This is a genomic window from Scytonema hankhaensis NUACC26, from assembly GCF_045865695.1.
Classification (GTDB): domain Bacteria; phylum Cyanobacteriota; class Cyanobacteriia; order Cyanobacteriales; family Nostocaceae; genus Scytonema.
Genome location: NZ_BAACAP010000178.1, coordinates 1 through 53,029, shown reverse-complemented (window position 1 = coordinate 53,029; position 53,029 = coordinate 1). Strand labels below are relative to the sequence as shown.

Sequence of the window (53,029 nt, the reverse complement as noted above, 5' to 3'; positions counted from 1 at the left end):
ATAAAGTCGTAACCCCAAACGTTCTCTAAAATTTGTTCGCGGGTTAAGACTTCACGAGGATGTTCCATCAAATACTTAAGAAGTTCAAATTCTTTCATCGTCAAGTCTATTGCTTTACCATTAAGCACGACACGACGAGTCGCTATATCTAACACTAAATCCCCAAACCGTAATTGTTCGGTTGTATCGACATCTGGTTTTAAGTACAGGCGAACTAAGTTCAAAAAATCTTCCGATCTGTAAGGCTTGAGAAAATAGTCATCAGCACCTGCTTCCAGACACGCTACGCGATCGTCAACTGTATCCCGCGCCATTAATACTAATACGGGCGATCGCGCTCCTGTGCTTCTAAAATTTTTACACAATGACAACCCTGACTCTCCTGCTAACATTCGGTCGATCACAATCAAAGCGGGCTGACGTTCTCGACTGTGTTGTATACCACTTACCCCATCATGAGCCACAAGCGGCTCATAACCTGCTTCTTTTAAATCAAAAGCTAGCTGATTGGCGAGGCTTTCGTCGCTTTCAATGACTAAAACACAAGGATTATGAGCAACTGTCATATAAATTCTACACTTTAGATTCTTAGATTCAAGTAGAAATGCGATTGTGTCTTCAAAATAAAAAATCCTGATTTAATACGCTGTCTACTCAGTTGTAACACGTACAAGTATCAGCTGATAAATCAAGATAATCAGTAAATCTAACAACTAATTTTAAATTTCATCCATAGGCAGTGACCAGTCCCCAATCACCAATCCCCATTATGGTAATTCTACAGATGCTGGTTTTGCTATGTGTGGTAAACCCCAACCTAATTTTTCTCGTAATATTCTGAAAAATTCTGGAGGTTGCAAGCGGATAAATTTTGCGGTGTATTGCGATCGCTCCAAATACACTCTATCCTCTGGAAGGACATAGCATCCACCATTACCATCTACCACCATAACCAAACGAGGAGTATTGACTGGGTAGATATTAACGGGTTCGCTATCTGGAAAAACCAACGCCCTAGAAGCTAGAGAATGGGGACAAATGGGTACGAGTTGCAATACTGGTACACCAGGAGTGACGACTGGACCACCAGCACTTAAAGAATATGCTGTAGAACCAGTTGGCGTAGAGATAATTGCGCCATCCGCCGCAATATCAACTGGTGCGTGATTACCTATAGCTATTTCAAAATGACACATAGAGGTCAATGGTTCTCTATGTAGCACCATTTCATTTAAACAAAGAGCTTCCCAGATAGTAGCATCAGAGCGAAACACTTTGACAGTGAGCATGACTCTTTCTTCTACTTCATATTGACCCGTCAAAAGTTGCTCTACCGCTTGGGGTAGCTGGTTGAGGTAAGCTTCTGTCAAGAATCCCATGTGACCCGTGTTCACTGCTAGGAGTGGAATACCACTAGGAGCCACGAGACGGGACGCTGCTAAAACTGTACCATCACCGCCTAACACCACTGCAAATCTCATTTCTGAGTCAAAACCAGGAGGTGTTAGACCTTCAATTGGGGTGTGACATACGGGGCTTTCCGGAGTTGAATAGCCCAATATCCCACCGGCACCACTTGTGATGCAAACATCCCAGCCTGCAGTGGTGAACTTTTCCTTGAGTTCGATAGCGATTCGACCCGCTATCGGTTTAACGTCATTGTATATAATGCCTGCTTTGGGCACGCTCAAACATCCAATTCTTGGCGACTCGCTTTCTTTAGATTATCGTTACACATTTTGGACTATTTTTGTCCTTATGCAATTTTGTTTTTAGTCGTGGGTCAATGGTGTAACCAGGATTGACCCTCGTACTACTGACTGTTAACTTTTTTAAACGGTGTTTTCTTGGATTTTTGTTTTTTAGTGTTGGTTTGTTCGTAATCTAATTCTTTAAGCTTCTTCATTATACGGCTGAAGTACTCTTGTAAGTAAGTTTCTACAGTCGTTGTTTCGTTGGGATCTAATCCAAAGGTCGTATAAACATCATCCATAGGAGCATTTAGAGGCTTACCGCTTGCCAAAACCTCAGTAAAAGCTAGTCTATCTGCCACATTCCATCCCCATTGGAAGAACCTTAGTACGCGGCGCATAGTTCGGAGTAAGTTAACTGGCATTCTCGTTATCCTAGCTTCTTTGCCAGATAAACGTTCGCAAAGACTGATAATTTCCTCTGCACTCCAAGCACGAGTTCCAACGACAGGAAAAGCTTTTTTCTCCGTTTCTGGCACTTGTAAAGCTCGAATAGCAAATTTAGCAATATCCTGAGTGTCCATGTAGGCGATAGGTGAAGATTCACCCGTTACCCAAACAGGCTGTCTTTCTAGAACAGGAATTCCATATTGACCGATTAAGCCCTGCATGAACCCAGCCAAACGCAATATAGTGTAGTTCAAACCCGACTCTACCAAAAACAGTTCCGTACAGCGCTTGATTTCCATCAACGGCACATCTGGGTATTTATCAGCATCCAAGATGGAGAAAAAGATAAACCGCTCTACACCAGCAGCACGAGCAGCTTGAATCAGGGCAACTTTACCGTCCCAATCCACCTGTTTGATACTGAGGGAATCTGTAGGACGAGCTGTTGATGCATCAATTACTGCGGTTACACCCTCAAGTGCGGGTTTTAGAGTTTCGGGATAAGATAAGGAACCAGGTGCTAATTCCGCTCCCCACTCTTTCAAAAAAGCAGCTTTCTTGGCACTTCGCACAAGGCAACGCACTTTGTAACCCTCGTCAAGCGCACGACGAGCAACTTGCCTTCCCAAGGTGCCAGTGGCACCAACTATTAATAATGTCATGAGAGTTTGTAACAAAAATTATTATATAATATTATCAGAATAACCTAAATCAACAAAAATTTACAAAAAAAGGTACTAAGGATAGAAAGTCAGTACTTTGAACAACGAAGCTGCGTTTCATCCTTAATACTTTATAATTTCGAGGCGGTTACTCTTCTTCTGCTCCTTGAACTTTTAACAAAAATGTACCCAAAGCCCAGCCTACAAAGATTAAACCAAAAGACAGTAGAGCTGCATTTAACATTTCGCCGCTCATAACCTCAAATCTCCTTTGTAAAGTGTTTCATTAGGTTAAGTCTACCAGATGCTTGAAAGCACTCCTACTGTATTAGACTTATGTTAAGAATTATAAAGGGGGATTGGGGATTGGGCAATGGTCAGTGACCAGTGACCAGTGACCAGTGACCAGTGACCAGTGACCAGTGACAAATGACCAATGACCATATCATGCATAAACTACGTTTGGCACTAACATTAGGAGATCCTGCTGGAATTGGACCGGAAGTTATTTTAAAAGCTTTAGCAGATCCAGCAGTTAACAAAAACTGTGATGTTACGGTAGTAGGCGATCGAGATTTATTATTAAAAACTTATACAACTATCTCTGAAACCTCACATTCAAAACCATTGGTAAATCCAGAAAAACTTTCCATTCTTGATGTACCAGCAGCTTTGCCTTTTCAAGATAATATCGTTATCAGTCAGGGTAATGCCGTAAGTGGGGCAGCAAGTTTTGCTTATATGGAAGCAGCAATTAGTCATACACTTGCAGGTCAGTTTGATGCGATCGTGACAGGACCAATAGCAAAATCAGCATGGAAAGCAGCAGGATATAACTACCCAGGTCAAACTGAGCTTTTAGCAGAAAAGTCTGGTGCAAAGCGTGTGGGTATGTTGTTTGTAGCAAAATCGCCTCATACAAACTGGTTACTTCGTACATTACTGGCAACAACACATATCCCTTTGAGTCAAGTTCCGCAAGCCCTAACACCACAACTGATGACAGAAAAACTAGATTTGTTGGTAGAGTGTTTGGAAAAAGACTTTGGGTTAAAAAAAGCGAGAATTGCGATCGCAGGTTTAAACCCTCATAGTGGAGAACAGGGACAACTAGGACGAGAAGAACAAGAATGGTTAGTCTCTTGGATAGAGCAAGAACGTAAAAACCGCCCAAACTTGCAAATAGACGGTTTAATTCCACCAGATACAATGTGGGTCAAACCCGGACAAGCTTGGTACGGAAATGGCACAATCCAAAATCCTGCTGATGCTTACCTTGCCTTATACCACGACCAAGGTTTAATTCCAGTAAAACTTATGGCATTCGATCGCGCTGTCAATACATCCATAGGTTTACCTTTCATTCGGACATCCCCAGATCACGGTACAGCATTTGATATTGCAGGTAAAGGTATAGCTGATGCGACAAGTATGAAAGCAGCAATAGAACTTGCAGCGTTCTTAGCAAGCCAACGACTGCAAAAATAGGGAGTAGGGGGTAGGGGGTAGATTTAATTAATGCCCAATCCCCCATTAATGATACGATTATCCATGGAATCTTCTAGCCATTAAATTTACCCCCCTTAGTCCCCCCTTGGAAAGGGGGGAAATTGAGTTTCTTTCCGGTTCCCTCCCCTTTCTAAGGGGAGGGTTAGGGTGGGGTAAACCTAACTATAAAACGAAACTCCTATTTTATTAAAGCTTCAAACCTCGAATCGAATAATCCAACAACTCAATTGGGTGCGCGATCGCAATATCCTTACCTTGAGATTGCAATGCCTTGCGAATTTGCAAAGTACAACCGGGATTTGCAGAAGCAATCAACTCTGCACCAGTGTTTAGCAAATTCTGTGCTTTTTGTCTACCTAATTCCTCAGCCACCTCTGGCTGCAACATATTGTAAACACCTGCACTCCCACAACAGATAGCAGCATCAAGCGTCTCGCGTAACTTCACTCCAGGAATTTGCCGCAACAACTGACGCGGTTGGACGCTAATTTTTTGACCGTGTAACAAATGACAAGCATCTTGATAAACCAGAGTTAAAGGTTTGTCTGTGAGGGGAGACAACTTTGCACTCAGACCAACACTTGCCAAAAACTCCTGAACATCTCTCACCTTAGCCGCAAACTCCTTAGCTTTCTCCCGATACTCCAGGTCATCCTCCAAAATATGACCGTACTCCTTCAAAGTATGACCGCATCCGGCAGCATTAATAATAATGAAATCCACGCCAGTATCAGCAAAACTATCAATCATTTGTCTAGCTAAGGCTTTCGCCTGTTCTGTTTGTCCTTGATGTTCGGGAAGCGCCGCACAACATCCCTGACTTTTGGGAATAACCACTTCACAACCATTAGCTGTTAAAACCCTCACAGTTGCTTCATTCACCGGAGAGAAAAACAGTCTTTGCACGCAACCCAAAATCATCCCTATCCGGTAGCGTTTTTCACCTCGTGCAGGAATCACACTCGGCAAATGACTTTGAAACGATTTTAGAGTAATTTCCGGCAAAATTGACTCCATTGCTGCCAAACGAGGAGATAGCCATTTCAAAAAACCAATACTTCGTACCAGTTTTTGCAACCCCACCTTTTGATAAACAAACAATGGAATCAGCAAAATCCTCATAATATTAGGATAAGGAAACAAAGAAAAAATCAGCTTCCGAAAAAGTCGCTCGGGTAAACTACGAGGATAATTCCGTTCGACTTGGTGACGAGTAGCAGAAATCAACTTGTCATACTGCACCCCTGAAGGACAAGTCGTCACGCAAGCAAGACATCCCAAACAACTATCAAAATGCTGAGTTGTTGCTGCATTCAAAGGAATTTCACCCTGATTAATCCCATCCATCAAATAGATACGCCCTCGTGGAGAATCCATTTCCTTCCCAAGAACTCTATAACTAGGACAAGTCGAAAGACAAAACCCACAGTGAACACAAGTATCAATCAATTTCGGTTCTGGAGGATGGTTTCCATCAAACCCAACATTTTTATCCAAAAAACTTTCTGAAACTTCCATATTAAATTCCTACGCTCTTTCCCTCTCTTTCTTCGCGCCTAAATCCCACCCACAAAACGACCGGGACTAAAAATATACTCAGAATCAAACTGTTCTTTTATCTGACGCATCAACTGCAAAGCATTCCCACCATAACCCCACACATCCAAACTTTCTTTTACCTTCGCTGACGCTACCAAAACAGTTAAAAACCCGCTATTCTTTTGACACAAATTCCGTATCTCCAAAACCTTATCAATCTTTTCCCCATCAAACCGCAACACCCCCAAACCACTTGCAACATGAATCCAACCTAGTTCTGAGCGAGTTAATACCTCAACAGCAGAAGTCGGTAATACTCCTATTTTGCAAGTCATTGCGGTCGAATGAGAAAAATTATGAATTTGTTCTTGCAATCTCGACCATAAATCGGTCTCATCCGCCCCCGAAAAAAGCATCCCCTGCAAACCGAGTTGCTTACCTACTTCCAAAAGTTGATTGGACTGTTCTTTTACGCTCTCAGCAATACTTTGGAACCGAACCATCAAGCCCAATCCTTGACCAAGCCCCAACTCAGATACCAATTGAAGCGACAGTAAATCGGACTGAGTTGGCGTGAGTGCAGAACCACGCAAAATATCAGCAGCTTGAGATACTGCATCCGCATTTCCAACCAGCACGACTGTACCGGATACATCTAAAAAAGGATATAAACGAAATGTGACTCGAGCGATCGCACCTAGAGTCCCAAACGAGCCAGCAAACAACTTCATCAAGTCGTACCCGGCAACATTTTTGACTACTCGTCCTCCAGCCTTGGCTATCTTACCATCAGACCGAACAAAAGTTATACCCAATATTTGGTCGCGCACGCTGCCATAGCGCTGTCGTAAGGAACCTGTATCAGCAGTAGCAACAATACCGCCAATAGTTGCTGATGTTGGTGAAGTCGGGTCAATCGCTAGAAATTGTTTGGAGTTTGCCAAAATTTTTTGCAGGTGAGAAAATTTCATGCCTGCTTCCACTGTAACAGTCAAATCGCCAACAGCGTGTTCGAGCAGTTGGTTCATTCGTTCTGTACTGACGACGACATCTATACCCTTAGCTAATCCACCCCAGTTGAGTTTACTCCCACTCCCGCAAAGTAAAACGCGCTGCTTCTTACTATGTGCTTCTGCAATAACTGCTGCTAGTTCTTCAGTAGTGCCGGGAGAAATGATACAACCAGGAGGGCTTGAAGATGCGATCGCCTCTAATATAACTTTTTGCCTCTCGACTGGTATACTTTCCCAAGGTTTGTTCATTGTTAGTAGTTAGTGGTTAATTGTTAGTTGTTAAAAAGTACCACTAACCAGTGACCAGTGACCAGTGACCAGTGACCAGTGACCAGTGACCAGTGACCAGTGACCAGTGACCACTAACTACTAACTACTAACCACCTACCAATTGTCTATCATTTGTGGGTGCGTAGTATCCAGCACTATTAGATTGCATCATTTCCTTACCAGTAATCAACCTAGCTCCACGTTTGCGGGTGAAATAGTTCCATCCCCACTGAATCATTACCAGAAGCTTGTTGTCAAACTCAATTAAGAAATAAATGTGAACAACGAGCCAGAATAACCATGCTACAAAACCTGTAAATTTGGCAAAACCTAAGTCTACAACAGCAGCATTTTGTCCGATCACTGCTAAGCTACCCATGTCAGTGTAAGAAAACTGTGGCAGTGTCTTACCTTTCAGGCGTTGTTGAATTAATGTAGCAACATATTGTCCTTCCTGCATCGCTACAGGAGCAACACCAGGTAGGGGTTTGCCATTCTGATGGGCAAAATGTGCTAAGTCGCCAACGACAAAAATGTTGGAAAACTCTTTGATACTTAAATCTGGTTCTACAATAACTCTTCCAGCGCGATCGCACTCAACCCCAGTACGTTCTGCTAGTAACTTACCCAGAGGAGAAGCTTTGACACCAGCAGCCCACAACACTGTCTTAGCGGAAATTTGTTGGAACTCGTCTCCTTGCTTGAGGGTAATAATATCGCCTTCTATGTTTGTTACCAGTGTTTTTGTATGTACGGCAACGCCTAACTTTGTCAAAGACGCTTCTGCTTCTTTTGATAATTCTGACGCAAAAGGAGGGAGAACCCGATCCAGACCTTCTAAAAGTAAAACTTGTGCTTCCGAAGTATCGATGTTGCGGAAATCTTCCTTCATTGTATGGTAAGCCAGTTCCGCGATCGCACCTGCTAATTCTACACCTGTGGGACCACCACCAACGATGACAAAAGTTAACCATGCGCGGCGTTTTTCAGGGTCAGTTTCTTTTTCAGCTGCTTCAAACGCCATAAAAATCCGATGGCGCATCTCGATAGCATCTTCCACTGTTTTTAAACCAGGTGCAAATTCTTCCCATTGATCTTTACCAAAGTAAGAATGTTTAGCACCTGTAGCCAGGAGCAGAGAATCGTAGTGTATTGTTTCTTCGCCCAGAGTCACGAACTGTGCTTGAGGATCGATATCAGTCACTTCTCCTAGTAGTACTTTTGTATTCTTGCTCTTACTAAGAATAGAACGTAGTGGAGAGGATATATCAGCTGGGGAAACACTACCCGTAGCAACTTGGTATAACAGTGGTTGGAATAGGTGAAAATTGCGTTTATCAATTAAAGTAACTTTTACATTAGCTCGTCCCAGTGCTTTTGCGGCATATAGACCCCCAAATCCTCCGCCTACAATAACTACATGATGGGGTGGCTGACTATCAACAGTGTTCATCATAAGATTTACTTCCTAGGGTAACCCTTTGTAATCCTTCTTAACAAATTTTCAACAATCTTGTCAGAGTAGTTCTGCTTACCACAAACATATTAAGAAATGTAAAAGTTTTTGGAGATACAGTCAATTGGTAAACATAACTATATTTGTCAAAAAAATAACGCCACTAGGAACTTATCCTGTGGTTTCACGAGCCAAACCCCAAATTAATCTCCATACTAACTAATACACTTCCTCAATTGACTTTTCCAGATTCCAGAATATCTATATTTTGATACAAGATATAGCCTTGGAATTACTGTAGGCGATAGCTCTTTAAATAGGAAAATTACAACAGATAAAGTATTAAGATTTATTACAAAAAGCAACTGGAAGCTTCAAATTTTTGGAGAAGGCGGGGATCTGAACAAGCGACGAACTTGTGACTTAAAAGATCTCCCAAAATTTCTTGTGGTGCGGGCGGGGACGCCCACCACTAGCAAAAAAGATCTCCCAAAATTTCTTGTGGTGCGGGCGGGGACGCCCGCCACTAGCAAAACCAAAATTTCTTGTGGTGCGGGCGTCCCCGCCCGCCACTAGCATAAGACGGGCGAGGACGCCCATCCCACAAGATGAAGAATTTGATGCCCATCCCACAAGATGGATAATTTATTTCTTGGAAGATCCTAAGCAGACAAAGAAGCTTTGACTTGACCAAAACGACGATCGCGTCCTTGGTAACTGAGTAAAGCCTGATGAAAAGCAGCGCGATCGAAATCCGGCCAAAAAATATCAGTAAAATACAATTCTGTATAAGCCATTTGCCAGAGAAGAAAATTGCTCAATCGCATCTCACCGCTTGTGCGAATCAATAAATCTGGTTCGAGAGTCCCTGCTGTATAGAGGGTTTGTTCGATTAAACTCTCTTGAACATCTTCTAAGCTCAGTTCTCCCTGATGTACGAGTTTTGCTATCTGACGACAAGCTCTAGCGATCTCATTGCGGCTGCCATAATTAACACCGACAGTAAAATGAAGCGCTTGATTGTGCAAAGTCTCTGCCATTGAACGCTTAATCTCAGCTTGTAAGGACATAGGTAGAATTGACAAATCCCCAATAAATGAGATTCGCACCCCTTCTTGATGCATTTGGGCTAATTCTTGACGCAACAATTTTTCAAACAGAAGCATGAGAAAATTGACTTCTTCAAGAGGTCGCTGCCAATTTTCAGTAGAAAAAGCATAGGCTGTTAGTGCTTTTATTCCCCAATCTTTACAACAGCGCAACAATTCTTTCAAGGTTTTTGCACCCTGTCGGTGTCCAGCGATGCGAGGTAATCCTCGTTGGTTTGCCCATCGACCATTGCCATCCATAATGACAGCGACGTGTTGGGGTAAGCGATAGGGATCTAAATCTAAAGGTAATTTTGTCATGGTTAGTTGTTAGTGGTTAGTTGTTAGTAGTCAAGGAACTTTCAAATAAAAAATATCCAACTTTCTCTTGTGGTGCCCAGAGCAGCGCCCCTATCTCCTAGCGGAGACGCTACGCGAACGGGGTTCGCCAGTCGCCTACGGAGGGAAACCCTCCTGCAGCGCTGGCTCACCGTGCGGGGGTTTTCCCCGTTGAGGAGCCACTGCATTGCGGGGGTTCCCCCCGTTGAAGCAAGTGGCGTGCGACTGCGGAGCTTATAGCCCGCTACTGATATGGGACGGGCGAGGACGCCCGTTCCACAAGACACAAGATGGGTAATTTATTTCTTGGATATCCCTAAGTAAACAAGCCTTGTAAGTACTTTGGTGTCAAGCGATCGTTCCAAATCCATAGACGACGCATTGCGTAGCTAAAAGTAAACAAGAGAGTAAGTTTATTAGTCGAAGACCAAGAACTCCAGTTCAGTGTACCCATCATGCGTTGTAAAGTACGCATTAGGCTATTCCGGTTGTAATCTTTGTGGCGTGTTTTCAGAAGCGTCTGCCCTACCTTTATCAAAGAAGTCTCTGGAAAAGCCCAGACACCAAATCCCCAAAATTTGCTCATGTGATTAATCTCATCCTGAAGCAATTCCTCTAAAACATCTTGAAGTGCGCCTGTTGTATGCGCCATCAACCATAAATAGAGACAAGTTGCTCCGTATTCAGTTGCAACTCGGTGCAATCCATGACGATATAAGTCTTCTTGCGGGTTATCAGTGGGAAGATATCCTCTAACGGTACGGAACGTTGCAGCAATCTTCTCGCCTGTTAATTGGGAATAAACTTTCATCAAAGCAGGAGTGTGCTGACGCTCTTCTTTTTCCCACAATCCCAGTTCGATGAGATTTTCAGTTTCATCAACTGTCCCTCCTACAAATCGTGCTAGCTGAGGATGCAGGTTTTCAAGATATTGGCGACTGGTTTGAGTATATGCCCGAATGGGAGCTTCAGTGTCCATCGCTCCTTTCAAGATGGACAAAAAAACTTCTTTTTCTAAGCCTATAATTTGATTTGAGGAAATAGCTTCCCAGTTAATATATTTCCAGGGACGGGGTTGCGGATTTTCAAACTGAATTGGTAAATCTTGTAAGCGATCGCACAGTTTCTCAATAGAGAGATAATTATCTGCAAGAGAACGAATTCGATGTTGAATGTGAAAGTAGTTTGGATGAGAATAAACGAATCCTGCCAAGTCCTGAGACATTGGGCTGAGAGCGTTAATCATGTGTTTTCACTTTAATTTATTACCTCTTTGCCCAATAGCTTAAGCAATTGTAAGATTCTTTGTCAGTCGGTTGAAGTCGGGAAAAAAGTCGGATACAAGGTCACTCTATAAGACGGAAAAGTCAAAGTTCATCGTATCGACGGGGAGTATAAACCCAGCAGCCACCATCGCACTTCTGTATCCTGCGAGTTCTACTTGACCCGATAAGAATAACTGTTCGCATATCAGCGAGTTCTGATGTTAAATGTTCCAGAGTAGAAACTCGGACAGATTCTCCATCTCTACCGAGGTTACGAGCAAATACTACTGGGGTATGAGGATGCCTGTAACGCAGCAGTATCTCTCTAGCAGCTGCCAGTTGCCAGGTGCGTTGCTTTGAGACTGGGTTGTAAAAGGCAATGACGAAATCAGCCGAAGCAGCAGCATTGATTCGCTGCTCAACAATCGACCACGGTTTCAATATGTCTGAGAGGGAGATGGCGCAGAAGTCATGACCAAGCGGCGCACCAATTCTAGCGGCTGCGGCTTGCATAGCAGAAATACCTGGAGCAACTTGAATATCAATACCTTGCCATTCTGGCTTTGTCTGTTGTTCAAATACTTCAAACACGGCTGCTGCCATTGCGTAAATACCGGGATCGCCAGAGGATACGACGGCTACAAAACGTCCTTCTGCTGCTAAATCCAGCGCTATTTCTGCTCGTGCTATCTCTTCACGGTTGTCGGATTCATGCCGTCGTTTGTTCTTAGCGAAGGAACTGACTAGGTTGAGGTAAGTAGAATAACCAACTAAATCAGTGGCATTACGTAAAATTTCTTTAACTTCTGGTGACATCCAATCGCTACTCCCCGGTCCCGTACCTACGATCGCTAATCTACCTCGTGCTTTACCTGTAGTATAAATATCGATAGGTAAGGGCGCGATTGCAATAGCGCTACTGAAACCAGATGATTGTCTGTGCATCACCAAATGCCCAGAGGATGCTGCCATTGCTGCCCCTACTGCCATATCTGTAGTTTTGTTTTGTGACATAACTACAGTTAATTCATCAGTTGTAAAAAAGCGAATAGGTACATTGAGAGCATCAACGATCGCTTGTAAACTGGGTTCGGCGGTATCTAGAGTATTAGCGAAGACTCCAGCAACAGATGCCAGGGCTAAATTAGCATCACTCAGCATTTGCTGTATGAGGAAGAGTAGCTCGGAGTCACTACTACCCCTTAATTTCATACTGACTCCGATTGCCACCGTTGCAGGGTGATAAACCAAGTGCGTTGCTGTAGAAATGACTTGCTTTTCCGTAATTTCTATGACTCTTTGAGCATCAAAAGCAAAGGGTAACGAACTATTTTTCAACCAGGGTGCATTACCCTCTACCCGCACAGAATTTCCTGCCAACAAGTCGGACATGAAGGCTTTAGCATATTCAGGAGTAGCTAGACGGTAACCGAGTGGCGGATCTTCCAAGGTGATGCCAAAACGAAGATCGCCTGTGGTTGTGATAGCAGGTTTTACACCCAATACACTGGCAATTTGTCGCGCTAAATTATTCACACCATTTAATCCGCCTAAGAGTGGCACAACTGCACTACCATCCTCAGCAACCGCAAGAACTGGAGGTTCCTCTCGTTTGTTGGCTAGTAATGGAGCAAGAGTTCTGATGAGAATACCCGTAGCACAAATACCGATAATTGGAGTTCCACTAACAAATAACTCTCGCACTGTTGCTCCAAACTCCGTAAAACTAATATCTACATTAGAAGTGCGACCTGCTAGTCCGTATAACTGTGTTCCAGGTAGAATACTAATAATTTTGTGTGCTACGGAGATACTATTTTCACCCAGTATCACAACAGCAGGTGTAATTTTTGTCATAATGCAAGATGTAAGAAGGAGCCGTTAAAGTTGACTTTTATTCGGTACCACAATCATAGAGAAATTTGGCAAATATTGTATATTTTCTTCTACAGCATAAATGTTGGTGGTAGCATTCAACTAGGTCTTCTAGTTGACAATATCCTGTTGTATAACCCATTCCTCAAATAGGCGAGAACTTAATGTATAGCACTCGTCATCTAAATACCGAATTACACCAGTACCAGCAATAACTTCTAAAGCATCTGCTACTTGGACTCGATTGAAACCTGTAAATTGTGTCAAACTCTTAGGAGTTCCTTTTCGGTTCTGAATCAGGGCACAATAGACTTTACGTTCAGCTTCGCCAAAGCAACTAGACAGATGTTCTGCGTTCCACCATGCTGAGAAGTCTTTGTCATGATACTGTAGCAATTTGTCGATGAGATTAGCGCGGGATTCAAGTTGGTGGTTAGAGTCAAAAATAATGTTTAGTGATTGTTGTGTTAGGTAGGGATGACATCCCGACCATTCTATGATGCTGGTGATTTTTTCCTCACTCAAAGATATATTTTCTTGTTCAGCGCGATCGCCAATTAATTCTTTTGTTTCGCGCTCGCGATTGATTATAATGTTATTTATGGATAATTCTTATTTCTAAACGGATAGATAGACAATTATGTAGTACCAGATTTTTGTTCAAAGTCAAAAAGATAGCTTTGTGGCATCAGTGGTTGGTATACCAAATGTAATGGTTGAGGCTAATACAGAAGAGGAAGCAATTTCAAAGGTTAAATTTGCGCTACAAGCGCAATTAGCGACAGGTAAGTTTGTGACTATTGAAGTTAATTCAAAACAAATCCCTCATCAAGAAACAACTCAGATGAAGTATGCAGGAATATTTGCTAACGACCCTACCTTTGACGATTTTATGGAGAAACTAGCTACTATCCGCAAAGAATCAAACACAACTATAGATGAGTGATGACAATTTATATTTTGGATACAGACCACTTGAGTCTTTATGCACGAAATCACCCCATCCTAATCCCAAAACTATTAGTAGCTAAAATACAACTAACAACAACTGCGATTAATGTTGAAGAACAATTAAAAGGCCGTTTGGCTCAAGTTGCCGAACTAAAAGAGGGGATTTTACAATCAAATGCTTATTAGCGACTAGTTGAAACAGTTATGCTACTGTCTGAATTTAATATTCTTCAGTATGATGAAAAATCCCAAGAGATTTACCAAAATCTCAGAAATCAACGCATTCGCATCGGGACTCAAGATTTACGCATCGCGTCGATAGTCCTTGCTAATAAAGGAATTCTCTTAACGAGAAATCTGCGAGATTTTGAGAAAGTTCCAGGACTTACTATTCAAGATTGGTCAACTTAGCGAACATGGCACTGCCAGAAACACGGTTTCACAGGAGTTACCAGGTTTCTAATTTTCGCTCAGCCCTTGCAGTATTGATGTTTGTTTTGCGTTCTCAGCGATCTAGCATTCAACGAAAGCGTATTTTTGTAAACTCCAGTCTTGGAGAATTTTAATCCGTTTGCCCTAGGGTTTTATCATTTTAGATTTTGGGAAAATCATGCTTGGGTTTTAAGTTGACTTTGGTGTTTGGCTTTCTGTACTTGAAGTTTTCCCAAGCAACTTCCATCCTTGGCTTAGGTGGTTTTGCAGAAATTCGGGCAATGAGATCGCGATTTTGTTCTTCGTAGTATTGTCGCAATTCTTCGGCTTCTTGAAGAACAAGTTGATACTCAGCCTGCACCTCAGCACGATGTGCTTCAATGTAAGACAAAGCGGCATTCACTTGCTCATCCGTGAGACTGAGCATGGCACGGATAAACTTTGGTGGATACTGGGCACTCACGTAGTCCATCACGGATATAGGTAGTGATTAAAGTTGACTTTTACTTGGCACCAAAATCATTGAAAAATAAGGCACGCGATCGGGTTTCACTTCATCTAAAGGAATGATTCTCTGCTCTGCCATTGTTCCTCTTTCAATATATCGTGCTCGTGATGCTATCCCTATTTGATGTAAAACATTCCGAACTTTTTCAAAATGCCGTCCTAGTTTGATGATTGCCGCAGCATCCGCATTTAACAACTGTGTTTCTAGAGATTCAGCAGGCAAGGTGGCTGGCAGTACGCTAAAAACATCATTACGGTATGAAAGGGGGACTTTCAATGCCGAAGCACATCCCATCGGACAGGAAACCCCAGGCACTATTTCCGTTTCATATTGCTCGGATAAGCGTGTAAATACGTACATAAAGGAACCGTAAAATAACGGGTCTCCCTCACATAAGACAGCGACATCCCGTCCATCGGCAAGATGGTCGGCGATAGGAGTCACAACTTCGTCGTAAATGGGTTGTGCCGCTAAGGGATCGAGAGCGCGAGGTAAATGATACAACACCTCAATCTGGTTACCAGGAAGATATTCAGCGACAATACCTCTAGCAACACTGGCTTTATCTTCTGCAGATTGATAAGCGATGACAGGGCAAGAGCGCAACAACCGCAGCGCCTTGAGAGTCAACAGTTCTGGGTCACCGGGACCTACACCAATGCCGTAAAGACGACCTTTTTCCATTATTCTACCTCCGTTGCTAAAGCATTAACTGCGGCGGCGGCGATCGCACTCCCACCCCGCCGACCGTGTAACGTTATAAATGGAACGCCACGACTATCTTCTGCTAGTGCAGCTTTCGACTCTGCCGCCCCTACAAATCCTACAGGAAAACCTAAAATTAGTGCTGGCTTTGGTGCGCCATCATCTAGCATTTCCAAGAGGTGGAACAATGCAGTAGGCGCATTTCCAATAGCAACCACTGCACCTTCTAAATGCGATCGCCACAATTCTAAGGCAGCAGCAGAGCGAGTTGTTGCTAGTTTTTGAGCCAGTTCTGGCACTTCAGGATAATTAAGAGTGCAAATCACAGCATTTTCTGTAGGTAGTCGTTTGCGAGTTATCCCTTCTGCCACCATCCGACAATCACATAGAATTGTCGCTCCCGCCGCTAGGGCTGTGCGCCCAGATATAACTGCTGTCGGTGAAGCAGCGAGGTCATTCACAATATCAGTCATGCCGCAAGCATGAATGAGGCGTACCGCAACAGGAGCGACATCTGGAGCAAGCACGGACAGATTTGCCTCTGAGCGGATCGTCGCAAAGGATTTGCGATATATTTCATTACCATCTCGAATGTAGTTCATTTGTTAGGGGTTAGGGGTTAGGGGTTAGGGGTTAGTTGTTAGTGGTCACTGGTCACTGGTCACTGGTCACTGGTTAGCGCTTGTAAGTCTGCAATGGTATATCGGTTAACAAATGCCCTAAATGACTCATCGGGAGCAGTACGTTTTGCAATATAAACTTGCAGCATCCGTTCTATGAGTGGAGGTAATTCCGTAAAGGATATCCAGTTGTAAAGTTCTCTTCCAAATTTACTGTCGTCACCATCACCCAGAAATACCCGATATCCTTCAATATTTCTTTTGTTTTCTTCAATACTGCCTAAAAGAGCTATATCACTCTTTGTGTGCTGAGCACAAGATTTTTGACACCCTGTGAAATGAATATTAACTGCTTGCTCCAAGGCGATCCGTTCATTGAGATATTTAGCTAATGACAGGGCGTGACCTTTGGTGTCAGTTGCGGAGGAAGCACATCCCGTATTTCCAACACAGGCGACTAGGGCGCTGTAAATATTAGTTGCATCCCAGTGCAATCTGATGCTTTCAATTTGACTTTTGACTTCATGAATATACTGCTGTGGGATATCTGATATTAGCAGGTTTTGCCAAGGTGTCAACCTGAGTGTATCGCTGCCATATTTTTGAGCTATGTCGGCTAAAGAGCGCATTTGCCAAGTTTCCAACTTACCAAGGGGTACTGCGATCCCCACATAGGAAAGTCCTTGCTGTCGTTGGGGATGAACATCAATGTGTTGGTAAAGAAGTGGGTTGATTCTGTCAGGAGAGAGGTTTTGTAATGGAGAAATTCGCCTCAGTGGAAAGCTTAGGCGGCATTCCACTTCTTGGACAAACTTTTCAACACTTACGCGATCTAAAACTTCAAAGAGACGAGGTTTGCGAGATTTACGATTTGAAACTATCTTCTCAATTTTTATTCCCACATATTGTAAACACACTTCCATTAATGCGATCGCAACTTCCAGACATTCTTCTGGTTCGAGTAAAACACCCACATCTAAGAATCGCTCAAAGTGAGATTCACCCATATTCAGTTTGAGACGAAAGTAAATTTTTGTATCGATACTAACAGCGTTAAAGATGATGTCGTTGGAGCGATCGCAAATCGACACAGCACCACCACCATCAACAGCAATGCTAAATTTTGGTGAAAGTGGTGCTAACTCTCGATGAGTTCCTATGTAATTGTCTAATTCACTGATGAGGGAACGAGTATCAATCAACTCGTATGGGTCAATACCAGCTGTGGGGCTACCCATAATGTTACGGAGATGGTCTACCTCTGGGATAGCTGAAGCCAAACCAATTTCTTTTAGTTTGAGGAAAATCTCAGATGGGATTTCTGTAAGAACTGTACGAAGTTGGAGGTTAGCACGATTAGTAATGTGAACGCCGCTAGTTCCAAACTCGTCAGCCAACTCAGCTATGACACAAAACTGCTTTGTTGTAAGTATTCCTCCAGGAATGCGTATGCGATATAATACACCGTCCCCTACAGAAGTACCATAAAACAGACCAGGACATTTAGCAAAATTACACGGCAATGGCAGCATAAACCTCTCTTTCCCCGTGCAACGCGGGGAGCAGATAATAACTGTGTCTGTTTGACACCCTTTGAGTAGGCATTCTGACTTACCGGATTTGTTAGTTGTTGGTCGTTAGTAGGGGCGCAAGGCATTGCGCCCGTACATAATTAGTCATTATTGCTACTAACCACTTCCAAAAACGGATTACAGCTGCGGCACAGTGTCGGAGTCTCACCGAACTTTCCCCATTCCAGGCTTTGGTATTCTAACATATAGTGACCAGTGACCAGTGACCACCTGACCAGTGACCAGTGACAAATGACAAAAAAATGGTTATCTATAGTGGGTGTTGGTGAGGATGGGTTGTCGGGATTGAGTGCGATCGCCCGTTCTTTAGTTGACCTTGCAGAAGTTATAGTTGGAGGTAGTCGCCATTTAGCGATGCTACCGCCAGACGATCCACGCGAAAAAATTACCTGGTCAAAGCCCATAACCGCATCCGTCAATGAAATTCTTCAGCGTCGCGGTCAGTCGGTTTGCATCTTGGCAAGCGGCGATCCCATGTGTTTTGGTATCGGTGTCACCCTTAGACGCGAGATTCCTATAACTGAAATGACTATCATCCCCGCACCTTCAGCCTTCAGCCTCGCCTGTGCCAGACTGGGATGGTCGCTAACCGAAGTCGAAACATTGAGCTTATGCAGTCGTCCGCCTGCTCTGATTCAAACAGCTATCTACCCAGGAGGGCGGTTACTCATTTTAAGCGAAGGAAAGGAAACCCCAGCAATTGTAGCCGATCTATTGACAAAGCGCGGGTTTGGTAATAGTAGAATAACAGTCCTTGAACGCATGGGTGGTTCCCAAGAACGAACGCTCTCAGGAACAGCAGCATCATGGACAAAAATAGAATTGGCTGATTTGAACACCATTGCTGTAGAGTGCATTGCCGATGCTGGGGCTGTACCTTTACCTCAGTTAGCGGGGTTGCCAGATGATGCCTATCACCATGACGGACAGCTGACCAAACGTGAGGTGCGGGCAATAACGCTCTCTGCTTTGGCTCCTATACCAGGACAGTTGTTATGGGATGTGGGAGCTGGATGTGGTTCCATTGCCATCGAGTGGATGCGTAGTCATCCTCGATGCAGAGCTATTGCCATTGAGCAAAACTCTACCCGATTGCAATACATTGCTGACAATGCCATTGCTCTTGGTACGCCTAATTTACAAATTGTTGCAGGTTTTGCTCCCACAGTACTTAGAGACTTGCCTCAACCAGATGCCATTTTTATTGGTGGTGGCGCAACAGCAGAAGGCTTGTTTGATGTTTGTTGGGAAGTTTTGCGTCCCGGTGGGCGTCTTGTTGCCAATGCAGTCACAGTAGAAAGCGAACAGAAATTGCTCCAATGGCAACATCAAATGGGTGGGGAATTAATTCGCATTGCTGTACAAAGAACAGCACCTCTTGGTGGATTTTTAGGTTGGAAGCCGATGGTGCCAGTGACGCAGTGGATGACAGTGAAGAGCTAGAATTAAGTGTATATTTTTTATAGCAATTCCTACTTTCGTGAGGTACGGGAAGAAGAATTAACCGCAGATGAACGCTGATGGACGCTGATGAATTTGTACCTCAGTAGATTAAGAAACGGTATATCTTATTTAATAACCATTCTATAGCATTATCCGCATCACTAACTTGTTCGCCTATTGGAGTTGCTGGTCGTTTCACCATTACGACCTTCACCCCAAGCTCTCTTGCTGCAATAATCTTGGCTTTGGTGGCATCACCACCGCTATTTTTACTGACAATGGTATCGATTTGATGCTCGATCAAAAGTTTTCGCTCGTCTTCTAAAGCAAAAGGACCTCGCGAGCACAGTATAACTCCTTGTGGTATCAATATATCAGGGGCTGGAGGATCGATCAGCCGCATTAAAAACCAAATATCTTTTAGACTCGCGAAGGGAGCAAGTTGCTGTCTACCGACTGTAAGAAAGACTCGCGATGCCAATTTAGGTAATACTGAAGCAGCAACTTCCACACTATCAACTTCAATCCATTGGTCATCAGAACAACGCTCCCATGCAGGACGTACTAGCATGAGATAGGGGATTTTGCAAGTTGCGGCGGCGGCGGCGGCATGAAAAGATATCTGTGCGGCAAAGGGATGAGTTGCATCAATTACTACATCTATTTGAGCATTACGCAAGTAGTCAGTTAGCCCTGCTTCACCACCAAAACCGCCTACACGTACTGTCCCTACAGGAGTTTGTGGTTGGCGAGTGCGACCTGCTAGAGATGTGATGACTTCTACCTCTGGAATAGCTGAAGCTTTAGTCGCCAATTCTGATGCATCACCCGTACCGCCAAGAATGAGAAGTCGTTTCATAATTCGTCATTTGTCATTTGTCATTTGTCATTTGTCATTTAGTAATGTAATTCTGTTTGTTTAGCCTTATTTAATCTGCCAAGATACAAATTTATCCGCGCCCTTGGGTGCGTGCATCTGCGGTTAATTTTTTCTTACTATATCTCACGACAGAGGGAATTCCTATAATAGCTCCTTCGCTTGCGAGTCTTGAGCGATCGCTTCACCCGTGCGATCGAACAAAATAGTACCAACTTTGAGGTCAACATTGGCATATTTTTGCACGTAAGCAGTAGCTTTCTGACTAATTTTTTCAGCCAATGTTCCAAAAACTAATTCCGACAAGCCCAGTTCTTTCAATTTTTTATACGCTGCATCAGCAGTTTTGGCATCTAACACTGCACGTACTGCCTGGAGATCCCCACCCACTGCAACCACAGCCGCGCTGATAATTTCTAGTTTGGCATCTGCTAGGTGACTGGAAGTATTAAAAATACCACCAGCTAGCTTGATGAGTTTGCCCTGATACCCCAGCAGTAAGACCGAACTTGCCTGGTATATTCCAGCTTCTACCAATAAAGCACCAATCCAATTACCAGTTTGTACAATTGCTGACTCTGGTATGCCCAAACGTTGTGCCACTTGCATACCATTGCTACCAATACAAAACACCAAATTAGAGCAAACTTTAACCTTCTGTTGCAATTCAAGACGAAATTCTTCCAGATGGTCAGCCGCAGATAGGGGTTGAGAGATACCACTTGTTCCCAACAAAGCTAGTCCCTCTAAAATACCAAAGGCTTCATTTGAAGTTCGTTGTGCCAGTTGACGACCTTCAGGAAGAATTATTGACACCGTTGCTGTTTGCTCCGGTGGGATGAGTGGTAGTAGATTGGCATCAAATAAACGACGGGCATAGCTGTAAATTGCTGCAACTCCTGTGGCTGTTTTTCCCAAACCCTCTCCCGCTTCTAAAATTAAAGCTTGGGATTGCCTTTCGGACAACTTCACCAAAGCCCAAATGGGTGTGTTTCGAGTCAAATCCAAATTATCACCCGGATCGCTCAAGGTAATTGCTAAAGCAGTTTGAGGCAAGAGATTGGCTACTTGTGAGACAGGAATCTGTGCTGTTCCGGGGAGAAGATCGATTTCAACGGATAGTTGGGAGTCTATCTTTTGTTGCAGATGCATCAAAGCAGCCTTAGCAGCTGCTACAGCAAAAACGGGCAGAGTGTATCCATAACGAGCCATATGGCTATCAAAGTAGTTTTTAGAAACTTCTTTAACTTTACTAGCTCCTGTATGGATGCTGCCAACATAGAAGAAGATACAATCGGGAAAAGCTCAATGTGTGAATTGAATAGTCATGCAACCAACTCGCTTCTCCATCTTGCCAGCAAATCCACCCCTACCGCCAAAACTGACACTGCCAACGATGTACGATCTACCTAGTGAAGATGCGGAGGAACCTGGTTTGCCTGATGAATTTCACGATTTGCAACCACAACTGCTCAGTCGGACAATTCGATTGAGCAATTATTCTCGAGAGCGGATATTTACGGGGTCGGATTTAAATCTGTACTATGATGTGCGTCATACTCAGTGGTACAAACGCCCGGATTGGTTTTTAGTGCTAGATGTAGCGCGATTGTATGAGGAAAAAGACTTGCGTTCGAGCTACGTAGTATGGCAAGAAGGCGTGAATCCGTTTTTGGTAGTGGAACTGCTCTCACCTGGTACGCAAAAAGAAGACTTGGGTGATTATGCAGAATTAGAACCAATGCTTGGGGAAACAAGTACAGAAGATATCAGCACAAAGAGTTTGGCATCAGAGTCGAGCAATGGGCAAAGTGTCAAAGAAGTGCCACCAAGAAAATGGGATGTCTACGAACGCATCTTGCGAGTGCCATACTATGCAGTGTTTAGTCGCTACAGCGATCGCTTGCGTGGGTTCAAACTCGAGGGAGGACACTACCAAGAACAAACTCTAGACCCTGAGAATCCTCAGTTTTGGATTGCTGAGTTGAACTTAGGATTGGGAATATGGCTTGGAGAGTTTGAAGGAATGACTCGTCGGTGGTTGCGCTGGTATGATTCACAAGGCAACTGGATGTTAACTGATACAGAACAAGAACGGCAAAAACGTCTGAAGTTGACCGAAAAACTGAAATCTCTGACTCCAGAGCAGTTAGAAGCTTTAGGAATTAACCTTGAAGAGTTAGAATAATATAGTAAGATGACTTATTGATTATTGAAATATATGTAGGGTAGGCATTGTAACGGGCTAAAATTGAGATGCCAGTTATGTTTTTCAGGTTAAGAGTCAGGAAAAATTGAATGGCTAAAGACCGCTTTCATGATGCAGTTAGAGCCGCTTTGGAGAAACAAGAGTGGACAATTACTGCTGACCCTTATGAGGTAAGTGTTGGAGATGTAGATTTTGAAATCGACCTAGCAGCAGAGATGCTAGCTGCTGAACGAGCAGGCGAAAAAATTGCAGTTGAAATTAAGAGCTTTATTGGAGGGTCAAATGTCTCGGAATTTCACACTGCTCTTGGGCAATTTCTAAACTACAAATTTGCTCTTGAAGAATTCGACCCCCAACGAAAACTTTATCTTGCGATACCTGAATCAATTTATAAATCTTTCTTTCAACGTCGTTTTACACGGTCAGTGATTGAACGCACTCAAATTAATTTACTGATTTATAATGAAATACAGGAGGAAATTGTTCAATGGCTGTAGAACAATATCGTCAAATTATTCAACGATTGATATTAGAACGGTCGCAACGACGATTAGCGCAAGAAGAAATCGAGACACAAGCTGTTTTAGATACAGAACGCGACCACTACCTTTTACTACATACAGGCTGGCGCGGTAACAATCGCACGCATGGATGCAGCATACACCTTGATATTAAAGACGGTAAAATTTGGATACAACATGATGGTACTGAAGTAGGTATTGCTACACTGCTGCTCGAACAAGGTGTACCCAAAGAAGATATAGTTTTGGCTTTTCACTCGCCCTATATGCGCCAATTTACTGAGTTCGCTACTCAATGAGCTTGTTGAAATATTTACAGAAACTTATCAGAAATTGTCAAGAATAGAGGTGTAGATTAGACAAGGATTGGCCCCTAAACTCGAATATATATTCCCTCATCGTAAGGCAATGGACGCCGAAGCAGTACTGGCTTGGTTAGAAACTGTAATTCCGGCTCAAACCGGCGAACGGTTGAGCGAGCTACAAAAAGTTATTCTTCAACAAGTTTGGCTGGGTCGAAAATACCTGGAAATCGCTAATTCTTACGGTTGTACGGAAGGACACGCCAAAGATGTTGGCTCTCATTTGTGGAAACTTCTTTCCAAGGCATTAAAGCAAAAGATTACTAAGAGTAATTGTCGAGCTACTTTGGAGCGATATTGGAAGAAAACTAGCGCGATCTCGAATTTACTCGATACCTTGCGGTTTGCTGAGAACTTCTCTATAGGGAAAGAGCAGTCGAGTCCAGAATTCACCACAAAACAAGAAAATGTTAATTTTCTTGGTCGGACAGAAGCAATTTCTCACATCAATACCTTAGTGAATGAAGGTGTAAAAGTTATTGTTATTCAAGGTGAGGGAGGAGTCGGTAAAACGACTCTAGCTCAGGAATACCTTCAAACTCAAGGTTTTGATTTGGTATTAGAACTGTTAATGGCAAAGGAAACTCAAAATATCACGGCTGCAGAACACGTTATTGAAGAGTGGTTGAAACAGGATTTTGATGAAGAACCGGGAATTGAATTTGGGGTGACGTTGGGACGATTGAAGCGAAAACTTCATACATCTAGGGTTGGAGTTTTAATTGATAATTTGGAACCCGCACTTGACGGACAAGGACGGTTTATTGCTAGTCATCGAAATTATGTAGAATTATTACGTGTTTTAGCTGATGCGAGAGTGCAATCTGTAACATTGATTACGAGTCGCGATCGCCTTTGCGAACCAGAGGTGAATGTAGAGCACTATCGTCTCCCTGGACTAGATCGAACGACCTGGCAGCAATTTTTTACCAAAAGAGGATTATTTATTAATTTAGCTACTTTACAAAATATGCACCGTGCTTATGGAGGGAATGCGAAAGCAATGGGTATTCTTTGCGGTTCAATTCAGCAAGATTTTGACGGTGATACCATTGCTTACTGGCAAGAACATCAAGCCGAACCACTAGGTGTAATCGATTTAAAAAATTTAGTTGTCAGTCAAATTAATCGTTTGCAAGCTTTAGACCCTCAAGCATATCGCTTGCTGTGTCGTTTGGGATGTTACCGCTATCAAGATGTTCCCAAAATTTCTAAAGAAGGGGTTTTTAGTTTATTATGGGATGTTTTACCTTCCCACAAACAACAAATTTTAACTGCTTTAAAAAATCGGTCTTTAGTAGAGTTTAGTAAAGATGAATATTGGCTTCATCCAGCGATTCATTCTGAGGTTATTTCCCGTTTGCGGATGAGTTGTGAATGGGAGATTGCTAACCGTAAAGCTGCAGAATTTTGGACAGAAAGCGTACAAAAAATCACTACGTTTAAAGATGCTTTGCAAGCTCTAGAAGCTTACTATCACTATGTAGAAATTAATGAATTTGAATTAGCTGGTCAGGTCATTCTTAAAAGTAGGAATAACCAATGGCAACAATTTTTGCCATTAGGTAGCACATTATATCGAATGGGATGGGTACAACCTTTAATTGCTGCTATTACACCCGTTCTTCAAAATGTATCTTCAGATAAAAATCTCAGCGAGCTATATAATATTTTGGGCGATATATACTGGATTACTGGTAAGCTTCATGAAGCAATAGAATGTCAAGAAAAATCTATTGAGATCGCAACTCAAAGTAGAAAAGCTCTAGCACAAATACAAGAAAATAAACACAGATTCTATTATTTTAAAATGCTAGAAGTAGATGCCTTACTTAGCATAGGTCTTTATAAAATTGACTTATGGGAGTTAGATACCTCTGCCCAATTATTTCAACAAGTTATTGATTTAGCTCGGGATACCGACCATCATCGATGGGCAGAAAAAGCAACTGTTTGTCTGGCTCTGGTTAATTCTTATTTGGGAATTTTTGATGAGGCATATGTGCTAGCAGAGAAAGCCGCTCTCGCGATCGCAACACAGCAACTTGTAAAACCTAGTGGTAGATTTGCTTATTTTATGCAAGTTCTAGGTCAAACATATGTGAATTTAAAAGAGTTTGCTAAAGCAGAAGAAATTTTCCGCATGGCTCTGACTTTTGCTGAAGAAAGTCACTACACGCAAGTCAAAGCCAAAACACTTTGTGGTATTGCAGAAATTTATCGACAACAGGTCAAATTTGAATTAGCTATTGTCAATCATTTAGAAGCACTCGAACTTTTACAGAAAATAGGAGCTAAATGCGATTTAGCGATCGCTTACTTTCAATTAGGGTTAACTTATTCTAAAATCGACAACAGACAAGAAAGCAGAATTTGTTTCGAGCGTGCCATTCGGCTATTTACCGAGATGCAAGCTCCAAAACAAATTAAAAAAGTTTTCAAGTACTTGAAAAAGTGAAATGTAAGTAAGTCGTCATTACCAACGTGCTAGACACGTTTATCAAATATGCGGCTTTAAGGAAGAAGGAGTTTTACGAGAAGCTGTCAAGCAAGGAGACGGATCTTTGTCTTTAATCATTATGTCAATGCTTGAAAGTGAATATTTTGCCGAACGTACTTAAGCCATTGAAGAAACATTAAGCACGAGGTTACAGAGAATACGTATCAACTGTTTAAAAAATTATTCTAGCAACTCTATTTTTGCCATAAAGAGTTACAGTATTTAATGTTATATGTCTAGTACCTAAATCTAGATAATATTATGTTTTATAAACCAATGTTTAAATCTCACTACCACGTTAGAGTGGTAGAACCCGATCTTGTGTACCTTCTAAGCGAGAAAGGACAATGCGCTCTTGGTGGTCGTTTATACGTCCTTTTAGCTCCGTTTTTAAATGGTCGTTATACTGTCTACGAGATAGTTCAAGAGTTAAACCAAGAAGTTTCTCTGTTTGAAGTTCAGAATGCTTTAGTCCGATTAAATAGCGAAGGATATCTTGTCGATGCTTCAGCAATCCCTCCACAAGTGGCTGCATTCTGGAATGCATTGGGTGTGGAATCTGAAAATGCTCTTCGCAAACTCCAAGATAGTAGAGTTTCGGTAGTCAGCTTTGGAAAAGTGGGAGTAGAAGCATTTATTTCGGCTTTGGAATCGCTGTCAATTCAAGTAGGAGAGAGCGGAGAGTTTACAGTTGTTCTAACTGATAACTACTTGCAACTGGGTTTAGACGAATTTAATCGAGAAGCAGAAGAAACAAGAAAACCTTGGCTGCTTGCTAAGCCTGTTGGTACGGAGATTTGGTTGGGACCTCTGTTTGTTCCAGGGAAAACTGGTTGTTGGGAATGTCTTGCTCAAGATTTGCGAAATCAGCGTGAAACTGAGATTATAACTGGGCAAAGAATGTCGTCATCATTACTCTCTTCTTTTGCAGTTATTCCAGTTAGCTATGAGCTGGGGTTGAATTTGATAGCGCTGGAAACAGCGAAATGGATTATTGGGGGAGAGCATCAACAGTTAACAGGTAAGCTAGTTGCTTTCAATTTGGCATCTCTATCTATGCAACATCATGTTTTAGATAAACTTTCAGAATGTCCGGTTTGTGGAGGGAGTTCAATACTAGGGATTGGAGATTAGAGAGGGCGCAGCTAATTTTGGGAATACTAAGAACGGAATTGAGTTAGTAAGAATATACCGTGCGCGAGCCATTGCACAAAATACGGGACATTATTTTTCTGTCTGGTAACACCAAGATCTTTATAAGGATTGGAGGAAGTTGAGGAGGTTTTTAAACGAAGGACAGCGATTAGAGCAAAGCTCTAAATTAAGCATTTCCGCCAATTCAACATTCATGTTGGTGCTATAACGAGGCTTTCTATTTTCACCAGCCGATAATTTTATCAGTTGCTCTTTCGGTTTGATAATTAAGTGAGGATTTAGCTTTGCTTCGCCTTTGCCTCTTCCAACGTGTTTTACAACCTCTGGGTCAGACCAGAACCAAGCTTCTAATTCCTCAATTGGAATACAAATGTGTTTGTTAATGCTTTTAACCTCGGAGGCTGCTTCCTCCAACATCTCCCGTAGTTTCGCTTCATCATTGAGGGAGTTATTCTGCGGGTTACGATCTAGATCGTGAACAATGATAAAAGCATTGCAGCCTTCATTGGACATGACTTTAAGTTTTGCCGATAGTTTTCTCTTTAACGTGCTACATCCTTTAGATGCCCAAAGTTTTGTCTTAGTATCCGTACCAAGTACGCGATGTACAATTTTCCGAACCGTATTGCAGTCCGTATCATCTTCAGCAATTACGGCGATCGAACGGTTACTCATCCAGAATACCACTGTAAAGCCAGTCGCCTAAGTCCCCTTCTTCACAAAGATACCCAACAACGTTCTGAATCTCTTCTTCTTGTAGCTTCCGAACAGTTGTCCGTCCACGTTCTCGATAAACTAAGTTAATTCTTTCTGGCTTAGTCCATGCCACTACTTGTGGTGAATGAGTCGAGAGAATTAGATTTCCTTCAAAAGTGTATGCTTCAATTTCATTCAGTAACTTTGCTAGCATTCCAGGATGAATTTGTGTCTCAGGCTCTTCAATTATTGTCGTTGCACTAGAATATGAAGCAATTATTTCTATGAGAATCGATAGAACCCGAAGTGTTCCATCAGAAAGCAATCCAATATTGACTCCATCTAGCAAAACTGAAGAAACATATTCTTCGCTTTCGCCTTCACTTTTTTCTCTAAGGTCGTCGCTTAAAATAAACTTTTGTACGGTTATTTTGCTTCCCAATCCAATTCGCTGACAAACACTTTCAAGTTCATGAAGTTCTCCCGTATTTATACGACGAAGTATTTTACGAGCTAAGCTATCCGCTAACCCAAACGAACTAACAGGAATACCTTTGCTTGACACTTTTAAAAGAGACGGGCGACGTCTAAAGGTTTGACGAACAGGAGCTTTTCCAAGAAGGCGAACTCCTCTTAAAACAGCGTAAACCCATTGCATCTCATCAGGTAACTTTAGTCGTGAGTTTTTTGGGAGATGTAATTGTCGAAGTGAATTAGTATTTCCAAGAATAGTAATAATTGGATCGCCACCATTGCTAAAGGTTGTCACTCCTGTGTCAGTAGTCCATAGAAGTTCTTTGTCTCCATCAATATATTGGCAGTGTTCATTCCAGGAGAATTGGCTCTCCTCTGAGCTATCACTCGTAGAGTCATCTATATCTGGGTCGTCGGTAGAATTGGGTAGAGATATAATCTCATACCTATATTTAAGCCGACGCTCAGTCGGTGTTAAAATTTCGATATCTAATATGTTGGGAATGCTATCACTGTCAAATAGCCGAACTTTACTGGTCTTACCAGTAGCCCACGATGAGATAGCTTCAAATCCTTCAAGGATAGCTGATTTGCCAGCCCCGTTTCGACCAACTAATACCCCGACTTGGTCAAGCAGTAACACGGAAACCTGACCGCCTAGAGCAGTCCAACCGTCGAGAGTAAAAGATAAGAGACGAGGCTGACTTGTTTTGGGCAAAATATAGCTTTTCCCTTCCATACTGACCATCTAAGTAAATTTTACCTAATTGCATCTATGTTTTGGGGTCATTGTGACCAAAAAAGGAAAAATGTACGCTATACATGGTGGCAAAGTCACATTTTGCCAACATAAAATACATATAAGTGTATTTTTGTCAAATCCAACTTTGGCAAATTTTGATGCGTTTGCCCTATGTAGTAGCCCAAGGTTATGAAGTCAAAATTGATTTGAGAGTTTTGATAAAAGGTGCGATAAGCTGGGTACAGCTTGCGCTTCGCGATCGCATAGCGGTGGCTTCCGAGTGTAAATCGTGGATCGAATTTCAAACTTATTCATGATTGGCAGCAAGAAATTAAGAACCGAAAGTATTTTTTTCAAACAGGAGTGTATTTTTATATTCTTTTAAAATAGAATTTGGGACTTACGCATAGCCCTCGTTTAAGCTATCTATTAACCGCATCTTTCTTAACAATCGTAAAAATCTTATATAGAAGGGGTTTTAGCAGAAATCTGGACTACAGAGGTTGATAAAAACAGAATATGTAGGATGTGGAAAGTGTTGATTAGGAAAAAGAAAGCGATCGGATACAGAATTAACCAAACGGTTGGAAGATATTCATTGCGGAACGGCGATTGGCGAACCCTTAGTACGGTCTTGCATAGCGTCAGTATTTTTACATAAGAGCAATTAAAATTGTATGTTTATAAAAAATTTCTAGTGGTTAACAAAAGTCATAAATTCAGAGCCATTATACTTACAGTTCTAAGTGTGTTAGGAATTGTAAACTTATCATTGTTAACAAATACAAAAATACTAGCTCAGGCTCAGTCTGACTTAACAATAATTTCTCCGTGTGCAGGAATAAATATTAAGCTGCATATTTAACAAACAAAAAATGGTTCACTGTCTGCTTTCAAAAAGCTAGTAGAATGTAACTCTAAAGCAGTACCCTACCTCATCAAAGACCTCAACAATTCGGATGTAAATGTTCGTTCGCTCGCGATTTCTGTACTTAGTGAGATCGGTGTAAACGCAGCACCAGCATCACGTTACTTAACTGCATCACTCAACCATCCTAGTAAGGATCTTCGTTTTCTTACTGTTTATACATTAGGAAAAATTAGTACAAGAGCTAAAGAAGTTGTTCCAGCATTAATTGCTGCCCTTAAAGATGGTAAAAATTAGTACAAGAGCTAAAGAAGTTGTTCCGGCATTAATTGCTGCCCTTAAAGATGGTAAAAATTAGTACAAGAGCTAAAGAAGTTGTTCCGGCATTAATTATTGCTCTCAAAGATGAAGACAGTGATGTCCGCTCTGGATCTGCTGAAGCTTTTGTAAAAAATTCAACAAATCTATCGAAAGCTAGAAAAACACAGAAACTTTAAAAAAGTTAACTGCGTCTAAAAGACTCTCAAGCATCAAATGCTACTTTTCCCTGCACTCTGATTTTGGTGAGGTATGACGGTTCATGCGAATTTTACTGATTTATCCTATTTTTCCCAAAACATTTTGGTCATATGAAAAAATATTAGAATTAGTTAACCGTAAGGTTTTACTACCACCGTTGGGCTTGGTGACAGTAGCGGCAATCTTACCCCAAGAATGGGAATTTAAGCTAGTTGACCGTAATATCCGCCCAGTCACAGAGGAAGAATGGGCATGGGCAGATGTTTGTATTTTCAGCGCTATGATCGTTCAAAAACAAGATTTACTCGAACAAATTCGAGAAGCAAAGCGGCGCGGTAAGTTAGTTGCAGTGGGTGGTCCTTACCCAACTTCAGTTCCTCATGAAGTTCAGGGAGTTGGTGCTGATTTTCTCATTCTTGATGAAGGAGAAATTACCCTACCAATGTTTGTTGAAGCAATTAGACGGGGTGACACTTCTGGCACTTTTCGTGCTACAGAAAAACCAGACGTGACAACAACCCCTATACCCCGGTTTGATTTGCTAGAGTTCGATGCATATGATATGATGTCCGTCCAGTTTTCACGGGGCTGTCCTTTCCAATGTGAATTTTGCGACATTATTGTCCTCTACGGACGCAAGCCACGCACCAAAACTCCAGCACAGCTTTTGGCAGAGTTGGATTACCTCTATAAGTTAGGTTGGCGGCGCGGTATTTTTATGGTGGATGACAACTTTATCGGCAATAAACGCAATGTGAAGTTGTTGCTGAAGGAGTTAAAGGTTTGGATGGCACAGCACAACTATCCATTTCGGTTTGATACCGAAGCTTCTATCGATCTAGCACAAGATCCAGAATTAATGGAGTTGATGGTTGAGTGCGGTTTTGCTGCAGTGTTTTTGGGGATTGAAACACCTGATGAGGACAGTTTGCAACTCACGAAAAAGTTTCAAAACACCCGCAATTCTTTAACTGATGCAGTTCATACCATCATTAAAACAGGTTTGCGTCCAATGGCTGGTTTTATCATTGGGTTTGATGGAGAAGAAGTTGGTGCGGGGAAGCGTATTGTTCGCTTTGCCGAACAAGCAGCAATTCCCTCTACAACTTTTGCAATGCTACAAGCACTACCAAATACAGCCCTTTGGCATCGTCTGAGTAAGGAAGGACGATTGCGGGATAACAAAGATGGCAATATTAATCAGACGACTTTAATGAACTTTATTCCCACTCGTCCTTTAGAAGATATTGCTAGGGAATATATAGATGCTTTCTGTACTTTATACGATCCCGTGCAGTACTTAGATCGCACTTATCGTTGTTTTCTTATGATGGGTACGCCAACATGGACTGCCCCATTTAAAATGCCAGAGTGGGTTGTTGTAAAAGCACTCTTGCTTGTCATCTGGAGACAGGGTATCAAACGCGAAACTAGATGGAAATTCTGGCATCACTTGTTTAGTATCATCAAGCGCAATCCTAGAGTAGCGGAACATTACCTTGCTACTTGCGCTCATAACGAGCATTTCTTAGAATACCGTCAAATTGTCCGCAAGCAAATAGAATCTCAGCTAGCTGAATATCTAGCACAAGGTACTGAGAAACCTTATAAAGTTGTGAATGAGTTAGTGGTTAGTGGTTAGTAGGATGGGCATTGTCTCACTTTTCTATGTTGGTGAGTCATGCCCATCTAAGAAATTACTCTTGTGGTCTGGAGATCTTGCCAGTTTACCGCTTACTCCTCTTCTTCAAACTCCTCGTCTGCATCTTCCTCATCTTCGTCACTTGGCTTACCGACGGAATTAGCAGAAACAACAGCACCCATTTCTAATTTTTCGCGTACTAACTGTTTAATCTTGTCGGTAAATTCAGATTTCTCTTCCATGTATTTAATAGCGTTATCTCTACCTTGAGAAATATTTTCGCCACTATAACTGTACCAAGCACCTTTACGGGTGAGAACTCCTGTTTCTTCAGCCAAGTCTACCAAACAACCTATGGTAGAAATACCTCTACCAAAGATAATGTCAAATTCTGCCACTCTAAAAGGTGGTGCAACCTTATTTTTAGCAACTTTAACTTTGACACGGTTACCAAATTCTTCAGTTCCTTTTTTCAAGGTCTGAATCCGGCGAATATCCAGGCGTACCGAAGCATAGTATTTCAGAGCATTACCACCAGTTGTTGTTTCTGGGTTTCCATAGGTAACACCAATTTTTTGCCGCAACTGGTTGAGGAAAATAACCGTACAACCAGACTTTCCAATATTACCAGTAATTTTACGTAGAGCTTGGCTCATCAATCTTGCTTGAAGACCAACGTGAGCATCACCCATTTCACCTTCAATTTCAGCGCGAGGAACCAATGCTGCTACTGAGTCTATGACCACAATGTCAACTGCAGCAGAACGAACCAATTGATCCACAATCTCCAATGCCGATTCCCCTGTATCGGGTTGGGATACCAACAAATTTTCAATATCAACACCCAATGCAGCAGCGTAGGTAGGGTCAAGAGCGTGTTCCGCATCAACGTAGGCAGCGATACCACCATTTTTTTGCACTTCAGCAACTGCGTGTAGTGCTAACGTCGTTTTACCAGAACTTTCAGGACCGTAAATCTCAATGACCCTTCCCTTGGGGATACCGCCCCCCAATGCCAGATCCAGGGTAAGCGCCCCACTAGAAATTGTTTCTACCCGCATACGGGTAGCATCACCCAGGCGCATGATAGTTCCTTTGCCAAAGGTACGCTCAATTTGATTGAGTACCATGTTCAGCGCTTTTTGCTTTCCAGCAGCATCATTTGTCGTGTTAACAGCCATTCGGAGCCTCTATATTTATGGATCTAGGGAGTGTAGATTTGAAGTTGAAATAGAACAGATATACTATTTTAAACACAAATTGCTGATTTAGTACTTCTTTGTAAAGAAGCGTAAACTACCAACACCAACCTGAGAACAGGTACAGTGGCAGCCTCCTTGTGGGAATAGGTGACAAGATTCTAGCGCACTCGTTGCCTTCTTTGGTACAGATAAATAAATTGTATAATAATAACATCAGTGACCAGTGACCAGTGACCAATCCCCAATCCCCAATCCCCAATATGACTTTCAACCTCCCTGACTCTCTCATTCCTGAAACAGCACTGACAGTGGCAGGATTAACAGATTATATTCGCTTCCTATTAGAGCAAGATGAGGAATTGCGGCGGGTTTGGGTGACTGGAGAAGTTTCTAGCACTAACAAGCACCGTAGTGGATTATTTTTTACGCTACAAGACCAAGAGGCTACGGCAGCTATTAAGTGTGTAGTCTGGAATGGTCAATTGCCAAAATTGGCTCAAGTCCCTATGTCTGGAGAGCAGTTAATTGTTTTGGGAACTCTTAAAGTTTACCGGGAACGGGGCGAGTACCAACTGACTGTTTGGCAAGCTTTTCGAGCTGGTGCTGGTTTGCTGGCACAGCGTTCCCAACAAATACGGCAACGGTTGGAGGCAGAAGGATTATTCGATCCACAAAGAAAGCGCAAGCTTCCTACACATCCCCAAACTATCGGCGTTGTCACATCCCCGACTGCGGCTGCTTGGGGTGATATTCAAAAAACTCTCAAACAAAGGTATCCTGGATTACAAGTTTTATTTTCTCCTGCAATAGTACAGGGCGACCAAGCACCTCAATCTATTATCAAAGCCATTGCACGAGTTGAAAAAGATGGACGTGCAGAAGCGTTGATTTTATCGCGAGGTGGGGGGGCTGTGGAAGAATTGGCATGCTTTAATGACGAACGGGTAGTACGAGCAGTGGTAAATTGTTCGATACCAGTGATTACGGGAATCGGTCATCAAAGAGATGAATCATTAGTGGATTTGGTTGCAGATGCTGCGGTACACACTCCTACGGCGGCGGCAGAATTAGTTGTGCCATCGCTAGCTGAATTGTACGATGAACATCAACAACGAGCGATCGCTTTACTTGAAAGCGTGCGTTACACTTTTGAAAAGGCAGAAAATAAATTGCAACAAATGCAAAACCGCTTGCGGCGCTTGCGTTTGGATCGACAAGTTCAACAGGATTTTCAAACTTTAAATTGGAAGCGTCAGCGGTTGATAAAGGCGACAACAGTAAGGCTACAGCAGTCGGTACAGCACGTAGAAATGTTACGGCAAAAGTTGGTAACTCTCGACCCAAAAGCTGTTCTACAGCGCGGTTATGCAGTGGTGCGACAAGAAAATGGTGCGATCGCTCGTTCTGCAATTGAGTTAAATGTGGGACAGGAGTTGTCTATTCAGTTAGGTCAGGGCGAGGTTAAAGTAAAAGTTGTGGATGTCAATGATTTTTGAACCGCAAAGGTTTTTAAGTAGGTTAAATTGGAATGGTTAAAGTTACTGATAAAGAAGGTTGGAACTACGAAGCGAAAGTTGCTGAAGTAGAAAGAATTATTGCCCGTATTGAGTCGGGCGATTTGGAGTTGCAAGAGGTGTTTGACCAATTTGCTTCTGCTGTTGAGTATTTGCGTCAGTGTGAGGGTTTTTTACAAGAAAGACAGCAGCAAGTCGAGCTATTGATTGAGACTTTGCAGGATTAATAGTGTACAAACAAGTTTGGAATAATTTACCCCACCCTAACCCTCCCCTTTCCAAGGGGAGGGAACAGGAAATCTAATTTCCCCCCTTTCAAGAAACAGGAAATCTAATTTCCCCCTTTCAAGAAACAGGAAATCTAATTTCCCCCTTTCAAGAAACAGGAAATCTAATTTCCCCCCTTTCCAAGGGGGGACTAAGGGGGGTAAGTATATCAGCTTTTACTAGCTTTTTCTCCCTATCTCTAACCCCTTGGCAATATTACAGTAAACGTAGTTCCTACACCGAGTTGGCTTTCTACGGCGATCTGACCTTTGTGTAATTCAACTGCATTTTTAACAATTGCTAACCCCAGTCCCGTTCCAGGAAGATGACCCGTGTTGCTACATCTAAAAAAAGATGTAAACAGTTTGTCTACTTCTTCTTCTGGTATGCCAATTCCTTCATCTTGAATTTTAAAAATAGCACTTGTCCCATCGCATATCAATTCAAATTTTATCCGACCTCCTTGTGGAGAGTATTTTATAGCATTTGAAAGTAAGTTTGTAAAAATATGTCGCAAGAGTTTTTCATCCATAACTGGAAGTTCTTCTCTCGCACAACCATATACACATTGTTCTACAAAATCAATTTTATATTTCTCTCCAGCATTCAGTTGTAACTGTTCTACTAAATCAAGACAAAAACTAATTAAATCTATGGGTGCTGGCTCGAAATTTAGTTTTCCTGCCTCTGTTTTTCCAAAGACTAAAACATCTTCTAATATTTGATTGAGGTGTTTAACACTAGATTTAATTTTATCAAAATGACGTTGTTTCTTTTCTTCAGGGAGTTGGTCGCCGTAATTTTGGAGAAAGTCACAAGATAGTAAAATAGTGGTTAATGGAGTGCGAAACTCATGGGATGCGATCGCAATAAACTGTGATTTGAGTTGACTAATCTCTCTTTCTTTCGCTAAAGCTAAGCGAGTTTCTTCTGCCTGCTTGCGTTCGGTGATGTCTTGGGCAATCCCGACACGCCTATAGACTTGCCCGTGATGGTTTTTAACTGGAAAGCTACTATCACAAATCCAACAAATTGTCCCATCTGGTTGTATAATTCGGTATTCATTTTGATAAGCACTATAAATATTTTCCTTCATTATGGAGAGCGCACGTTCTCTATCTTCTGGATGAATGGCATCTAACCAAGAATTGGGATTGCTATACAAACTTTCACAGTTCCGTTGCCATACTTGTTCGTAGGCGGGGCTAATATAAAGAATTTCATGAGTGCGAAAGTCTCTAATCCAGAAAACTTCTTGAATATTTTCTGCTAATTGGCGAAATTTCTCTTCACTTTGACGCAACATTTCTTGCGCCATAAGTTTAGATGTCAGTTCTAGCTGTAACTGAGCGTTGCTAGCTTTTAAGTTTTTTTCTTGCTGGATTAAAGCACTAACAAGTTGACTGAGAGATTGCGATCGATTGTCTTTATTAGTCTCAATGTTGACTTGTCTATTACCTCTGCGGATGTAGTTAATAGCTTTTGCGATCGCTAACATTGGATGAGTAATTGTTACTGCTACTAACCAAGCTAAAACCGTAAAAACACTACCCAATATCATGTTCCAATAATACTCACCACTATACAACGCTTCTACCTCCACAAACCGAGCCAGAATTTAAGCGAGTCATGCATCTTCCTAGTTTATCTACTCTTTTTTTTAGTACAAGTGCTTAACGCTAATTTTAAAAAAGTATGCAACTGATAGTTAGTTGAACGTCAGTGCTGGTAAGTCTTTGTCAAGCAAAAATCCAAAGTCCAAAATTCACGCATCCAAAATGGCATAACTTATCTAGATCGAAAAAGATAAGATTGGTGCCAAAAAGGCATAAACTTTTTTGTGGTAAAACTTACAAAAGAGGTTGCTGTGACTAAATTTCTCTTCGTAACCGATTTAGACAACACCTTTGTGGGTGATGACAACGCTTTAGCTGAGTTAAAGGATGTTTTACAACAACACCGTCAGGAATACGGTACAAAGATTGTCTATGCCACAGGGCGATCCCCCATTTTGTACAAGGAACTCAAAGAAGAAAAGAATCTTTTGGAACCGGATGGTTTAGTGTTAGCTGTGGGAACAGAGATCTATCTTAATGGTGATGACACTCCCGATGCGGAGTGGTCAAAATACTTGTCTTCCGGATGGAATCGCGACCTCATAGTATCTGTGACTGACAATTTTCCGGCTTTAGTTCCCCAACCAGACTCAGAACAACGCCCTTTTAAAGTCAGTTTTTTACTTCAAGATGAAGAAGCAAGCAAAATTATACCACAACTTGAGTCGGAGTTTGAAAAATGTGGTTTAATAGTCAAATTAATTTACAGCAGTGGTATAGACTTGGACATTGTTCCTCCTCACAGCGATAAAGGTCAGGCAGTACAATTTCTCCGCCAAAAGTGGGATTTTGTACCGGAGCGATCCATTGTTTGTGGTGATTCGGGAAATGATATTGCTTTATTCGCTGCTGGAACAGAACGGGGAATTATTGTTGGCAATGCTCGTCCAGAGCTACTTCAATGGCACAATGAAAATCCCGTTGACTATCACTACCTAGCACAAAGCTTTTGTGCGGGTGGCATTCTTGAAGGATTGAAATTCTTTGGATTCTTATGATTAGTTACCTCAAAGGAATTGTTGCTGCTATCCAAAACACTGGCGCTCATCGTCATATCCTGACTCTTGAAGTCAATGGTATGGGGTACGATCTGCAAGTCCCATCCCGACTGGCAAAGCAATTGCCAGAAATTGGTGGTGAGGCGCAAATTTTTACCCACTACCAAATTCGGGAAGAAGTGCCTATGCTCTATGGCTTTGGTTCCCCAGGAGAACGAGATGTGTTTCGGCATTTACTGGGTGTGAGTGGTGTGGGGGCGGCTTTAGCGATCGCACTTCTCGACACCCTGGAATTACCCGACCTCGTGCAAGCAATTATCACAGCGAACGTTCAAATTTTGATCCAAGCTCCTGGAGTTGGTAAGAAAACTGCCGAACGGCTATGTTTGGAACTCAAAAACAAGTTGATAGAATGGCGCAAGTCCGCAGGCTTTTTTGTCGCCACAGGCGGTCCTGCGCCTGGTATTTTGGACGAAGTGCAAATGACTCTGTTGGCTTTGGGATATACTGCCAGTGAGGTTAGTCATGCCTTACACGTGGTGAGCGAAAATATTGGTCTGCCAAAAGATGCTTTTGTGGAAGATTGGATTAAACAAGCGATCGCCCACTTGAGTAGCGAGTACAGTCAGTAAGTTCTAAACAAATCGTGTACTTTATATTATGCGCTGAAGATATAGCGATTATCAGTTGGATGCAATACTTCAAAGAATAAAGGAACCGCAGCCTGTAGCTGATGGACGCTGATAAATTTGCACTTGATTCAAACGAGAAGCGCTATATTCTTCATAAAGACTATCTGTATAACCCATTAGAATTAGGAAAACAGTTCTCATAACCTAGTACAAACATGGAGAGAATTATTGTTAGTCCTCAAGTGCATTTTGGCAAACCTTGTGTTGCTGGCACACGTATCACCGTACAAAGCGTTCTTGAGCTTTTGAATGAGGGGCTTTCGTTCAACGACATTATTCAGGATTACTATCCTGGTTTGCAGATTGAGGATATTCGTGCTTGCTTGCAATACGCGATCGCGTTAGTGGCGGCTGAGTACTAAGTTTTCCGAAAAAAACTGCTTTTTTATCTGGAATATGTATTACATTATTGAGTAGAACAATAGTACAAAAACCATTTTGTACTTTTTGCTTAATTGTACGTTTTTAGGCAATTTTGTTATGTCTACTTTACTTGAGCAAGCCGTTACAAAACTAAAAAAGTTACCACTTAGCCAGCAAGAAGCTATGGCTAAAAAGATTTTGGAAGATTTAGAAGAACTAGAGGATGAAAATCAATGGGATGAAGCTTTTTCTCGTTCTTCAGATGCATTAGCAAAGTTAGCAGGTATAGCAATGGCAAGGTATTATGCTGGACAAACTGAGGAATTAAACCCAGACACATTGTGAGAGATCGCATTACACCAGAATTTCGGCAAGCTTTTGGCTATTTACCGGAACATATTCAAGAGCGTACCCGTGAAGCATACCGTCAATTCAAAAAAGACGCAACTCATCCTAGTTTGCATTTCAAAAAAGTGAATTCAGCATTGTGTATCTATTCTGCTAGAATTAGTAAAAACTATCGAGCAGTAGGGTAGTTGCGTGGAGATATTGTGATTTGGTTTTGGGTAGGTTCTCATACTGATTATGATGAATTGCTGTCTCAGTTACAGTAAGTCATCGTTTATCTCTAATTCTATCTATAGAGAAATTTACTTTAGGATTTGCTGATGTCACGCTTTTGTGATTTTGTACGCCATAAATTAAAGTACCCAAAATTGCAGCAGACTTAATAGTAGCAGTAACCGCACCTCATAGAGCGCCAATACAGTAGTCAAAGAACGGGAAAATCCGGTTGTTCTTGTTCTCTGTTGGACACCTTGGTATCTCGTATCACGAGACTCGAATAAATCGGTTTTTTGCGATCGCTGTACTATAGCGGTTCTCACTTGACTGAAGTATATATTTATCTGCGTTCGTCTGCTACAGGCTGCGGTTCCATAACTTTTTTATGTATTGCACCTAATTGAAAACCGCTATAAGGGTTTCGCATGTTTTCGATCCCCCCATCTCCCCCCAACCCCAGAGGGGACCCCTAGCCCCCCTTTTTAAGGGGGGCTTTTAAGAGTTTTTCCCTCTTAAAAAGGGGGCTTTGCGTAAGTCCTATGAGATTTATACCTCTTCACAAAGTGCTTTTACCAAAGCGTCTAAACCAGATTGAGTGCTGAAGTAAGTTACATGGTCGCAAGTTGCATCTGGAGATATAATTCTCGGCTTGGGAGAGCGGTTTTCACTCACACTCTTAATGCTTTCAAGTGTCACTGCTATATCATTTGGTTGCCGAAAGAAGACTAAATTGACTACGCGCTCTTGAGCCGAACTAAATAATTTATCCATGAGTCGCTTGATAGTACTCGATTGTTTTCCAGAATCGGTTTGTAATGCTTCAGGACGAACAGAGCGATCGCCTGCAATAATGGTATACCGCACGTTAGGATCTGGATTGGTAGCAATGCTTTGGATAAAATTGCTACGTGGGTTCATCTGATCCAAAGCTTTAACGTTAGAATCCAAAAATCTTAACATTCCAGCAATAACAGCTGCAGGCCAAGCCACTGAGGAAAGTTGGTTTAATCCAATTCCTAGAGCGGCAAAAGCCCAATCTTGAACTGTAGGCCAAGGAGAACCGCCGTTAGGCGTACCCAACATCACTAAGTGTTGAACAATTTTATTTCCACCTTCTTTTTCAATAAAGGTACGAGTTATTAAGCCTCCCATAGAATGAGCAACAATATCTAATTGTTTGCCGTGGTTGGCTGTTAACCCAACTTCTTCTAATCTTTGCTTAAGAAGTGTGGCATTTTCTTCAATAGTCGTGTTGATATTTTCGTAGTCAAAGGCGAGAATTAAGTCATATTTATCTCGCAAAGTTTTCTGTAGACCGTTTTCTGTTACCTTTGCCTTTTGAGAGCTTTTGACTGCTGTTTCTGTATCGCCAATGATGCCATGAATATAAAGTAAAATCTTCTTTGATTCGGCAACTTTTGCGGCGAGAATTTCCCGGTCGCCTTGATAAGAAACACGTCCATCCGGTAAAATTTCTCCACTTCTTAACAAGGGATAAGAAAATGTTTTTCCAAAAGTTTGAGCTACTATTTTTTGGAAGAGAATCTTGATAGAACCTTGTAAACTCCGGCTATTAACTGTTGGTTCGGGTAAGCGTTCTAAGGTAATTGCTGTCTTGCCATTTTCTGCCTTAGCTGTCCCTAAAGGTAAGAAAAATTCTCCATCATAAGCAAGTGGCAAAACATATTCGTTGGGTGATAATGGCTTATCAACGACTATCTTGATAGGATTGTCTGATGTCACACTTTTGTGATTCTGTACGCCAGTGATTTCCAAAACGCTTAATCTCGTACCGCTACGAGTGGTGTTAAATTCAAAGGGTTGAAACAGATTTGGAGCTTCTATAAGAACGGGTGGGAGTAAATTACTGTTCGCATCCCGGCTGTTTGGCGGTAAGGAGTTGATTTCAACTTTCCCTTGAAAACTGGAATTACTGTGGAGTACAACACCAGGTTGTAGAGTTGTGGGTTCCGATCTTTTAATCTCCACTCCACTTGGTGGCTTAACTAAGATCAGTTTAACTTCTTTAGTCATCCAGTTATCAATATTGTCAGCGCCTTGACGCAGTGCTTGACGAGAAGAAACTTTGTCCATTAAACGGTTAAGCGCACCGGATAATCCTTTAGAATCTAGAGAACGAGTCACAGGTGGGGTATCAAGCCCTTTTTGTGCGAGCAAACTTGCATTGAAATCTCTAGCACTGACAATTAGCTTGAAAATCTCGTTGTATTCGGTCACTCCACTATTTAAATATGCTGGGGGAATGACTAAATCTAATGTAACACTTGTTTTGCTTGATAAGTTGGAGTCAGCATCTGATTTTTTCGATAAAAGGATACTTCCTTTCTCAGGAAAAAATTCAGGAATACTTATTGAATAATCACCTGCTAATTCTACAATTTGGAAGTATACATCTCGATCGCTGTGATTGGTGACTTTGAGTTTTATCTCTGGCGGTGTCCACTTATTATTCTTGAAACTGTATTCTCCACGCAAATCGGAAGTCGCCTGTTTTGAGGAATATTCTTGACCATCAGAGATAACAATAACTTCCAAATCCACGTCACTTGGTTTGATTTGGCTAGTCGGTGGAGTTTTCAAATCGAGAACATTCATCCAACGTGCAACGTGTTCTAAACGTTTGATGATTTGCGTTGCACGTTGCTGAGTGTATCCTTGGGGATCTGGTACGAGTGGAATTGGTGCGACGATTGAGCGGCGATCGCTCGCTTGTTTAATCCAGTATTGACCCTGATGTGCTTCTAGTTCGTAATTGGCATTTTCAGATGATTCTGCTTCTTGAATAAATAAAGATGGTTCGCCCTCATTAACTGTTGTTAGAGATCTTCGAGCTAGTTCTATACCTTGAGCGTCCCCTGTAAAACTCACTGTCAACTGAGGAACGGGTACGCTGACCGCAACCGCCCAATAAGGTTCATCTAAAGAAAGTTGCGAATTATCAGTGATAAATTCAATTTTGCTAACCTCTGTTAATACATCAGTAACGGAAACCTGACAAATAGCACGGGAAATATCGCTCAACTCTTCTATTGGGGTTCCTTGGGGGAAAATTGCGAATATAGTTTCTCCTTCTGTCTTTGGACGAATACCGTGTAAAGCACCGCCGTTAATTACCCAATCATCATAATCTTGAGTGTTGTAGGTGAAGGTAAAGTAATTTAAACGCTCGCCTGCTGCACCTCCTAAGAAGGTTTGTTCTAAATCTTCTGCAAGGGCTTCTATTTGAGGTGATTGATCGGTAACTTTACTGAGGATCAAAGCGTTAATATCTTGGAGTAAATCTGCATAGGATAAGCTACTATGAGTGCGTTGCAAAGCTTGGGTAAAAAAGTAAGAAAAAGCACCTCGTCGTTTACCATCTTCACCTCTATGCTCTTTTGCTGTTTGATGGGAACGACAAGCTGCGATCGCAACGTGTCTTGGTGGCTCATAGTTCTCGCTCAAACGTCGTTTCAACCATTCTTCGGTAAAAATAAACTCTTTTAAATCTCGGACTCGTCCGTCTGCAGAGGTTTGACGTTCTACCACTTTTGGGTCTCGCGTTGCTGTACCGGAGTGACAGCAATCTAGAACGATCAGGAGATGTTTTGGATTGTTCTTTGCCACCTGCTCTATCAGGTAGCTTAATTCCTTATCTGCTAAGTCTCGACCTTGTGTTGTTCGGCTATCATAACAAACCAAGGTTTCAATTTGACGGTCTGAATCTTTAAGGCGAAACGCATCTGGTGCTCCTTCAAAGGAACCATGCCCTGCATAGTAAAATAAAACGACATCTTCACTGCCTGCTTGACACAAATGTTTTTGAAAGCCGTCTATTATTGCTTGACGTGTTGCCAATTCATTAGTGAGTTTCCAAGGAACCTCTGAATTTTCAACGAATTCCCACTTCCCCTCAGTAGAAATTCGTTTCCGTAAATATTCTTCTATTGCTTCAATATCGTTAACACAACCGTTTAAATTACTGACTCTTGATTCTGGATGGTACTTATCAATACCAGCAAGTAGAGCGTAAATCTTTTGAGCCATAGATACTGACCTCCTAAAAGCTTCTAGATTGACGAAATCAATCTTCTTTATATAGTAGGTGTCAGTAACATTAACTTATGCACGACAAAAAGCTAAAGAATTAGGGTACAAGAAGATGGATGTTTTGCAAAAAATCCATAGCGGAAAAATGACCGTTCGCGATTAAGATTTATCGATAAACGCTACGAATTAAGGAAACATCGCGAGTAACAGCTAGATTGCTAGATAAACCAAAATTTAGATTGCGCTGAAGTAGTGCTGTTATCCGCGCATCTTGTCGCCCATCAAGAAATAATTGGCAAAGTGTCATATTCTGTTCTAATCCTGCAATTAACAAAAGCTTTCCACTTTCTGTTATGCGGTTTCCCTGTAGACTCACTTTGAGTAGAGTTTGATTTTTTCTCAAAAGCTTACCAATGACTTCAGCCCCAGTATCCCCTAAAGAATTACCTACAGCATTTAACACTCGTGTAGATGCACTGTAACCAAAGTCAACATTTATCAATGAAGGATGTTTTTGAATCGCTTCTATCAAGGAGATTCCCCCACTTGGCGTAATACCGTTACTTGCTACGCCTAGTTCAACCAGTGTCTGATTTTGGTGCAAAGCCTCAGCTAATGCGTTCGCACCACTATCCCCTAAATGATTTACATTAAGTAGGAGTGCCTTAATATTTGGGTTACTCTCGAGCAAAGTCGCAAGTAATTTTGCTCCTTCTGCATCAATTTCATTACCGCCCAAATACAAACGTTCAACTGTACGGTTTTTATGACTGAGAACATCCAGGATAGCAGCCAATCCCTCGTAACTCAGTTGAGTACTGACTAAATCCAAGGTGCGGATGCTTTGATTGTGACACAGCATCTCGGCAAGATAACTCGCCCCATTAAAACCAATTGGATTTCGTTTTAGCCAAAGTCCTGTGATAGAGGTATTGTAGGTAAGAGCCGAAGCAAGTTCTGCAATACCAGTCTCATCAATTCGATTGCAGCCTAAATACACAATTTCTATGTGGGTGTTTTGTTCGATCAGCTTTGCTACACTCGCCGCGCCAATATTGCCAATACCATTAGTGCCTAAGAGCAAACTAATGACTGTACTATTATCAATAAGTGCATCCGTTACCATTTGGCATCCTGTAACGCCAAGACCTTGTTTGCACAAATCTAACCGCCCATCTGGGATTGCTGTACCACATGGAAAAGTTTTTGTATCGACAACGGGAGTTAAGAGCTTATAAATGGATTACGGTTTTGCACTGTCGTGAGCAGCCATGTTCCTTCTCCGACGCTTGAAGCTGGCTAACTTCATTAAGTCCTGACTCTTAAGCGGACTAAAATCCTTGCGGTGAGACCAGTGCTGAAGGAGGGTCTCCCTCCGTAGGCAACTGGCGAACCCGAAGGGATAACGTAGAATTAACAATTCTACATTGAGTCTGGTGAAGTCAAAAACCGAATTACTTCGATTTCTTACGAATTACTCCGTATCACGAACTTCTCAACATATAGATTACCGGATTTTGGATAGATACCCCGATTTAATGTACGGGCGAGGACGCCCGTACCACAAGAGCTTAGTACAAGAATTAAGCACAAGAATTGAGAAGAGCTTAACCCTCTTTTATCACTTTCACCAAAGAAAATTTGAAACCTTGTTTTCACGTTAGTCCGCGTAGGCGGACTTTGCTTGTATAGCAGTGAATTCTATTCGCCTCAGTTATTTTCTCTCGCAAGCGTGACAGAAGAGTTTAATGTGGTTCATCTAAGTGAAAACTCCTGTATAGGTCTCAATCCAAAATTACCAAGTTGCGACCACTCGAAAACCGCAAATCCTCAGTCCACCATCTGGTTCATTCCAACTACGGCTAGCGCTACGACATAGTTCGGGGCTAAAACTCCAAGAACCACCTCGCAAGACTCGGCGATTCTCATCTCCACCAACTTCCCAAACAGTTCCATCTGTTGGTGCGCCTTCATAATTTTTGTGCCAAGCGTCAGCACACCATTCCCAAACCAGCCCGTGCATATCGTACAATCCAAAGGCGTTTGCTACTTGGAAATTGCCTACTACTGTTGTTTCTTTGCGCGATTTGGTTGTGGGTTTGGAAGCGTCAGAATTGCTAGCGCTACAATTTGCCACCTCAGCTGTAAGCGTTTCACCAAAGTGATAGGGGGTAGTTGTTCCAGCACGACAAGCATATTCCCACTCAGCTTCACTGGGTAAACGATACAACCGTCCTGTTTTTTCAGTCAGTCTGGCACAAAATTCAATAGCCTCATGCCAAGAAACATTTTCTACAGGTCGATTTGCTCCTTTGAATTTGAAGGGGTTGGGATTTAAAGATTGTTTGACTTTTGGCAAACCAGTTACAGCTTTCCAATGTGCTTGAGTGACGGGAAACTTTCCCATAAAAAAAGGTTTGATATTAACTTCGTGTTGCGGGCGTTCGTCACCATCTCCCTCATTCTCTGGCGAACCCATCATAAAATTACCACTAGGAATTGCTACCATATGCATGATAATTTCTTGACCTAAATCTTCGGCGTAAAACTTTGAGCTTCGGCGATCGCTCTTAATCTTATTTCCTTCCCGATCAACTGCGACTACATCAAATTGAAAAGTTTGTAGTTCGGAAAATTCTGAAAAATCTTTTAAATCGGAGGTAATCATTGTTAATTGCTGCTCTTGAGGCGATAATTGTATGAGTTGTGGCGTTTCCAAAATTGATTGTATTGTTGGTGCTGTTTGAGCATAGATCTCTTGCAAAACTTCTGTAGCAGATTGATATCGATCTCTTGCTAAATGGCTTAATAATTTATCTAGAATTTGCCCTAATCCATCACTAATAGTAATATTTATATTTTGTAAATGTTCTCGCCACAACCAAATTCCATTTAAGGGATCGTAAAGAGTATCATCTATTTGTCCGCAATCATCTTGTACGGGCAAGCACTGAGTTAGAAGCCGAACGCAGGTAACTCCTAAAGAGTACAGATCGCTAGCGTGACAAGCAAAACCAGCCATTTGTTCGCTAGGTGCATAACCAATTGTATAAAGTACTGTTGCTTGTCTGGATAGACTAGTTTGGGTAACCTGTTTTGCACCACCAAAATCAATTAATACAAGCCTACCATCCGATTCTCGACGGATGATATTCTCCGGTTTGATATCCCGATGGATGACGTTACGTTTGTGGATAAATTCAAGAACAGGTAGTATATCCGTTAACAGTTCTCGGATTTGTTCTTCACCAAAAGGTTGTTGCTGAAGTTCTTGTAAGAGAGTTTTTCCTTGGATAAATTCTTGCACGAGATACAAACTAGAACCTTGTTCAAAATAAGCAAGCAATCTAGGAATTTGGATATGATTTTCTCCAAGTTCGTACAGTCGTTTTGCTTCTTGCTTGAACAATTCAGCAGCTTTAGTACGTTCTGAAGTTCCCTGTACTTGTGGGAAGAACTGCTTGATAACGCAAGGTGCATCGAGTCTATCCACGTCTTCAGTAGCATAGGTTCTGCTAAACCCACCTTCGCCTAGCAGTCTTAATACGCGGTAGCGGTTCCTGAGGAAGTTACCAAAGTTGCTTTGTCCGCAACTGTTACAAAATTTATTGCCATCAGGATTGAAGGGATTTGAGCAATGGGGATTTTGGCAAATTTGCATAGTGAGCCATGTATCGCATATTGTCTAGAATTGGCTCTTACTGAGCAACGTTGAAGACAGATATGTATCTTGCCATACAAAAGTTTTCTATCTGCGATAAGCCTTTATGCTTAACCGAGTACAGCCGTATCGCTTTCCACTTTGGTAGATACAGATAAAGAACATTCTCTGTCTTTATTTATATACAGTTAAAAATTTCTCAATCAGGAATTTCTCAATATTTGGTCATTGGTCATTGGTCATTAGTCATTAGTATGGGTTGGAGATATATTTACATTTTATATTTGAGTTCTATTGATTTGCACTTACCTAATTTAAGATGCAAATCCGTTATATCAATAATAATTAACTCAAAAAATTTTAACAGTTAATACCGAACATATACAGTAAGCAGTGACCAGTAACCAGTAACCAGTGACCACCTGACCAATGCTCAATTTCCTAATACCCAATCGCCAATCTCCAAATTTATTTCCTATCGCTTGAAGCGCGAATGAGTTCGGCGACTAATGCAATAAAAGCAGAAACGACTATCAAAATAACGCTAAGGGCATTGATATCTGGTTTAACTCCCGTTCTGATTCGGCTAAAAATTTCTATTGGTAAAGTATTAGAACCACTTCCTGCAGTAAAGCTAGCGATGAGAAAATCATCTAAACTTAAGATGAAAGCAAGCAAGCAACCAGCAATAATACCGGGCATTAACTGGGGTAATAATACTTTGATAAAGGCTTGTACGGGTGTTGCTCCCAAATCGAGTGCTGCTTCTTCTAAATGGGGATCGAGGTTGGTCAGTCGAGATGATACCACAAGACTAATATAGGCAAGACAAAACACTACGTGAGCTGCCACAATCGTCCATATACTAAGGGGAATCGCAAAGGCAGCAAGGAAGACTAACGTGGCAACTGCGATCGCAATATCGGGGATAATCAAAGGCAAATAAGAAATCCCACGATAGAGAGTTTTACCAGGAAATCGATAACGTCCCAAACCTACTGCCATCAAAGTTCCCAATATAGCAGAAATACCTACAGAACTAAGTGCAACTATCAAACTATTTTGTAAAGCTGACAAAATACGTTCATCATTGAACAGTCTGTTATACCAATCTAAAGTAAAACCTTGCCAAATTGCACTGTAGGGAGATTGATTGAAACTATAGAAAGCTAGTACCAGTATAGGAAGGTACATAAAAACGTACATAAACAATGAGAAAACCGCCTGCCATGAGACGACACGCGGCTTTTTACGGGATAGAGTTTTATTCACGTTTATTATCTTAATTGATACCTATTACTTATGGCAGCCAATATTAACATACATAACCTTTTTCGTCAACCCTCACTGGTTACTGGTCACTGTTTACTGGTCACTGTTTAAAAAGTCTTACTGTCGAAAGATCCGATCGATATCTTAATTGTTTAAAGTAATTTTAGTTAGTGTAAAGTTGTGAAGCTAAAAAGTAAAATCATGAGTAATCAGTCAGATCGTGAAATTAGACAACCAGTTAGTCAAGACTGGCATGCTCAAGAAGAGCCAACAGCTAAAGAAAGAAATTTAACTGCAAATCCAGGTGATGTCATTGCTGACAAGCCTCAAACGGTTGAAGAAAAAGCGCAACAAGTTGCTGTAGATGCACCGGACATTACAGGTGACCATATCAAAGTTCCTACTTACTTTGTTGTTGATGAACCAGATGGTGAAAAGAAAGCTCTTCACCATGTGAAAGACGCAGAAGAAATTTCTGATGTTATTCGCCAAGCACGAGTTGATGAAGACGGAAATCGGATTTGGTCTTAGTCATCAATAACCTTGGTATTCGTGAATAATGAGGCTCTCCTACTTGTTTAAAATGCGGTTTTTTACTAAAAGAGCCTCATCTACTTTTTATTTTAGTCAAATCATAAATTTCTCAAAATAATAATAGCAGTTATATTTCTTTCGTCATTTATTTGAAAACTTATAAATAAATATGGAAATTAGAAGCCCAGCATTTTTCATTGGTAACACCATTCCCTTCAAATATACTTGCGACGGCGATAATGTTTCTCCTCCGTTACAGTGGGAAGATCCTCCGTCAGAGACAAAAAGTTTTGCTTTGATTGTAGATGACCCCGATGCACCTAATGGAACATTTACCCATTGGTTGGTCTACAATATTCCTCCTGACTGCCGTGACTTTCCCGAAGATGTTGGCGGTAAGCAACCTAAAATTCCTTCTGGCAGTTTGCAAGGAAAAAATAGTTTTGGTGAACTCGGTTATGGCGGTCCATGTCCACCACCTCAACACGGTGCTCATCGCTACTTTTTTAGACTTTTTGCACTAAACCAATGGCTAGATGTGCCAGTAGGGGCTGATACGCAACAATTGTTAGACGCAATTGAAGGGTCTGTCATTGATAAAGCGGAACTGATGGGGCGTTATGCCAGAGAAACAGAGGACTGAGATTAATTAATATTTCTCGAACCGGGTAAATCTCGTTTATTTATAGCGCTGGAGAAAGCATTTAGTATCTTTATGACTTAACCTGCGTATGGGAACCAACTTGAGAAACTCTGCTAATAGGTAAAGAGCGATGGTTGAATTGTAGGGGCTTTCCGGAGGCATTGCAATTAATTCTCCTGCGACAAGTTCGTATTGCGCGTCCGTACCGTCGTCATAATTAAGATATTCCTCAAGAGTTAGTCGCTTATTGGTAACATTCATAGCGGTCGCAAAGCAAACATCTTGCAAAGATCCTAGCTCGATCGGAAGATTATGAACAGAAAGATGGAAAACATTTATGATGCATTTTTTATTAACTTGGGTAGGGACTGCCGTAGCATTGCTAGTCACTTCCAACATTGTTCCTGGCTTTGAGATTAAAAATTTTGTCGCCGCCCTCATAGCAGCAATCGTCATCGGGCTAGTGAATGCGATCGTTCGACCTATTTTAGGTATCCTCACATTTCCCATTACTTTACTTACCTTCGGGTTATTTACATTTATTCTCAATGCTTTTACCCTGTGGCTGGCGAGTGTCTTCACACCTGATTATGGTTTTACGATCGATGGTTTTATACCAGCTTTACTAGGTTCAATTGTACTATCAATAGTCTCTAGTATAATCAGCTATTTTCTTCGCCCAAATGGTTAATTGCTAATGGTTAATGGCTAATTGCTAACATGCTAATCGTTCCATTAGCCATTATCTATCGGTGTTTGGGCAACAGCTATTGTCACTGCTCCTTGGAGAGAAGGCGAGGAGGGTTTAAAGATTTGTTTGGCAATGAGTAGAGTTTGACATTGTGCAGCACATAAAGCAGCAGCTTCTGCAACACTGGCTGTTCCGACTTCTTGTTCGACAACTTGAGACGGATTGGGAACAGATATTTTACTGAGGATATCTGAGGAGAAGGTTTTTAAAGGTAAATTGCGTTTTTGGCAAAGTTCTACTAAACCAACTTCATCAGATTTTTTGTCTATGGTGGCAATTCCTGCGATCGCATTTTCTGCTATTTGATGTTCTTTAAAAACTTGTTGAATTGCCATTTCTATAAGTTGTTCTGAAGTTCCTCTCTCACAGCCAATTCCAATCCATAAAACTCGTGGATGCCAATGAATTTGAAGGAGAGAGGACGAATGGGGGAGTTTAGAAGTCATCCAAATTTTCGCTTTGGTAGATGAGTCTTCTGTATTTAATTTTAACACGCTTAAACAACTTTAGCTATATTTAATAAATTTTGCACAAGAAATCACTTATTTAATTATTGCCGATCGCTGCGATCGGCAATAATTCAGATAATAGCAAAACGTTTTACTTTTTTTTATTTTATGATAACATCTATTTTACTGCTTAAAAGAATCTTTTTAGATTCTTATTTGTAAAAAGCTTCCAAAAAGCTGATTTAAGGATGATTGTAGGGATAGTATGGGAGCAAATAGAACAAATTTTTATAAGCCAGTGAGTAAGAAGTTCTCAGTTACTGTACCTGACTCCGTTTTTAATGACTTGGAGCGATTAGCCGAGTTACAAGGTAGACCTACTGCCAATCTTGCTGCTTTCCTAATTGAGTTGGGAGTTAGAGAAGCTAAAGAGCGCGGCGAATTACCTTACCAAACTGACACTATTAAAAAAGATAGAGGTGCTGCATGACTCAGGACACACCAAGCAGATTAGACCGAGTTGAAAACGACCTAACAGCAGTAAGACAACTGCTAGCATCAGCAGCAACTTACGCTGAGTCAGCTAACCGAAGAACTGACCAACTCAGCGAGAAACAAGACCGAACTCAAGTGTATCTCGACCAACTCAGCGAGAAACAAGATCGAACACAAGCGCATCTTGACCAACTCAGCGAGAAACAAGACCGAACACAAGCGCATCTTGACCAACTCAGCGAGAAACAAGACCGAACTCAAGCACATCTCGACCAGTTGACGATAAAGGTTGACCAATTGTCTAGTAGGTTAGACTCTTTTGTTTCTGAATCACAACGCTTGTTCACCAAGCTAGGTACGACAATCGATCGCTTAGACGGCAGAACTGAGAGTTTAGAAGCAGTTGTGAGGCGGCTTGACCGGAACTATGAGGAACAAAAATCTCAATTTCAGGAGTTCAAACGTACTACTGAAGCTACTTTGTCGCGAATTGACAGACTATTAGATTATTTGGTGCGGCAACAAGGAGATAGATAAAACACATAAAATAAAACCACGGCTTCTCCGTATTAAGCCGTGGAGTATTGAGTTTAAAACACGTTTACTCTAGGAAATTTGGCAGAGGATCGGCACTACCGTAACAACCAACAGCAGGAATCTCTAACAAAGTTCCATCTGTAGCTTTTCCACTGCCATCATCAGTGACATAGGTTTCATTTCCTGGATGCCCATTTGTGACAAATAATTGTGGATGATCGAAAGGTGCTTTTTGATAGCGAACTCTTTCATCAGTCAGCCCTTTGAGGAAAGCTACTAACGCCTCTTTATTCCTCTTCATTCAGATTAAGTGGTGGTAGACCGCCAGATTCTGTTCCTCGAAAATCTCCTCCCCGATTGTAGAAATCAATAACTTGCCGCAAGGTCAATTGTCCACCATTGTGGAAATAAGGAGCAGTGAGTTCTACGTTACGAAGTCCAGGAGCTTTAAATGCTCCGTCTGCAACGACGGAAGTGATTGGGAGATTAGGAGCTTGACCAAAAATTTGCTGGAATTTCCCTTGTTCTGCTAACCGTGCTTCTGAAAGTGAATTGCCAGAGGGGTCTTTAGCTCCCACACCAAGGTCTTCAAAAGGAGGTCTAACACCAATTCTAAAGAAGCCAGTGTCTTCAACACGACCTCCTGGTGCGTTTGAAAGCCGTCCATTTTTTACCAGCACCCTCAAATTCCTCCTCAAACACGATCGCAGCTTCAGAAAAACTGCCAATAGTAGCACCAACAAAACCACCAAGCAGTATTGATAGATTCATGACAACTATTCGACGGTTGGGTTGGGCAAAATATATATTTTTAGCTGTGCTGGTATCATTGTTTGTATTTGTAATTCACTTTTTTTTCTTCCTAACTGATTTTAAGGTTGATTACAACACTAATGATAACTTCAGTTGGGGAGAAGAAATTCTAATTTCAGGACAAGGCACTGAAAAAGAGAAAGGAACAGAGGCATTTCGATATGGCAACTATAAAGCTGCTATCGACTACTTCCGAAAATACCTTCACACTCAGCAGCGCAACGATCCAGAAGCACTAATTTACCTGAATAATGCCATTGCTGCTGATAGCAAAAATAAATCCATTAAAATCGCAACTATAGCAATCCTACTTGAGTTACAAACACACAGTATGTTTATACTATAAAAGGTGTGTGAGGTAATACAATGAAGAACTTTTTATTAGAGGATGTTTTAAAAGTCATAATTGATGTATCAAATATTTTTTACCCCACCCTAACCCTCCCCTTACAAAGCGGAGGGAACCGGATTTTTTTTGTTTCCCCCCTTTCACGCGTGGGGACTAAGGGGGGTAATAATGTGATGAAAATCACAGCCAACCACTTTTCAAACAACCTCTTAGAACTCCAGGAAAAGGCAGAAAAAATTAGCGTTTTAACAGCATTCATCCAAAGTAATCCAGATGCTCGAGAACA

Annotated in this window: 56 protein-coding genes and 1 pseudogene; 27 read left to right on the top strand and 30 right to left on the bottom strand. The window is 41.7% G+C overall.

Going from position 1 to position 53,029, the window contains the following annotated elements:
• The 4 genes from nblR to petM all read right to left on the bottom strand — a co-directional run.
• A partial coding sequence (gene nblR / locus ACKTT2_RS16640) for a response regulator transcription factor NblR (protein WP_407888815.1) occupies positions 1-566 on the bottom strand: 566 nt, incomplete at its 3' end.
• Positions 567-767: 201 nt separating this feature from the next.
• Positions 768-1,685: an NAD(+) kinase gene (locus ACKTT2_RS16635; protein WP_407888813.1), complete on the bottom strand. Its 918-nt coding sequence runs from the start codon at positions 1,683-1,685 to the stop codon at positions 768-770.
• Between the two features lie 128 nt (positions 1,686-1,813).
• Complete coding sequence (locus ACKTT2_RS16630; protein ID WP_407888811.1) at positions 1,814-2,803, bottom strand: SDR family oxidoreductase; 990 nt, start codon at positions 2,801-2,803, stop codon at positions 1,814-1,816.
• Between the two features lie 148 nt (positions 2,804-2,951).
• Positions 2,952-3,059 (bottom strand): cytochrome b6-f complex subunit PetM, encoded by a 108-nt coding sequence (gene petM / locus ACKTT2_RS16625; protein WP_407888809.1) that lies wholly within the window; start codon positions 3,057-3,059, stop codon positions 2,952-2,954.
• Positions 3,060-3,232: 173 nt separating this feature from the next.
• On the opposite strand from petM, the gene pdxA reads away from it, so the two are divergent.
• Positions 3,233-4,291 (top strand): 4-hydroxythreonine-4-phosphate dehydrogenase PdxA, encoded by a 1,059-nt coding sequence (gene pdxA / locus ACKTT2_RS16620; RefSeq protein WP_407888807.1) that lies wholly within the window; start codon positions 3,233-3,235, stop codon positions 4,289-4,291.
• A gap of 207 nt (positions 4,292-4,498) precedes the next feature.
• Here the strand turns inward: pdxA and ACKTT2_RS16615 are convergent, their stop codons facing one another.
• From ACKTT2_RS16615 to ACKTT2_RS16585, 7 genes are all read right to left on the bottom strand, one after another.
• On the bottom strand, positions 4,499-5,830 hold the full coding sequence (locus ACKTT2_RS16615) for a (Fe-S)-binding protein (RefSeq protein WP_407888805.1): 1,332 nt from the start codon (positions 5,828-5,830) through the stop codon (positions 4,499-4,501).
• 38 nt (positions 5,831-5,868) lie between these two features.
• A complete protein-coding gene (locus tag ACKTT2_RS16610) occupies positions 5,869-7,113 on the bottom strand; it encodes an FAD-binding oxidoreductase (RefSeq protein WP_407888803.1) in 1,245 nt (414 codons plus the stop codon).
• A 127-nt stretch (positions 7,114-7,240) separates the two neighbouring features.
• Entirely contained in the window at positions 7,241-8,590 is a 1,350-nt protein-coding gene (locus ACKTT2_RS16605) for an NAD(P)/FAD-dependent oxidoreductase (RefSeq protein ID WP_407888801.1), read from the bottom strand.
• Between the two features lie 662 nt (positions 8,591-9,252).
• Complete coding sequence (gene uppS / locus ACKTT2_RS16600) at positions 9,253-9,999, bottom strand: undecaprenyl pyrophosphate synthase (protein ID WP_407888799.1); 747 nt, start codon at positions 9,997-9,999, stop codon at positions 9,253-9,255.
• A 334-nt stretch (positions 10,000-10,333) separates the two neighbouring features.
• Complete coding sequence (locus tag ACKTT2_RS16595; RefSeq protein ID WP_407888797.1) at positions 10,334-11,263, bottom strand: ferritin-like domain-containing protein; 930 nt, start codon at positions 11,261-11,263, stop codon at positions 10,334-10,336.
• A 121-nt stretch (positions 11,264-11,384) separates the two neighbouring features.
• Complete coding sequence (gene cobJ / locus ACKTT2_RS16590; RefSeq protein WP_407888795.1) at positions 11,385-13,139, bottom strand: precorrin-3B C(17)-methyltransferase; 1,755 nt, start codon at positions 13,137-13,139, stop codon at positions 11,385-11,387.
• 129 nt (positions 13,140-13,268) lie between these two features.
• Positions 13,269-13,682: a hypothetical protein gene (locus ACKTT2_RS16585; RefSeq protein ID WP_407888793.1), complete on the bottom strand. Its 414-nt coding sequence runs from the start codon at positions 13,680-13,682 to the stop codon at positions 13,269-13,271.
• A 157-nt stretch (positions 13,683-13,839) separates the two neighbouring features.
• Between ACKTT2_RS16585 and ACKTT2_RS16580 the strand changes: the two genes are divergently transcribed.
• The 3 genes from ACKTT2_RS16580 to ACKTT2_RS16570 are packed head-to-tail and all read left to right on the top strand — an operon-like array spanning position 13,840 to position 14,519.
• A complete protein-coding gene (locus ACKTT2_RS16580) occupies positions 13,840-14,103 on the top strand; it encodes a type II toxin-antitoxin system HicB family antitoxin (protein WP_407888791.1) in 264 nt (87 codons plus the stop codon).
• Complete coding sequence (locus tag ACKTT2_RS16575) at positions 14,103-14,294, top strand: hypothetical protein (protein ID WP_407888789.1); 192 nt, start codon at positions 14,103-14,105, stop codon at positions 14,292-14,294. The genes ACKTT2_RS16580 and ACKTT2_RS16575 overlap by 1 nt, the downstream gene beginning before the upstream one ends.
• An 18-nt stretch (positions 14,295-14,312) precedes the next feature.
• Entirely contained in the window at positions 14,313-14,519 is a 207-nt protein-coding gene (locus ACKTT2_RS16570; protein ID WP_407888787.1) for a type II toxin-antitoxin system VapC family toxin, read from the top strand.
• A 181-nt stretch (positions 14,520-14,700) separates the two neighbouring features.
• Here the strand turns inward: ACKTT2_RS16570 and ACKTT2_RS16565 are convergent, their stop codons facing one another.
• From ACKTT2_RS16565 to cobG, 4 genes are read right to left on the bottom strand one after another with little or no spacing between them, the layout of a single operon-like run.
• Positions 14,701-15,012: a DUF433 domain-containing protein gene (locus ACKTT2_RS16565; protein WP_407888785.1), complete on the bottom strand. Its 312-nt coding sequence runs from the start codon at positions 15,010-15,012 to the stop codon at positions 14,701-14,703.
• Positions 15,013-15,030: 18 nt separating this feature from the next.
• A complete protein-coding gene (locus tag ACKTT2_RS16560) occupies positions 15,031-15,732 on the bottom strand; it encodes a precorrin-2 C(20)-methyltransferase (protein ID WP_407888783.1) in 702 nt (233 codons plus the stop codon).
• Positions 15,732-16,355 carry a precorrin-8X methylmutase gene (locus ACKTT2_RS16555; RefSeq protein ID WP_407888781.1) on the bottom strand — a complete coding sequence of 208 codons (624 nt, stop codon included), beginning with the start codon at positions 16,353-16,355 and terminating at the stop codon, positions 15,732-15,734. Before ACKTT2_RS16555 ends, ACKTT2_RS16560 begins: the two co-directional genes overlap by 1 nt.
• A gap of 59 nt (positions 16,356-16,414) precedes the next feature.
• On the bottom strand, positions 16,415-17,905 hold the full coding sequence (cobG, locus tag ACKTT2_RS16550) for a precorrin-3B synthase (RefSeq protein WP_407888779.1): 1,491 nt from the start codon (positions 17,903-17,905) through the stop codon (positions 16,415-16,417).
• Between the two features lie 291 nt (positions 17,906-18,196).
• Here cobG and cbiE point away from each other — a divergent pair, with 291 nt between their 5' ends.
• Entirely contained in the window at positions 18,197-19,408 is a 1,212-nt protein-coding gene (gene cbiE / locus ACKTT2_RS16545) for a precorrin-6y C5,15-methyltransferase (decarboxylating) subunit CbiE (protein WP_407888777.1), read from the top strand.
• Between the two features lie 100 nt (positions 19,409-19,508).
• On the opposite strand, the gene ACKTT2_RS16540 is transcribed toward cbiE, so the two are convergent.
• Both ACKTT2_RS16540 and cbiD read right to left on the bottom strand, forming a co-directional pair.
• Positions 19,509-20,267, bottom strand: a complete 759-nt coding sequence (locus tag ACKTT2_RS16540) for a cobalt-precorrin-6A reductase (RefSeq protein WP_407888775.1) — start codon at positions 20,265-20,267, stop codon at positions 19,509-19,511.
• Between the two features lie 162 nt (positions 20,268-20,429).
• The gene (gene cbiD / locus ACKTT2_RS16535) at positions 20,430-21,497 is read right to left on the bottom strand and encodes a cobalt-precorrin-5B (C(1))-methyltransferase CbiD (protein WP_407888773.1); all 1,068 of its coding nucleotides are present in this window, start codon (positions 21,495-21,497) and stop codon (positions 20,430-20,432) included.
• A gap of 136 nt (positions 21,498-21,633) precedes the next feature.
• Between cbiD and ACKTT2_RS16530 the strand changes: the two genes are divergently transcribed.
• The 5 genes from ACKTT2_RS16530 (at position 21,634) to ACKTT2_RS16510 (ending at position 27,011) form a co-directional block, all read left to right on the top strand.
• The gene (locus ACKTT2_RS16530; protein WP_407888821.1) at positions 21,634-22,473 is read left to right on the top strand and encodes a Uma2 family endonuclease; all 840 of its coding nucleotides are present in this window, start codon (positions 21,634-21,636) and stop codon (positions 22,471-22,473) included.
• A gap of 110 nt (positions 22,474-22,583) precedes the next feature.
• On the top strand, positions 22,584-22,991 hold the full coding sequence (locus ACKTT2_RS16525) for a XisH family protein (RefSeq protein WP_407888771.1): 408 nt from the start codon (positions 22,584-22,586) through the stop codon (positions 22,989-22,991).
• On the top strand, positions 22,982-23,314 hold the full coding sequence (locus ACKTT2_RS16520) for a XisI protein (RefSeq protein ID WP_407888769.1): 333 nt from the start codon (positions 22,982-22,984) through the stop codon (positions 23,312-23,314). The genes ACKTT2_RS16525 and ACKTT2_RS16520 overlap by 10 nt, the downstream gene beginning before the upstream one ends.
• A 109-nt stretch (positions 23,315-23,423) precedes the next feature.
• The gene (locus ACKTT2_RS16515) at positions 23,424-25,835 is read left to right on the top strand and encodes a helix-turn-helix domain-containing protein (protein ID WP_407888767.1); all 2,412 of its coding nucleotides are present in this window, start codon (positions 23,424-23,426) and stop codon (positions 25,833-25,835) included.
• Positions 25,836-26,138: 303 nt separating this feature from the next.
• Positions 26,139-27,011, top strand: coding sequence for a TOMM precursor leader peptide-binding protein (locus ACKTT2_RS16510; protein ID WP_407888765.1), 873 nt, complete (start codon positions 26,139-26,141; stop codon positions 27,009-27,011).
• A gap of 120 nt (positions 27,012-27,131) precedes the next feature.
• Here the strand turns inward: ACKTT2_RS16510 and ACKTT2_RS16505 are convergent, their stop codons facing one another.
• Together ACKTT2_RS16505 and ACKTT2_RS16500 are read right to left on the bottom strand one after the other, a co-directional pair.
• Positions 27,132-27,707 (bottom strand): DUF4276 family protein, encoded by a 576-nt coding sequence (locus tag ACKTT2_RS16505; protein ID WP_407888763.1) that lies wholly within the window; start codon positions 27,705-27,707, stop codon positions 27,132-27,134.
• Complete coding sequence (locus tag ACKTT2_RS16500) at positions 27,700-28,941, bottom strand: AAA family ATPase (RefSeq protein ID WP_407888760.1); 1,242 nt, start codon at positions 28,939-28,941, stop codon at positions 27,700-27,702. Before ACKTT2_RS16500 ends, ACKTT2_RS16505 begins: the two co-directional genes overlap by 8 nt.
• A gap of 125 nt (positions 28,942-29,066) precedes the next feature.
• Here ACKTT2_RS16500 and ACKTT2_RS16495 point away from each other — a divergent pair, with 125 nt between their 5' ends.
• From ACKTT2_RS16495 to ACKTT2_RS16485, 3 genes are all read left to right on the top strand, one after another.
• Positions 29,067-29,261, top strand: coding sequence for a hypothetical protein (locus tag ACKTT2_RS16495; RefSeq protein WP_407888758.1), 195 nt, complete (start codon positions 29,067-29,069; stop codon positions 29,259-29,261).
• 895 nt (positions 29,262-30,156) lie between these two features.
• A complete protein-coding gene (locus ACKTT2_RS16490) occupies positions 30,157-30,309 on the top strand; it encodes a hypothetical protein (protein WP_407888756.1) in 153 nt (50 codons plus the stop codon).
• Positions 30,310-30,392: 83 nt separating this feature from the next.
• Complete coding sequence (locus ACKTT2_RS16485) at positions 30,393-31,973, top strand: B12-binding domain-containing radical SAM protein (protein ID WP_407888754.1); 1,581 nt, start codon at positions 30,393-30,395, stop codon at positions 31,971-31,973.
• Between the two features lie 92 nt (positions 31,974-32,065).
• On the opposite strand, the gene recA is transcribed toward ACKTT2_RS16485, so the two are convergent.
• Positions 32,066-33,154, bottom strand: coding sequence for a recombinase RecA (gene recA / locus ACKTT2_RS16480; RefSeq protein WP_407888752.1), 1,089 nt, complete (start codon positions 33,152-33,154; stop codon positions 32,066-32,068).
• 281 nt (positions 33,155-33,435) lie between these two features.
• Here recA and xseA point away from each other — a divergent pair, with 281 nt between their 5' ends.
• A complete protein-coding gene (gene xseA, locus ACKTT2_RS16475; RefSeq protein ID WP_407888819.1) occupies positions 33,436-34,671 on the top strand; it encodes an exodeoxyribonuclease VII large subunit in 1,236 nt (411 codons plus the stop codon).
• A 32-nt stretch (positions 34,672-34,703) separates the two neighbouring features.
• Positions 34,704-34,916 carry an exodeoxyribonuclease VII small subunit gene (xseB, locus tag ACKTT2_RS16470; protein WP_017743237.1) on the top strand — a complete coding sequence of 71 codons (213 nt, stop codon included), beginning with the start codon at positions 34,704-34,706 and terminating at the stop codon, positions 34,914-34,916.
• Between the two features lie 239 nt (positions 34,917-35,155).
• On the opposite strand, the gene ACKTT2_RS16465 is transcribed toward xseB, so the two are convergent.
• Positions 35,156-36,559 (bottom strand): ATP-binding protein, encoded by a 1,404-nt coding sequence (locus tag ACKTT2_RS16465; protein WP_407888749.1) that lies wholly within the window; start codon positions 36,557-36,559, stop codon positions 35,156-35,158.
• A gap of 264 nt (positions 36,560-36,823) precedes the next feature.
• On the opposite strand from ACKTT2_RS16465, the gene ACKTT2_RS16460 reads away from it, so the two are divergent.
• The 5 genes from ACKTT2_RS16460 (at position 36,824) to ACKTT2_RS16440 (ending at position 39,161) form a co-directional block, all read left to right on the top strand.
• Positions 36,824-37,570 (top strand): sucrose-phosphate phosphatase, encoded by a 747-nt coding sequence (locus ACKTT2_RS16460; protein WP_407888747.1) that lies wholly within the window; start codon positions 36,824-36,826, stop codon positions 37,568-37,570.
• Positions 37,567-38,202, top strand: a complete 636-nt coding sequence (ruvA, locus tag ACKTT2_RS16455; RefSeq protein ID WP_407888745.1) for a Holliday junction branch migration protein RuvA — start codon at positions 37,567-37,569, stop codon at positions 38,200-38,202. The genes ACKTT2_RS16460 and ruvA overlap by 4 nt, the downstream gene beginning before the upstream one ends.
• Positions 38,203-38,417: 215 nt before the next feature.
• Complete coding sequence (locus ACKTT2_RS16450; RefSeq protein WP_407888743.1) at positions 38,418-38,624, top strand: DUF433 domain-containing protein; 207 nt, start codon at positions 38,418-38,420, stop codon at positions 38,622-38,624.
• Between the two features lie 118 nt (positions 38,625-38,742).
• Complete coding sequence (locus tag ACKTT2_RS16445) at positions 38,743-38,970, top strand: hypothetical protein (protein ID WP_407888741.1); 228 nt, start codon at positions 38,743-38,745, stop codon at positions 38,968-38,970.
• Positions 38,967-39,161 carry a ParE family toxin-like protein gene (locus tag ACKTT2_RS16440; protein ID WP_407888739.1) on the top strand — a complete coding sequence of 65 codons (195 nt, stop codon included), beginning with the start codon at positions 38,967-38,969 and terminating at the stop codon, positions 39,159-39,161. Before ACKTT2_RS16445 ends, ACKTT2_RS16440 begins: the two co-directional genes overlap by 4 nt.
• Before the next feature lie 165 nt (positions 39,162-39,326).
• Here ACKTT2_RS16440 and ACKTT2_RS16435 read toward each other — a convergent pair whose 3' ends face one another.
• The 5 genes from ACKTT2_RS16435 to ACKTT2_RS16415 all read right to left on the bottom strand — a co-directional run bounded on the left by ACKTT2_RS16435 (position 39,327) and on the right by ACKTT2_RS16415 (position 48,106).
• Positions 39,327-39,512 (bottom strand): hypothetical protein, encoded by a 186-nt coding sequence (locus ACKTT2_RS16435; RefSeq protein ID WP_407888737.1) that lies wholly within the window; start codon positions 39,510-39,512, stop codon positions 39,327-39,329.
• A gap of 223 nt (positions 39,513-39,735) precedes the next feature.
• Positions 39,736-43,236 (bottom strand): DUF7379 domain-containing protein, encoded by a 3,501-nt coding sequence (locus ACKTT2_RS16430; protein WP_407888733.1) that lies wholly within the window; start codon positions 43,234-43,236, stop codon positions 39,736-39,738.
• 169 nt (positions 43,237-43,405) lie between these two features.
• The gene (locus ACKTT2_RS16425; protein WP_407888731.1) at positions 43,406-44,365 is read right to left on the bottom strand and encodes a leucine-rich repeat domain-containing protein; all 960 of its coding nucleotides are present in this window, start codon (positions 44,363-44,365) and stop codon (positions 43,406-43,408) included.
• A 669-nt stretch (positions 44,366-45,034) separates the two neighbouring features.
• Complete coding sequence (locus tag ACKTT2_RS16420; RefSeq protein WP_407888729.1) at positions 45,035-46,900, bottom strand: bifunctional serine/threonine-protein kinase/formylglycine-generating enzyme family protein; 1,866 nt, start codon at positions 46,898-46,900, stop codon at positions 45,035-45,037.
• Between the two features lie 468 nt (positions 46,901-47,368).
• Positions 47,369-48,106: an ABC transporter permease gene (locus tag ACKTT2_RS16415; protein WP_407888817.1), complete on the bottom strand. Its 738-nt coding sequence runs from the start codon at positions 48,104-48,106 to the stop codon at positions 47,369-47,371.
• Positions 48,107-48,373: 267 nt separating this feature from the next.
• Between ACKTT2_RS16415 and ACKTT2_RS16410 the strand changes: the two genes are divergently transcribed.
• Positions 48,374-48,703, top strand: coding sequence for a hypothetical protein (locus ACKTT2_RS16410; protein ID WP_407888727.1), 330 nt, complete (start codon positions 48,374-48,376; stop codon positions 48,701-48,703).
• Positions 48,704-48,875: 172 nt separating this feature from the next.
• The gene (locus ACKTT2_RS16405) at positions 48,876-49,349 is read left to right on the top strand and encodes a YbhB/YbcL family Raf kinase inhibitor-like protein (protein WP_407888725.1); all 474 of its coding nucleotides are present in this window, start codon (positions 48,876-48,878) and stop codon (positions 49,347-49,349) included.
• A gap of 36 nt (positions 49,350-49,385) precedes the next feature.
• On the opposite strand, the gene ACKTT2_RS16400 is transcribed toward ACKTT2_RS16405, so the two are convergent.
• On the bottom strand, positions 49,386-49,610 hold the full coding sequence (locus ACKTT2_RS16400; RefSeq protein WP_407888723.1) for a Uma2 family endonuclease: 225 nt from the start codon (positions 49,608-49,610) through the stop codon (positions 49,386-49,388).
• A 76-nt stretch (positions 49,611-49,686) separates the two neighbouring features.
• Here ACKTT2_RS16400 and ACKTT2_RS16395 point away from each other — a divergent pair, with 76 nt between their 5' ends.
• Positions 49,687-50,040, top strand: a complete 354-nt coding sequence (locus ACKTT2_RS16395) for a phage holin family protein (protein ID WP_407888721.1) — start codon at positions 49,687-49,689, stop codon at positions 50,038-50,040.
• 44 nt (positions 50,041-50,084) lie between these two features.
• Here the strand turns inward: ACKTT2_RS16395 and ACKTT2_RS16390 are convergent, their stop codons facing one another.
• The gene (locus tag ACKTT2_RS16390; RefSeq protein WP_407888719.1) at positions 50,085-50,546 is read right to left on the bottom strand and encodes a cobalamin biosynthesis protein; all 462 of its coding nucleotides are present in this window, start codon (positions 50,544-50,546) and stop codon (positions 50,085-50,087) included.
• 301 nt (positions 50,547-50,847) lie between these two features.
• Between ACKTT2_RS16390 and ACKTT2_RS16385 the strand changes: the two genes are divergently transcribed.
• Together ACKTT2_RS16385 and ACKTT2_RS16380 are read left to right on the top strand one after the other, a co-directional pair.
• Positions 50,848-51,039, top strand: coding sequence for a ribbon-helix-helix domain-containing protein (locus tag ACKTT2_RS16385; protein WP_407888717.1), 192 nt, complete (start codon positions 50,848-50,850; stop codon positions 51,037-51,039).
• Positions 51,036-51,581, top strand: a complete 546-nt coding sequence (locus ACKTT2_RS16380; protein ID WP_407888715.1) for a coiled-coil domain-containing protein — start codon at positions 51,036-51,038, stop codon at positions 51,579-51,581. The genes ACKTT2_RS16385 and ACKTT2_RS16380 overlap by 4 nt, the downstream gene beginning before the upstream one ends.
• Positions 51,582-51,645: 64 nt before the next feature.
• On the opposite strand, the pseudogene ACKTT2_RS16375 reads toward ACKTT2_RS16380, so the two are convergent.
• Positions 51,646-52,249 (bottom strand): annotated as a pseudogene (locus ACKTT2_RS16375) (cytochrome C peroxidase); the annotation flags it as partial.
• Positions 52,212-52,352, bottom strand: a complete 141-nt coding sequence (locus ACKTT2_RS16370; protein ID WP_407888713.1) for a hypothetical protein — start codon at positions 52,350-52,352, stop codon at positions 52,212-52,214. The pseudogene ACKTT2_RS16375 and the gene ACKTT2_RS16370, both read right to left, overlap by 38 nt.
• Here ACKTT2_RS16370 and ACKTT2_RS16365 point away from each other — a divergent pair.
• Positions 52,351-52,740 carry a hypothetical protein gene (locus ACKTT2_RS16365; protein WP_407888711.1) on the top strand — a complete coding sequence of 130 codons (390 nt, stop codon included), beginning with the start codon at positions 52,351-52,353 and terminating at the stop codon, positions 52,738-52,740. The genes ACKTT2_RS16370 and ACKTT2_RS16365 overlap by 2 nt on opposite strands.
• A 20-nt stretch (positions 52,741-52,760) precedes the next feature.
• A partial coding sequence (locus tag ACKTT2_RS16360) for a hypothetical protein (RefSeq protein WP_407888709.1) occupies positions 52,761-53,029 on the top strand: 269 nt, incomplete at its 3' end.

Coding starts and splice junctions, on each gene's coding strand:
- cobG (WP_407888779.1), bottom strand. CDS start 17,905: ATGCTGCCATTGCCGTGTAATTTTGCTAAATGTCCTGGTCTGTTTTAT.
- ACKTT2_RS16400 (WP_407888723.1), bottom strand. CDS start 49,610: ATGAATGTTACCAATAAGCGACTAACTCTTGAGGAATATCTTAATTAT.
- ACKTT2_RS16365 (WP_407888711.1), top strand. CDS start 52,351: ATGACAACTATTCGACGGTTGGGTTGGGCAAAATATATATTTTTAGCT.
- pdxA (WP_407888807.1), top strand. CDS start 3,233: ATGACCAATGACCATATCATGCATAAACTACGTTTGGCACTAACATTA.
- ACKTT2_RS16405 (WP_407888725.1), top strand. CDS start 48,876: ATGGAAATTAGAAGCCCAGCATTTTTCATTGGTAACACCATTCCCTTC.
- ACKTT2_RS16560 (WP_407888783.1), bottom strand. CDS start 15,732: ATGGAAAAAGGTCGTCTTTACGGCATTGGTGTAGGTCCCGGTGACCCA.
- xseA (WP_407888819.1), top strand. CDS start 33,436: ATGACTTTCAACCTCCCTGACTCTCTCATTCCTGAAACAGCACTGACA.
- ACKTT2_RS16420 (WP_407888729.1), bottom strand. CDS start 46,900: ATGCAAATTTGCCAAAATCCCCATTGCTCAAATCCCTTCAATCCTGAT.
- petM (WP_407888809.1), bottom strand. CDS start 3,059: ATGAGCGGCGAAATGTTAAATGCAGCTCTACTGTCTTTTGGTTTAATC.
- cbiD (WP_407888773.1), bottom strand. CDS start 21,497: ATGGCTCGTTATGGATACACTCTGCCCGTTTTTGCTGTAGCAGCTGCT.
- ACKTT2_RS16605 (WP_407888801.1), bottom strand. CDS start 8,590: ATGATGAACACTGTTGATAGTCAGCCACCCCATCATGTAGTTATTGTA.
- ACKTT2_RS16510 (WP_407888765.1), top strand. CDS start 26,139: ATGTTTTATAAACCAATGTTTAAATCTCACTACCACGTTAGAGTGGTA.
- ACKTT2_RS16525 (WP_407888771.1), top strand. CDS start 22,584: ATGGCTAAAGACCGCTTTCATGATGCAGTTAGAGCCGCTTTGGAGAAA.
- ACKTT2_RS16415 (WP_407888817.1), bottom strand. CDS start 48,106: ATGTACGTTTTTATGTACCTTCCTATACTGGTACTAGCTTTCTATAGT.
- cbiE (WP_407888777.1), top strand. CDS start 18,197: ATGACAAAAAAATGGTTATCTATAGTGGGTGTTGGTGAGGATGGGTTG.
- ACKTT2_RS16485 (WP_407888754.1), top strand. CDS start 30,393: ATGCGAATTTTACTGATTTATCCTATTTTTCCCAAAACATTTTGGTCA.
- ACKTT2_RS16410 (WP_407888727.1), top strand. CDS start 48,374: ATGAGTAATCAGTCAGATCGTGAAATTAGACAACCAGTTAGTCAAGAC.
- ACKTT2_RS16565 (WP_407888785.1), bottom strand. CDS start 15,012: ATGGACTACGTGAGTGCCCAGTATCCACCAAAGTTTATCCGTGCCATG.
- ACKTT2_RS16595 (WP_407888797.1), bottom strand. CDS start 11,263: ATGATTAACGCTCTCAGCCCAATGTCTCAGGACTTGGCAGGATTCGTT.
- ACKTT2_RS16610 (WP_407888803.1), bottom strand. CDS start 7,113: ATGAACAAACCTTGGGAAAGTATACCAGTCGAGAGGCAAAAAGTTATA.
- ACKTT2_RS16575 (WP_407888789.1), top strand. CDS start 14,103: ATGACAATTTATATTTTGGATACAGACCACTTGAGTCTTTATGCACGA.
- ACKTT2_RS16445 (WP_407888741.1), top strand. CDS start 38,743: ATGTCTACTTTACTTGAGCAAGCCGTTACAAAACTAAAAAAGTTACCA.
- ACKTT2_RS16390 (WP_407888719.1), bottom strand. CDS start 50,546: ATGACTTCTAAACTCCCCCATTCGTCCTCTCTCCTTCAAATTCATTGG.
- ACKTT2_RS16500 (WP_407888760.1), bottom strand. CDS start 28,941: ATGGAAGGGAAAAGCTATATTTTGCCCAAAACAAGTCAGCCTCGTCTC.
- ruvA (WP_407888745.1), top strand. CDS start 37,567: ATGATTAGTTACCTCAAAGGAATTGTTGCTGCTATCCAAAACACTGGC.
- ACKTT2_RS16520 (WP_407888769.1), top strand. CDS start 22,982: ATGGCTGTAGAACAATATCGTCAAATTATTCAACGATTGATATTAGAA.
- cobJ (WP_407888795.1), bottom strand. CDS start 13,139: ATGACAAAAATTACACCTGCTGTTGTGATACTGGGTGAAAATAGTATC.
- ACKTT2_RS16615 (WP_407888805.1), bottom strand. CDS start 5,830: ATGGAAGTTTCAGAAAGTTTTTTGGATAAAAATGTTGGGTTTGATGGA.
- ACKTT2_RS16395 (WP_407888721.1), top strand. CDS start 49,687: ATGATGCATTTTTTATTAACTTGGGTAGGGACTGCCGTAGCATTGCTA.
- ACKTT2_RS16540 (WP_407888775.1), bottom strand. CDS start 20,267: ATGAAACGACTTCTCATTCTTGGCGGTACGGGTGATGCATCAGAATTG.
- recA (WP_407888752.1), bottom strand. CDS start 33,154: ATGGCTGTTAACACGACAAATGATGCTGCTGGAAAGCAAAAAGCGCTG.
- ACKTT2_RS16430 (WP_407888733.1), bottom strand. CDS start 43,236: ATGGCTCAAAAGATTTACGCTCTACTTGCTGGTATTGATAAGTACCAT.
- ACKTT2_RS16490 (WP_407888756.1), top strand. CDS start 30,157: ATGGTAAAAATTAGTACAAGAGCTAAAGAAGTTGTTCCGGCATTAATT.
- ACKTT2_RS16450 (WP_407888743.1), top strand. CDS start 38,418: ATGGAGAGAATTATTGTTAGTCCTCAAGTGCATTTTGGCAAACCTTGT.
- xseB (WP_017743237.1), top strand. CDS start 34,704: ATGGTTAAAGTTACTGATAAAGAAGGTTGGAACTACGAAGCGAAAGTT.
- ACKTT2_RS16380 (WP_407888715.1), top strand. CDS start 51,036: ATGACTCAGGACACACCAAGCAGATTAGACCGAGTTGAAAACGACCTA.
- ACKTT2_RS16555 (WP_407888781.1), bottom strand. CDS start 16,355: ATGAACTACATTCGAGATGGTAATGAAATATATCGCAAATCCTTTGCG.
- ACKTT2_RS16370 (WP_407888713.1), bottom strand. CDS start 52,352: ATGAATCTATCAATACTGCTTGGTGGTTTTGTTGGTGCTACTATTGGC.
- ACKTT2_RS16425 (WP_407888731.1), bottom strand. CDS start 44,365: ATGGTAACGGATGCACTTATTGATAATAGTACAGTCATTAGTTTGCTC.
- ACKTT2_RS16570 (WP_407888787.1), top strand. CDS start 14,313: ATGCTACTGTCTGAATTTAATATTCTTCAGTATGATGAAAAATCCCAA.
- ACKTT2_RS16505 (WP_407888763.1), bottom strand. CDS start 27,707: ATGAGTAACCGTTCGATCGCCGTAATTGCTGAAGATGATACGGACTGC.
- ACKTT2_RS16630 (WP_407888811.1), bottom strand. CDS start 2,803: ATGACATTATTAATAGTTGGTGCCACTGGCACCTTGGGAAGGCAAGTT.
- uppS (WP_407888799.1), bottom strand. CDS start 9,999: ATGACAAAATTACCTTTAGATTTAGATCCCTATCGCTTACCCCAACAC.
- ACKTT2_RS16515 (WP_407888767.1), top strand. CDS start 23,424: ATGGACGCCGAAGCAGTACTGGCTTGGTTAGAAACTGTAATTCCGGCT.